The organism is Allobosea sp. BK604 (genome assembly GCF_004341515.1).
In the GTDB taxonomy this organism is placed as follows: domain Bacteria; phylum Pseudomonadota; class Alphaproteobacteria; order Rhizobiales; family Beijerinckiaceae; genus Allobosea.
Genome location: NZ_SLZF01000001.1, coordinates 504,552 through 560,166, shown reverse-complemented (window position 1 = coordinate 560,166; position 55,615 = coordinate 504,552). Strand labels below are relative to the sequence as shown.

Below are 55,615 nucleotides of genomic sequence, written 5' to 3'. Positions count from 1 at the left end.
TAAGGGTGCGCCCGCGTGCCGATGGTAGCCGCATCGACATCCGTTCGGCCTCGCGGATCGGCTGGCACGATCTCGGCATGAACGCGGCGCGGATCGCCGCCTTCGCCGCCGAGGTCGAGCAGCTCAACGACGAGCGCTAGAGTATTTGCGCGCTTCACCGAAGCGCGGAAATACTCTATCCCTTTGTTTTAACGCATTTTCTTCACGCGAACCGGCATCCACTTCGCTCGAAAATGCTCTAAAGCGCTCGGGCGAGGCGGTAGCGGCTGTCCAGCATGGGCATCGGCTCGTCGCAGAGGACGAGGCCGCGCGCGACGAGATCTTCGAGCTGGGCCAGCACGGAGAGCGAGGCGGCGCCATGCAGCGTCGCCGGCAGGCCCTGGTAGATCGGCGGCACCATCTCGGCGATGCGCTCGTCGCCCGCCTTGAGGCGGCTGAGGATCGCGGCCTCGCGCTGGCGGCGATGCTGGACGAGCCCGCGCAGGAAGCGCTGCGGCTCCTTCACCGGCCCGCCATGGCCCGGCCAGTAGATCTCGTGCTCCATGCCGCGCAGCTTCTCGATCGAGGCCATGAACTCGACCATCGAGCCGTCCGGCGGGGCGATGACGCTGGTCGACCAGGCCATGACATGGTCGGCCGAGAACAGGCTCCGCTCTTCCGCGAGCGCGAAGGCGAGATGGTTGGCGGTGTGGCCGGGCGTCTCGACGGCGCTCAGGGTCCAGCCGGGGCCGGTGATCGTGTCACCCTCGTGCATGGCAAGCTCGGGCGCATAGTCGCGGTCAGCGGCGCCTTCGAGCGGGTTGATCTCACCGAGCGCCAGCTCGCGCGCGGCGCGATGCGGCAGGCAACCGGCGACGATCCCGCCGGTCGCGGCCTTCAGCGCCGGCACGCCGGGCGAATGGTCGCGATGGGTGTGGCTGACCAGGATATGGCTGACGGTCTCACCGTCGAGCGCGCGCAGCAGGCGTTCGAGATGGGCGGGATCGGCCGGGCCGGGATCGAGCACAGCCACCGTGCCACGGCCGATGATATAGGTGCAGGTGCCGGTGAAGGTCATCGGCCCGCTATTGCCGGCGATGATGCGGCGGACCAGCGGGCTCAGCTCGGCCACTTCGCCGGCGGGCGTGGTGGCGGTGCGGTCGAATTCGATCTCGTCGCTCATGCGGCCTCTCTGCTCAGCCTGCCCGTTCGCGCACGGTTGCTCGGCTTGTGGGGCTTTGCCGCATTTCCTATAGACAGGGAAGCCGGCTGCGAGATGCAGGCGCCAGAGCATGCCGCCGAAATCATGCTCCTGCTTCAAAATGCAACAGGATGACACCAATGGCCGATATGCTTCCCCTCACAGCTCCGACCCTGGTCAATGCAGTGCTTCCGGGCGTGTCCGGCCGCCGCGCCGAGATCGCGCGCAATGTCGCGCTCGCCGTCGCCGGCAGCCTGCTGCTCGTGCTCGCCGCCAAGGTCAAGGTGCCATTCTGGCCGGTGCCGATCACCCTGCAGACGCTCGCCGTACTCGGCCTCGGCGCCGCCTATGGCCGCCGCCTCGGCGCGGCTACCGTCGCGCTCTATGTCGCCTATGGCCTTGCCGGCCTGCCGGTCTTCACCAACACGCCCCCGGCTGCTGCCGGCCTGACCTATCTCGTCGGCCCGACCGGCGGCTTCCTCGCCGGTTTCGTCGCGGCGGCCTATGTCGCCGGCTGGGCGGCCGAGCGCGGTGCCTCGGTCGCGCGCCTGATCGCCGGCATGATCACGGCGGAAGCGCTCATCCTCGGGCTCGGCTTCGCCTGGCTGGCGCTGGGCGCGCAAATGGCTGGTGGTGCCACCGGCGTCGGCTTCGCCAAGGCCTTCCAGTTCGGCGTGCAGCCCTTCCTGCTGGGTGATCTGATCAAGCTGGCGCTGGCGACGAGCCTGGTCGGCGCGAGCTGGACGCTGCTGCGCCGCCGCGGCTGAGCCTTCCTGCCGTTGAAGACGAAAAAGCCGGGGCATGCCCCGGCTTTTTCTTTGGGCTCAGCCCTGCGGACTGCTGTCGGAGCAGCTTTTCAGCGAATCGATCAGCGTGAACTTCACCGGGTCGCCGCATTTGTCGCAGCCCGCCAGCAGGGCCGTGATCGCGAGAATCCCGGCTATCCGAATCAAACGCTTCATCGCTGGCACCGTCCATGACTGCAGTGAGGGCATCTTGGGCCGCGGCGCGCCGGATGTCGATTCGCGCCAGGTTGCTGCCGCATCTGGTGGCAAGCGCCGCGCCGGCGGAAGCAAGTCGGGGCAGCCGACGACGAATTGTGATATGGTGCACTGAGCCGCTGGAACGAGCCGCCTACGGATGGGGGGCGGTGGATCAATCCTCGCGATGCCGCGTTCGGTTGTCGATGAACGTGAGGAGGGATCATTGGCTGAAGGTCCGATCTCATCCAGCGTGATGGTCTGGGCCGTGCTCGTCACGGCCTTCGCAATGCCTTGCCTGGCGCTTGGAGCGATGTTCTGGCGCGCCAGCCATAATGCGACAGGAGGCAGGGCAGTCCGGCCGCTGCGCCTGAGCGCCAAATATCGCTTTCCCCTGCACAAGCCGGGCAATGGCGGGCCGCGGGCCGCGCCGAAGCAGCGCCCCGATCTCAAACGCTCGAAATCCTGAAGGATTTATCTCGGGAAATTTTGGTCGGAGTGGCAGGATTTGAACCTGCGACCCCCACGTCCCGAACGTGGTGCGCTACCAGACTGCGCTACACTCCGATCAACTGGTGGCGGGCTTATAGCCAGCGCCGCGCCAAGGTGCAACAGCATCGAGCCCCCGATCTGTGGAAATTTGACGAAGAGATGTCAGAGGGCGCCGAGCCCTGTGGGAAGCCCGCGACGCCAGTTGCGCCGCGCGCCGCCGCATTCTAGAAGGCAGCGGCGCATTGGGGCGTCGCCAAGTGGTAAGGCAGCGGTTTTTGGTACCGCCATTCCCAGGTTCGAATCCTGGCGCCCCAGCCAATGCGTTTTATTCCAAAAACTAGTAATTTCAATAATTTGTATGATTCGCCCAACGGCGTGACAGGTCCGCAGGTCTGCGCTGCCGTGAGCAGGTTGAGGTCATGGATGACGGTTCTAGCCATCCTGCGACGTTGACTGAAAAGGGACAGCTACCGCGTGCCTGCACTTCCAGCTTTGGCGTCTGGTGGGCGATGTTCTGTCTCGGCGGGAAAAACTGGGACCGGGAACGGCAATTCCGCCTGCTCAACGAAGCCCTTTTGACGGGCCGCGTTGATGCAGGTGGAGAACATTCGTCTGGCAGACTGTTCGCCGGTATCTGGGAAGAGTGAGAAACGCCACAGGGGCGAAAACGGCCCCGACAAGCAGAGAGTCCGTGCCTCGTCGGTCTGTCGGCGCAGAGTGACCCCATAATAGCTGTCACAGCCGGCGAGAACCGCTGCAAGGGCAAGCGCAACTGTCTTCGCTGATTTCAACTGCGTGGGGTCAACGTCTTCAGCGGCACGCGATGAAGGCGCTTGCCTTCTGCTCAGCGAGATCGGCCGGGTCGCGTTTCTCTCCAAGTGCGCCTACCTCGTAGTTGATCTGCTTGGCGTCCAGGAAACTTGCTGCGAGGGCTCCCTTCACAGCGAAGTTCACATTCTGCGGGAGGTCGCCTTGGGCCTCGGCAATCTTGATCGCGTCGAGCTTTGCACTCACCTCACCGACCACGTTGCCCGAATAGTCCACCAGCGGTCCACCTTAGTTTCCAGCCTGAACCGGTGCGGACACCTGAAGGTACCGACTGTCGTCCCTTGATCGCGGCCAGCAACTTGTTCCGGTCATGCCCGCGATCGAAGCTTTGGCATTATGAATGCCACGGCGCCCATTGTTCACGAAAATGCGTTGATCGCCGAATCATTCGGCTTGTCGTCTGGCATAACATATACCAGCATATGCCCAAGCGGGACGAAGAACCGCGGCAAGAAGCATATATAGGGATAGGAAATGACCACAGCGCTGCATGCCGGGGATCCCGGCCAACGCGCCAGCGATACCTATCGTTGGACGCAATTGCTCATCGGCGTCATCTGCATGGTGATGATCGCCAACCTCCAGTACGGCTGGACCTTCTTCGTTCCCGACATCCAGCAGAAGTTCGGCTGGGATCGCGCAGCAATCCAGTGGGCATTTACGCTCTTCGTGCTGTTCGAAACTTGGCTCGTTCCGATTGAGGGCTGGTTCGTCGACCAGTATGGCCCGCGTGTGGTCGTGATCTTTGGCGGCGTGCTCTGCGGCATCGGCTGGGTGATCAACGGCTTCGCCGAATCGCTCAACGCACTCTATCTCGGCCAAGTCATCGCCGGCGTCGGTGCTGGCGCCGTCTATGGCACCTGCGTCGCCAATGCGCTGAAATGGTTCCCGGACAAGCGCGGCCTGGCGGCCGGTATCACCGCGGCGGGCTTCGGCGCAGGCTCGGCACTCACCGTCGCGCCGATCCAGTCGATGATCGCGAATTCCGGCTACCAGGCGGCCTTCATCAATTTCGGCATCGGCCAGGCCGTGATCATCTGCATCATGGCGCTTTTCCTGCTCGCGCCGAAAAAGGGCCAGGTACCGCCCCCCGCCGTCAACGCGGCGAATGTGCAGAGCCGGCGCGACTACGCGCCGGGCGAGGTGCTGCGCCAGCCGATCTTCTGGCTGATGTATGCGATGTTCGTTGCCGTCGGTGCCGGCGGCTTGATGATCACTGCGAACCTGAAACCGATCGCGGCCGATCTGCATATCGACAAGATCAACGTCACCCTGGTCGGCCTGACCATGACGACGGTGACCTTCGCCGCCACGATCGACCGGATCCTGAACGGCTTGACGCGCCCATTCTTCGGATGGATCTCCGACAAGATCGGCCGCGAAAATACGATGTTCATCGCCTTCGGCATGGAAGGCCTCGGCATCTTCCTGCTCTATCTCTGGGGCCATGACCCGGTCTGGTTCGTGCTGCTCTCAGGCTTCGTGTTCTTCGCTTGGGGCGAGATCTACTCGCTGTTCCCGGCCACCTGCACCGACACGTTCGGCTCGAAATTCGCGGCGACCAACGCCGGCATGCTCTACACCGCGAAAGGCACTGCCGCGCTGCTGGTGCCGTTCGCGAACTACCTGCAGCAGGCTGAGGGCTCGTGGGACGGAGTCTTCCTGATCGCCGCCGGCGCGAACATCACGGCTTCGCTTGTCGCGATCATCGTGCTCAAGCCCTGGCGCCGGCGCGTCGTCGCCCAGGCCCAGCAGCCGCAGGCGGCGCCGAGCCTGCACGGTGTGCCGGCCGAATAAGCGACGGCACCACCACTGCACCCACCACGAAACGCCCCGGCGCCGATGCGCCGGGGCGTTTCCGCTCGAGCGGCCGTGTTTCGGGGCCTTACGAGGCGCGTCCACGTCGCCTCGTTCGTCGGTTCATAGGGCGGGCGGGGCGCCGACGCTGGTGTCCTCACCGTCGCAGGGCGAGGCGCGATCGCAGCCGCGGGGGTGCTCAGAGCACCGGCGCGGCCTGGAGCTGCAATTCCTCGATGGGCGGGATGCGGCCGCCCTCGAACCAGTAGGCCGCCGCCGCGCGCGACATTGCCGCGCCGTCATGGCCGACGCCGCCGACCGTGATCAGCTGCCAGTTGAAGGGCAGGCCGAGCCGCCCGGCCTCGCGCCTGGCGAAGTCGTGCATGAAATGGGCGCGGGCGAAGCGATGCGGGCCCTGGGCCAACGCCTCGGCGGCCGCCGGCAGGTTGGGGTCGCCGGTGTTGATGTCCTGGTCGCCGGCGAAGATGATCATCGGGTAGGCGAACCAGCGTGCCAGGGCGCTCTGGTCGACGCCGAGGCCGCCAAGCCCTTCAGGGAAATGGCGCTCGAGCGTTGGCAGCGTGTACCAGCCGGAATTGGCGGCGAAGGCCATCTCGAAGGGAACATCGTCCTGCGTCGCCAGCATGCGGTGGACGAACTGGCCGCCGGCCGAATGGCCGAAGATGCGCGGCTTGGACAGGCGGGTGACGCCGCCCTGCCGCAGCGCTGCGAAGACGCGGGCCGGCACGCCGTAAAGCCAGTTATCGCGTGCCGCGACCGCGCCGTCTGCGCCGATGACGAGGCCGTTATTATAGCCCTCGGCCTGCGGGAAATGCTCGTTGCCGAAGGTCGGGGCGGCGATGAGGATGTTGTGCTTCTCGGCGGCCGGGATCCAGAAGTCGCGATAGTCGTCGCCATTGCGCAGCATGCCGTGCTGGACGAATACGACCGGGTCGTCGGGACCATGTGCGGCCGGCCGGTAGAAATTCACCTCGAGCGGCCGCTCCGGGTGGAAGCGGTCGGTGAAGGGCAGGGCGGAGCGGCCGATTTCGGGGGTGAGCGTCGCGGTGGTCATGCCGTCTCCGGAGTCGTGTGCAAATGGCAGGCGGCGCTGCGGCCGGGCGCGATCTCGGCGAGCTTCGGCCGGACCTCGCGGCAGACCGGCATGGCCTGCTCGCAGCGCGGATGGAACGGGCAGCCCGAGGGCGGGGCGAGCGGCGAGGGCAGCTCGCCCTTCAGCGGCTGGAAATCGCGCTTGCGCCTGGAGGCCGAGGGAATCGCCTTGATCAGGGCGGCGCTATAGGGGTGGGCCGGCGTCGCGAAGATGTCGGCGGCGGGACCGATCTCGACGATGCGGCCGAGATACATGATCGCGACGCGGTCGCTGATATGGCGCACCAGCCCGAGATCATGGCTGACGAAGAGATAGGTCAGGCCGTAGCGCTGGCGGATATCCATGAACAGGTTGATCACCTGCGCCTGAATGGAGACGTCGAGCGCTGACACGGGCTCGTCGCAGACGAGGAAATCGGGCTTCACTGCAAGAGCGCGGGCGATGCCGATGCGCTGGCGCTGGCCACCGGAGAACTGGTGCGGGTAGCGGTCGCGATAGGCGAGGTCGAGCCCCACCTCGGCGAGGGCCTTGTCGACGGCGGGCTCGATCTCGGCCTTGGGCAGGAGCTTGTGGACCGAGAGCGCCTCGCCGACGATGCGGCTGACCTTCATGCGGGGATCGAGCGAGGCGTAAGGGTCCTGGAAGATCATCTGGACCTTGAGCAGGAAGTCGAGGCGCGCCTTGCCGCTCAGCGTGGCGACGGGCTTCTGGTCATAGACGACTTCGCCTTCGCTCGGCTGCAGGATGCCGGTGGCAATGCGCGCCAGCGTGGACTTGCCGCAGCCGGATTCGCCGACGAGGCCGAGCACCTCGCCGTGGCTGATCGAGAGGTCGACACCGTCGACGGCACGCAGGACCGGCGCCGGCTTGCCCTGGCCCACGGCCGAGAGGATGCGCTCGGCGAGGGTGACCTTGCCGCGAAAGTGCTTCTTGATGCCGCGCAGTTCGAAGAAGGGCGTGGTCATGCCGGCTCGGTCTGCGGAACGGGGTTGTGGCAGCGGAAGGCGCGTTCGCCTTCGCTCTGCGGGGCGGGATCCTGCTCGGCACAAACAGGCAGGACCCGGGCACAGCGTGGCCGGAACGGGCAGCCGCTCGGGCGTGAATCGATGCGCGGCGCGACGCCGTCGATCTGGTTCAGGCGCTGGCCGACCTCGACCATCGCCGCGGAGGAATTGAGCAGGCCGAGCGTATAGGGATGGCGCGGCCGGTCGAGCACGGTGTCGACCGGGCCGATCTCGACGATGCGGCCGGCATACATGACCGCGACCCGGTCGGCGAGCTCGGCGACGACGGCGAGGTCGTGGGTGATCCAGAGCACGGCCGTCGATGAATCGCGGCTGAGCTTCTGGACCTCGAATAGGATCTGGCTCTGGATGGTGACGTCGAGCGCGGTCGTCGGCTCGTCGGCGATGATCAGGTCGGGGGCGTTGAGCAGCGCGGTCGCGATCGCGACGCGCTGGCGCATGCCGCCAGAGAACTCGTGCGGGTATTGCTTCAACCGGGCCTCGGGCGAGGAGATGCCGACGCGGGCGAGCGCTTTGGCAGCTTCGGCGAGCGCGTCCTGCCTGGAGACATCGCGATGTTCCAGGATCGCTTCGCTCATCTGTTCGCCGATGCTGAGCACCGGGTTCAGCGTCATCAGCGGGTCCTGGAAGATCATGGCGATGCGGTCGCCGCGCAGGCTGCGCAGCCGCTCGTCCGAGGCGGCACGCAGGTCCTCGCCATCGAAAAGGATCTCGCCGGCGACGATCTCGCCGGGCGGGTCGATGAGCTGGACCAGGGAGAAGCCGGTGACGGACTTGCCCGAACCGGATTCGCCGACGAGACCGAGCACCTCGCCACGCCTGACCGTCAGGTCGACGCCATCGACCGCTGGCCAGGCACCGTCGAGCGCGTGGAACACGGTCCTGAGACCGCGGACATCGAGCAGCGCGTCGCTCATGAGCTACGCACGTTGAAGCTGCGGCGCAGGCGCGTGCCGACGAGGTTGAGCGACATGATCAGGAGCACCAGCGCGATGCCGGGGAAGACCGCGATCCAGTATTCGCCGGAAAGCAGGAACTCGAAGCCATTGGCGATCAGCAGGCCGAGCGAGGGCTGGGTCACCGGCACGCCGACGCCGAGGAAGGAGAGGGTGGCTTCCAGCGTGATCGCCGAGGCGATGCTGATCGTCGCGACGACGAGCACCGAGCCGACCGAATTCGGCAGCAGGTGAGCGAGCATGATATGGCGCGTCGGCAGGCCGAAATTGACCGCGGCCTCGATATATTCCTTGCGCCGCTCGACCAGAGCCGCCGCCCGCATCAGCCTTGCATATTGCGCCCATTGCACGAGCACGATGGCGAGGATGACCTTGTCGACGCCGCGGCCGATCGAGGCGAGCAGCACGAGCGCGACGAGGATCGAGGGGAAGCCGAGCATGAAGTCGACGATGCGCATGATGACGGCATCGACCGCGCCGCCGAACTGCGCCGCGACGAGCCCGGCCATGATGCCGATGAACAGTGCGCCGGCCGTGGCGGAGAGGCCGACGAGCAGGCTGGTGCGCAGGCCGTAGAGGATGGCGCTCAGCATGTCGCGGCCCTGCGAGTCGGTGCCGAGCCAGTAGGTGATGCCGTTCATGCCGGCCTCGCCCGGCGGCAGCCGGTTGTCCATCACGCTGAGCGAGGCGAGATCATGCGGGTTCTGCGGCGCGATCACCGGGGCGAGCAGCGCGAGCAGCACGAGGATGCCGAGCAGGATCGCGGCGCCGCGCGTCGTCGGCCGGTTGCGGATGCGGCGCAGCACCTTCTGCCGCAGGGGCGTATCGGCATAGGCGGGGACGCGCGGCGCGCTGGTGTCGGGCGCGCTCATGCCATCTCTCCGGTCAGCTTCACGCGCGGGTCGAGCGCGGCATAGAGGATGTCGACGAGGAAGTTGACCGCGACGAAGAGCAGGGTCGCGAGCAGGACGTAAGCGACGACCACGGGCCGGTCGAGCTGGTAGATCGAGTCGATCAGGAGCTTGCCCATGCCCGGCCAGGCGAAGACCGTCTCGGTGATGGTCGAGAAGGCGACGAGACTGCCGAATTCGACGCCGACCACGGTGACGACCGGGATCAGGATGTTGCGCAGCACGTGCCGGCCGACGATGCGGCGGCGGCGCACGCCCTTGGCGCGAGCGTATTTGACGTAGTCCTGCGTCATCGTCTCGGCCGTGCCGGCGGCGACGAGGCTGACCATCAGCGCCATGTTGGGAATGGCGAGGTTGAGGGCGGGCATGATCAGGTGGTGGAGCCCGTCGAGCGTGAACAGGCTGGTCTGGACGCCGAGGAAGGAGACAGTCTCGCCGCGCCCCGCCGTCGGCACCCAGCCGAGGACCACTGCGAAGAGCAGGATCAGCATCATGCCCTTCCAGAAATTCGGCAGGGAATAGCCGAGCACTGTGCCGGCCATGATGATGCGAGCCGGGCGGCTTTCGGGATCGAGCCCGGCCAGGAGGCCGAGCGGCACGCCAAGCGCGACCGCGATCGTCATCGCCAGCAGCACGAGCTCGAAGGTCGCCGGGAGGCGGGCGAGGATCAGCTCGATCGCCGGGACGCCGTGGACGAAGGAACGGCCGAGATCGCCCTTGAGGGCATTGCCCATGAAGACGAAATATTGCTGCCAGACCGGCAGGTCGAGCCCGAGCCGCTGGATCAGCGCCGTGCGCTCGGCCGCGCTGACCTGCGGCGAGACCAGGAGCTCGATCGGATCGCCGATGCCGTAGACGGCGAAGAAGACCACGACCGAGACTGCCAGCAGCACGAAGATGCTCTGGATCAGCCGCTGCAGCACATAGGCCGTCATTGCTGACGGCCCATGCTCTTGGCGATGCGGGCCTGGCTCACCGGGATCGGGCTCACTGGGATCAGGTTACTTGGATCAGGCTTACTTGGCCGGCTTTACCGACATGGCCAGCGTGAACTGGTCGGCGCGGCCTTCGACCTTGAGCTCGGACTTGTAGGCCCAGATGCCGCTTTCGAAATGCAGCGGGATGAAGGCGTTGTCGGCGAGGACGAGCTTGGCCGATTGCTGCAGCAGCTCGGAGCGCTTGGCGTCGTCGAGGGTCGAGATCGCGGCGCGGATCGTCTTGTCGAACTCGTCGTTCTTGTAGTCGCCGTAGTTCGAGCCGCCGATGGTCTTGGCGTCGTCGGGGGTCGGCGGCCACTGGCGCAGGAAGGACGAGGCCTCGCCGGTGCTGGAGCCCCAGCCGCCGAGCGCGACGCTGAATTCCTTCTTGGCGCGGCGCGGGAAATAGATCGCGCGGGTCATCGCGTCGACCTCGGCCTTGATGCCGATCTGGGTCAGGTATTGCGCGACCGCCTGGGTGATCTGGCTGTCGTTGATGTAGCGGTCATTGGTGGTCGAGAGCGTGACCTGGAAGCCGTTGGGATAGCCGGCTTCCGCGAGCAGCTTCTTGGCGGCGGCAGGATCGTATTCGAGCTTGGCCGGGTTCGGGATCGTGCCGAACATGCCGGTCGGCAGGTACTGGTAGGCCGGCTCGGCCGCGCCATCCATCAGACGCTTGACGATGGCGTCACGGTCGATCGCCAGCGACATCGCCTTGCGCACGCGCGCGTCCTTGAGCGGGTTCTTGCCGTCCGGGGCCTTGACGAAGGGGCTCTGGTCGCGGCCGACATCGAGCTGGAAATAGATGACGCGGGTCGAGGGGGTGACGACATGGCCGAAGCGCTTGTCGTTGCGGATGCGGCCGAGATCGCGCGCCGCCGGGTTCTCGATCACGTCATAGTCGCCGGCGAGCAGGCCGGCGAGACGCGGGCCGGCATTGGTCACCGGCACGAAGCGCACGGTGGCCCAGGGCTCGGCCGGGCCCCAGTAGGTGGGGTTGCGCTCGAGCTCGATGGCCGAGCCGCGGACATAGCTCTTGAGCTTGTAGGGGCCGGTGCCGACAGCGGACTTGCCGTCGTTGAAATCATTGACCGCCGGCCAGGCGCCGGTGACGCCGCAATTCTTCGCGATGTCGTAGCTGATCGGGCCGTGCTCGACGATCGAGGCGCTCAGGATCGGCAGTCCGGAAAGCAGGTTCGGCAGCAGTGGCTCGGGCGCCTTGGTGGTGATGACGAGCGTCTGCGGATCGGGCGTCTCGACCTTCTCGAAGGCGCCGGTGATGTCGGCGAAGGAGCCGGAGACCTTGGTCTCGTTCTTCAGCGTGCGGCAGAAGGTGAAGACGACATCCTCGGCCGTGAAGGGCTTGCCGTTCGAGAAGCTGACGCCGGGGCGCAGCTTGAAGGTCCAGGTGGTCTTGCCGTCATTCGACCAGGAAGTCGCGAGGCCGGGCTGGAGCAGCTGCTTCTCGTCCTGGAGGACGAGCGAATCGAAGATATGCGCGGCGAGCGCATTGTTCGGCGTGAGGTCGTGGTAGTGCGGATCGACTGCCGTCGGCTCGGAGGCGAGCGCGATCTTCAGGGTCTGCGACCAGGCGGGAGCGCCGGTCAGGCAGGCTCCGGCAACACATGCGAGCAATAGCTGCTTGCGCATCACGACTCTCCGTTCCCGTGGATCTGTTAGTCAGCTTTTGACAAGTTTATTTTCGTTGGCTAGCAAACATGAAAATTATCCAACGTCAATCGGATGAACGCCTGATGTCACCGGTTCTGAAAGCGACGACGGATCTGGCGAACCGGATCGCCAAGGTCTACCCGTCGCTCAGCAACGGGCATCGCAAGGCGGCCGATTTCGTGCTGCAGAACCCGCTCGACAGCGCGACGATGACGATCGATCGCCTGGCCGAGAAGAGCGGTGCCTCGACTGCGACCGTGACCCGCTTCGTGCGGGCGCTGGGCTACGGCAATTACGGAGAGTTCCGTACGGCGCTGTCCGACGCGCTGAAGCTCGCCATGGCGCCGGTGGCGAGCATGGTCGATGCCCGCAGTGTCGCCGCATCGCCCTACGCCACGCTGGCCGGAGCGCTCAAGGACGGGGCTGCCAATATCGAGGAGGCGATCGCCGGGCTGGACGAGGCTACGGTCACGGGCGCGGTCGCCGCCCTGCTCAAGGCGCAGCGCATCTTCGTCATCGGCACCGGCGCGAGCCACCATGTCGCGTCATTTCTCGAGGATGGGCTCGCGCTCTATCTCGATGCCGACGTGATCTTCGCCGCTTCGCGCGGGGGCCCGGCGCATGCGATGCGGCACATGCTCTCGGCCGGGCCGGACGACTTGGTGATCGCGATCTCGATGCCGCGCTATTCGCGCACGACCGTCGAACTCTGCAATTTCGCCAGGAAGCGCGGCACGCCGGTGCTGGCGCTGACCGATGCCCTGACCTCGCCGCTGGCGCTAATCGCCGATTTCCCGCTCTTCGCCCCGGCGCGGAACCGGCTGCTGCCGAACTCGCCGAGCGCGATCTTCGCGCTGGCCGACGCGCTGGTCACCGCCGTCGCACGAGAGCGGCCCGACGCGGTCGAGGCGCTGAAGGGCTTGAGCGAGAGCCTGCTCTGGACGTTCCACCAGTAGCGGCGGCTGCGCTCGCACTGGCGGTCTTTCCGTCATGGTCGGGCTTGTCCCGACCATCCACGTCTTCCTTGATGACGTGCGGCGTTCAAGACGTGGATGCTCGGCACAAGGCCGAGCATGACGGGGAGGCCCTGTCAGGGCCTGCGCTTGCTGGCGACGCCGAAATGGCAGATCGGCTCGCCGGGTTTGGCGGTCGCACTGGGGAAGATGATGAAGCCGTCGACTGGCGCTGTCACCGCGGTGCCATCGGCGCGGCGCGCCATCACGGCGCCGGCCGGCACGGCGTCGCCAGTCTTCCAGTTGCCTTCGACCTTGTCGCCCTCCGTCTCGCAGATCACGACATCGACCATGTGGATGATCGTCTTCAGGGCCGAGGGCGGGGGCGAGGCATCGACCAGACCGAGCAGAGCCAGCGTGTTGCGGATCGCGACATAGCCGACTTCGATCGAGGCCGGATCGATATGCTGGCCGCATTCGAGGGTCACGGCATAGCCGCCGACGAAGCGCATGTACTCGGTCGTGCCGTAGCCTTCGGTGACCGCGAGCGGCGGCAGTTTCAGGCGCTCGCGGGCGGCGATGATCTGCACGTAATTGTCGAGCCAGCCATGGATCGCGACGGGAACCCCGAGGCAGGCCGCTAGCGCGAGTTCGGCTGCATCATGCCGGAAGGACTCGAGCGAGCCGGTATTGTTCTCCGGACCGAAGAAGACGAAGGGCTCGCCCTCGCCGCGGAAGGAATGGACGTCGAGCAGCATGTCGTGCTCGCGCAGCAGGGCGCAGAGCCGGCGGCCGATCCGGTCCTCGTTGTCGACGGGCTGCGGCCGCTCGTACATGTCGCGGTTGAGGTTGCGGTCGCCCTCGCGCGTGTTCTGGCGATAGGCCTTCGGATTGGTCACCGGCACGAAGGTGACCTCGCCGCGCTTGATCAGCAGGCGACCGGCCCGGCAATCCTCGATGATGCGGGCGATGGCGTTGGGGCCGCAGGTCTCGTTGCCGTGGACGGCGCCGAGCACGAGCAGTTTCGGCCCGGCATTGAGGCCATGGAAGCGGACGCTCTCCAGCGGCGCCTCATCCGATTCCGGCACGGTCCAGGCGGGCTTGGGGGATGGCGTGGTCATCGGCGCGGTCCAGGGATGATGAGGCGGCTGGTCAGGCTTTGCGGGTCTGCGAATGCGGATCGAGAACATCGCGCAGCCCGTCGCCGAGCAGATTGAGGCCAAGCACGGTCATGAAGATCGCCAAGCCCGGGAAGATCGAGATCCAGGGCGCGGTGGTGATCTGGTCGCGCGCGTCGGAGAGCATCGAGCCCCAGCTCGGGAAGGGCGGGCGAATGCCGAGACCGAGGAACGAAAGCGAGGCTTCGGCCAGCACGGCGCCGCCGATGCCGAGCGTGCCGATGACGATGATCGGCCCGGCGATATTGGGCAGAACCTGCCGGAACATGATGCGCGTATCGGTGTAGCCGAGCGAGCGCGCCGCCTCGACATAGCCCTGCTCCTTGATCGAGAGCGTGGCGGCGCGCGAGAGGCGGCAGGTGAAGGACCAGTTGGTCAGGCCGAGCGCGATGAGAAGGCTGGTCAGGCCCGGTGTCAGGATCGCCATGATCGCGAGCGCGAAGATCAGCGAGGGGATGGCCAGCATCAGGTTGGTCAGGCCGCTGACGAGATCGTCCCACCAGCCGCCCCAATAGGCGGCAGACATGCCGAGGCAGACGCCGATGAAGGTGTTGATCAGCTGCGAGACGATGCCGACTGTCAGTGAGACCCGCGCGCCGTACAGCACGCGGCTGTAGATGTCGCGGCCCTGGGCATCGGTGCCGAACCAGAATTCGGAGCCGGGCGGCATCTCGGCATTCATCAGGTTGGCGTCCATCACCGGATCGGTATGGGCGAGCCAGGGGGCGAGCGCACCGCCCGCGACGACGACCGCGATGAGGGCGCCGCCGATCCAGAGATTGCTGCGGAACTTCATCGGCCTGCCTAGCTGTACTTGATGCGCGGATCGATCGCCGCGCAGAGCACGTCGACGATGATGTTGATGACGAGGAAGAGCAGAACGATCGTCAGGATGCAGCCCTGCACGACCGGGATGTCGCGCAAGGTCACGCTGTCGACCAGCAGCGAGCCGAGGCCCGGCCAGGAGAACAGCTTTTCGACCACGACCGCCTGGCCGAGGATCGAGCCGAATTGCAGGCCGAGCGTGGTGAGGATGATGACGAAGGCGTTGCGGGCGACATGCCAGCGCATCACGCGGATATTTCCGGCGCCCTTGGCGCGGGCGGTGCGGATGAAATCGGCATGCAGGACCTCGAGCACCGCGGCGCGCGATGTCCGCGCCAGCAGCGCGAGCGGCGAGACGCCGAGTGCCACCGCCGGCAGCACGAGATAGCGCAGGCTGCCATCGCCATAGCCGAAGCTCGGGAACCAGCCGAGCTTGAGCGCGAACAGGTACATCAGCAGCAGGCCGAGCCAGAATTTCGGCAGGGAGAGGCCCGAGACCGCCAGCATGATGGCGACCGAATCGAACAGGCTGCCCGGCTTGATCGCGGCGGCGAAGCCGAGCGGCACGCCGATCACCATGGCGAAGAGCATGGCGGCCATGGCGAGCTGGAAGCTCGGCCAGAGCCGATCGGCGATGACCTGCGAGACCGGCTGGCGCGAGCGGAAGGAGGTGCCGAGATCGAAGGTCGCGAGCTGCGCGACATATTTGCCGAAGCGTATCGGCAGCGGATCGTTGAGGCCGAGCTCCTGGTTCATCCGCTCCATCACCTGAGCGTCGACGACGGTGCGGCCATCATCGCCCATGCTGGAGGCGAAGGTGCCGGGAATGACGCTGAACAGCAGGAAGATCAGCGCAGCGACCGCAAGCAGGATCGGCACCATCTGGAGCAAGCGTCGGGCGATGTAGGGGAGCATGCGGGCCTCATGATACCGCCCTCCCGCGCGCAAAGCGGGGAGGGCGGGTGATCTTAGCGGGCGGTGTTACTTGGCCGCCGGCGAGGAAGCGTCCACCCAGATATCCTCGTAATACTGGATGGCGAGCTCGGTCGCGTTGGGCTGCAGGCCCTTGAGCCAAGGCTGATAGGCCATGACCGCCTTGTTGTAGTTGAAGAACCACATCGGCGCGTCGTCCTGCACGATGTTGTTGGCCTGCTTCAGCAGCTCGACACGCTTGGCGGCGTCGTCGGTCGCACCGGCCTCGTCGATCAGCTTGTCGACCTCGGGGTTCTTGTAGAGCGTGTAGTTGCAGGCCGATTGCGGCGTCGCCGAATGGAAGCACTTCATCGAGGCGAGCGGATCGGGGCCGGAGGTGTTGGACCAGATATAGGCCTGGTATTCGCCCTTGCGCACGACCTCGGAGAGCACCGTGCCCTCGACCGGCTTGATCTTCACCTTGACGCCGACCTTGGCCAGCATCGGGATGATGGCCTCGACGATCGGGATGCCCCAGCTCTCGTTCGAGGTCGCGGTCCATTCGAACTCGAACCCGTCGGGATAGCCGGCCTCGACCAGCAGCTTCTTGGCCTTCTCCGGATCATACGGATAGGGCTTCTTGTCCTTGTCAAAGGACGGCGAGGACAGCGGCAGCCAGCCGGACGCGCGATAGGCCTTGTCGCGGACGAGGCGCTTGATGATCAGGTCGGCATCGATCGCGTAGTTGATCGCCTGGCGCACGCGCTTGTCGGCGAAGGGCTTGAAGGTCGGGTTCATGCCCATGACGCGGGTATAGACCTCGGCGACCTCGAGCAGGCCCTTCGACAGGTTCGGGTCGGCCTGATAGGCGACGTACTGCGTCGGGCCGAGGATGGAGACGTCGATCTCCTTGTTGCGGAAGGCAACGTCGCGGGCGGAGGCCTCGCCCATCAGCGAGATCACGACCTTGTCGGCATAGGGCTTGCCCGGCTTGTAGAACTTCTCCCACTTGTCGACGACCATGCGCGAGCCGGGCACATGCTCGGTGAACTTGTAGGGGCCGAGGCCGATCGGCTTGCTGAAATAATCGGGCTGCTGGGCTTCCTTGGCCGGATAGATCGCGGTCGTCGAGAGATAGAAGGAGAAGCCCGGATCGGTCTTCTCGGTCAGCGTCATCTCGAGGGTGAAATCATCGATCTTCTTGAGGCCGGAGATCTCCTTCGCCTGGCCCTTCTCGACCTCGACGGCGCCCTTGATGAGACGGACATAGCGAGCGCCGGGATAACCCTTCGAGCCGTCCATGATGCGGGTGAAGGACCAGATGATGTCATCGGCCGTCATCTTGCGGCCGTTGTGGAAATAGGCGTCGTCGCGCAGCTTGAAGGTGTAGGTCATGCCGTCCTTGGAGGCGATGACCTCCTTGGCCAGCTCCGGCACCGGCTTGTTGGCGAACGAGTCCCAATTATAGAGCGAGCGATGGATCGCCTTGGCCCAGATCTCGTCCTGCGCGCGGTTGGCGGTGTGGATGTCGAGACTGGCGAAGGCCGAGCCATAGGGGGCGGTGAAGCGGATGGTGCCGCCGCTGCGCGGGGTCTGCGTCTGCGCCTGCGCGGTCAAAGCCGTCGTCAGCGCGAGCGCGGTCGTCAAAGCCAAGGTCTTGAGCACGTCGAATCCTCCCGGTTTTTTCAGTTTCTATAGCGGTGTTTCAGATCAATGCCACCGGTTCTGTTCCGTTTGGAACCATATCCGGCTTTTTGCTATTGCCCCTGGAACCTGTGTTTTTCCGGCGCGATCGCCTGGTCAGGCCGCCGAAGCGGCCCGATCATAGACGATTTCGCCGTTGAGGATGGTGAGGTCGCAGCGCGTGTCCTTGAGGATATCCTGCGGCTGCGCCGTCAGCAGGTCGCGCGAGAACACGGCGATATCGGCGAGGAAGCCCGGCACGAGCCGACCCTTAACCTGCTCCTGCTTCTGCGAGAAGGCGCCGTATTCCGTGTAGGCCTGCAGCGCCTCCTCGATCGAGACGCGCTCACGCTCGTCCATCGCGGTGCCGCGCCAGGTCTGGCGGGTGAGCATCGTGTGGAAATTCGGGAAGGGGTTGGGGTCGCAGACCGGCGCGTCGCTGCCCGTCGCGGGCTTGAGGCCGAGATCGAACCAGGTCTTGAACGGGTAGCTCGACAGCGCCCGCTCGGGTCCGAGCACCTTCACATAGGCATCGCCGAAATCATGGATGAAGACCTGCTGCGGGCAGGGATAGATCCCGGCCGCGACCATGCGCTCGTGCTGCCTCGGCGTGGAGAAGCCGCAATGCTCGACGCGGTGGCGCCGGTCTGGATCGGGATGGGCTCTGAGCGCCTTCTCATAGGCGGTGATGAGCTGCTCGATCGCCGCATCGCCGATGGCGTGGCAAGCAAGCTGGTAGCCCTTCACATGCGCGTCCATGACGATGCGCTCGAGCTCGGAATTCTCCAGCATCTGCACGCCGGTCGTCTTGTCGTCGCCGAGATAGGGCTCGTTCATCCAGGCGGTGCGACCGCCGGCCGAGCCATCGAGGAAGAACTTGACCGCGCCGACCATCAGCATCTCGTCGCCGGTGCCCGAGATCAGCCCGGCCGCATAGCATTCCGGCACGATCGAGCGGCCCTCGTCGCCGAGCAGGGTGAGCCAGGTCCGCACCGGCAGCCGGCCCTCGCGCTTGGCGCGGTGATAGGCGGAAATCTCGCCGAAGCCGCCGCGCTGGCCCACCGCTGCGTCCATGCAGCTGGTGATGCCGAGCGAGAGCAGGTATTTGCCGCCGCGCTCGATGCCGGAAACGAGATCCTCCTCGGTCGGCGCGGGAACCGCGGCCCAAACGGGGGCGCGTGCGTTCTCGGCGAGCATTCCGGTGAGCCTGCCATTCTGCTGCTCGATCAGGCCGCCCTCCGGCGTCGGCGAGCGTTCGTCGATGCCGGCGAGCGCGAGCGCCTGCGAATTGCAGATCGAGACATGGCCGCAGGTGCGCACCAGCATGACCGGATTCTCCGGCGCGGCGCGGTCGAGCTCCTCGCGGAAGGGATGGCGGCCGGTGTCGAGCTTGGTCTGGTCGTAGCCGCGCGCCAGGATCCAGTCGCCCGGCTTCACCTTGGCCGCGCGGGTCGCGATCGCGCCGAGCAGGTCTTCCAGCGTCGGCGCGGCGGCCGGGCGGGCATCGACCCAGTCCATGGTCATGCCGAGCGAGACGAGATGGAGGTGGGAATCGTTCAGGCCCGGCGTCGCCAGCCGGCCCTTCAGGTCGATGACCCTGGTCTGCGGGCCGATCAGCCCGGCGATCTCGGCATCGCTTCCGGTCGCGAGCACCTTGCCCTGCCAGACGGCCAGCGCCTCGACGACGCCATCCTCGCGTCCGCACCAGATCGGCCCGTTCCGCAGCACGATATCGGCCTGCACCATGGTGGTATCCTCCGTGTTCTTGTCGTTGTCGCCAGATCAGATGTCGTCGAGCGGAAAGATCGGGCGGCGCACCTTCTTATAGGGCCGCTCCTTGAAATTGCGCGTCGAAAGCGCGCCGGTATCGACTTCGACCACCTCGCGCGCGATCGGCTCGAAAGCGGCGCGGAAATGCTGCATCGACTTGACGATCAGCGTCGATTTCCGGGTCGGCTCGACGCCGAGCGAGGTGAACTGCGCGAGATCGGTCGCCTGGCCGTTATGGGTGATGATGACGATCTCGACGCCATCAACCCTGAGCAGTGCGCTCAAGCCGTAATTGCGCCAGGCGCCGCCGCCCATCGGGCCGTAGGTGATGAAGCTGCCATCCGTGAGCGAGACGACATGGCCGGTGAGCTCGAGCGGCCCGCCGCCCATGCTCGGGTCGACCTTGCCGCCGAGCCTGAGCGTGACGCTGTTGCCGACGCCCGCTGCCTGGCAGGCAAGGGCCGCTTCGGCATCGCGGATGGCGTGGAAGCCGACATTCTTCAGCCCGGCATCGAGCACGGCCTTGAGCAGGTTGGTGGCGTCGCCATAGGCGCCGGAACCGGGATTGTCCGAATAGTCGGATATGACCAGCGGCTTCTCCGCCTTGCCCTCGCCAGCCTTGGCCTTGGCGAGCGCTCCCGCGAGCGGCGTGAAATGGATCGAGGAGAAGCGGCGCTGCTCCCAGGCATAGTCCATCAGCGTCTCGGCGACGTCCTGCGCCTTGGCGCGATCATTGGCGGTCACCGCGATGGATGGGCCGATATCATGCACGTCGGCCGAGGAGAAACCGGCCTGGACGCTGACGACGAGCGCCTCGCCGGAGGACTCCAGCTCGTCGCCACGGCGCAGCAATTCCTTGAAGGGCGGCGACGTCGTCCTACCCCCATCGAGCGCGTAGAGGATCGGCCGGCGCGCGACCGCGACGCGCGGCCTGATCTCGCCTTTCATGGCGCGTTCGAGCAGTTCGGCGCCCTGCCAGGTCCGCTCGTATTGATCGATATGGGGATAGGTGCGGTAGGAGATCAGCGCATTGGCATTGTCGGCCATGAGCTGCGTCAGCGTCGCATGCAGGTCGAGGATGGCGACGACGGGAACGTCCGGACCGACCTTCCCGCGGATGCGTGCCAGTAATTCGCCCTCGCCGTCATCCGAGCTTTCGGTCGCCATGGCGCCGTGGAGATGAAGCAGGACGCCATCGAGGTTCTCACAGGCGGCGAGGATATGGCCGGCGAAGAGCTCGAAGGCGGCATCGGTGACGCGGCCCGAGGGATTGGCGTGGGTCACCAGCGGATGGACGAGGCTCCAGCCGAATTTCGCGGCGGCCTCGAAGGCCGCGCCCATCGCGGTGCGCGTGCCCTGGAATGCCGTGGGCACCTCGTTGCCGAGATAGAGCCCGGCATGGCGGAAGGTGGCTTCGTCGGTGAGCTGAACACTGAACGTGTTCGTCTCATGCATGAATTCCGCGATCATTACGCGTCGCGCCATAGGCCGTGATCCCCTCCCTCGGGCGTCTTCCCGGAGCCCTTTTGCGACTCTTTTGAGCGGTCGCTTGGGCCATTGCCAATCCTGTTGCGCACATGCGCTCCATTCGCCCGGATGCTTGCCGGACGGGAGCGAATGTGCTGGCGGCCTGGTCAGGCCGCCTTGGTCACGACAAGCTCGTGGCGCTCGCGCTGCCTGTCCTCCTCGCGCGCATAGGCGGCGCCGAAGCGGTTGGCGAGGAAGGTGTCGAGCGTGATGTCCTCCTGCCGGACGAAGCCGCGCTGCGGCAGCGCGCCGGTCGCGAGCAGGTCGAGCACCGCGCAGATGCCGGAGGCCGTGGTGATCTGGATCGCGCTGCGGGTGACGCCGCCGACGGCGCGGCTATAGACCTTGTGCGCGTAGGTTTCCTGCACCAGCCGGCCCTGCTTCTGGCCGCTCACGGTGACGAAGATCACGATGACATCCTGCAAGGTGCTCGGCAGGGCGTTCTCGAAAATGTCCTTGAGCACGTCGCGGCGGTCGGCGAGGCGCAGGTCCTGCAGCAGCGCCTTCATGATCGCGCAATGGCCGGGATAGCGGATGGTACGGTAGTTCAGGGTCCGCACCTTGCCGGCCAGGGTCTCGCAGAGCGTGCCGAGGCCGCCCGAGGTGTTGAAGGCCTCGTAGGTGATGCCGTCGAGCGAGAATTCCTCGCGCTCCTCCAGCGCCGGCACGAGCACGCGCTCGCCGCTGACGATGGCCTCGCAGGGTTCGCAATACTCGTTGATCACCCCGTCCGTGCTCCAGGTCAGGTTGTAGTTCAGAGCGTTGGACGGATATTGCGGCAGCGCGCCGACGCGCAGCTTCAGGCTGTCGAGCATGTCGAAGTCCCGGGCGAGATCGGCGGCGACGATCGAGATGAAGCCCGGCGCCAGCCCGCATTGCGGGATGAGCGCGGCCTTGGCGGTCTTCGCCAGGTCCTTGACGCGCTTGGTGCTGGCGACATCCTCGGTCAGGTCGAGATAGTGCACGCCGAGCGGGGCAGCGGCCTCGGCGATCCGCGTCGTCAGATCGTAAGGGGCGGCGCTGAGCACGGCGAAGCGGCCGCTCAGCAGGCGCGTGAGCGCGGCCTCGTCGGTGATGTCGACGGTCTGCGTCGAGACGGTCGCGCTGGTGGCGATGGCGGCGAGCTGCGCGTTCGAGCGGTCGGCGACGGTGACGCGGTAATCCCCGGTGGCGCCGAGCATATCGGCGATGGTCGAACCGATCTTGCCGGCTCCGATGACGACGACATCTTTCATGGCTGGTCCCCCGATTTCGATCTGCCTTAGATTCGCCCGGGATGTCGTCGGTTAGAAGCCGCCAGCGCGACGATTCATATGGGATTTTACGGCGAAATGCCGTAAGCTTTCGTCACTATGTCGATTGATCAAACAGACCGGCAGCTCCTCGTGCTGCTCACCGAGAATGCGCGCGCGCCCGTCGCCGAGCTCGGTCGCAAGCTCGGCCTGTCGCGGACGACAGTGCAGAGCCGGATCGAGCGGCTGGAGCGCCGCGGCATCATCACCGGCTATACGGCCAGGCTCTCGGACGAGCACGAGAAGGGGCAGGTGAAGGCGCATGTGCTGATCACCGCGCTGCCGAAGCTCGCCGGTGGCGTCGAGGGGGCTTTGCGACGTATTCCCGAGGTCCGGACGCTGCATTCGGTCAGCGGCCATTTCGACATGATCGCCGTCGTAGTCGCGCCGTCGATCGGTGAGCTCGACCAACTGATCGACCGGATCGGCGCGCTCGAAGGCGTCGAGCGCACGATGTCCTCGATCATCCTCTCGACGCGGATCGAGCGGTAAAGCGGGATCGGCGCGAAGTTGGGTCGTTCGGCCGCGAGCGGCCGAACGGAAATGCTCCAAGCTTTGTTTTATCGCATTTTCTTCACGCGGACCGGTGTCCACTTCGCTCGAAAATGCTCTAGTCGCGCGGATTGAGCGCGTCGTTGAGCCCATCGCCGAGCAGGTTGAAGCCGACGACGACGGCGATGATCGCGAGCCCGGGCCAGAGCGCCATCCAGGGCGCCTCGCCCAAGAATTGCCGCGCGACGTCGAGCATGCTGCCCCAGGAAGGGGCAGGCGGCAGCTGGCCGAGGCCGAGGAAGGCGAGGCTCGCCTCAGCCAGCACCGCGATCGCCATGGTCAGCGTCGCCTGCACCACGATCGGCGGCAGGATATTCGGCAGGATCTGGCCGGTCAGGATCGCGACATGGCCGATGCCCTGCGAGCGGGCGGCGGCGATGTAGTCCTCGGTGCAGACGACCAGCGTCTGGGCGCGGGCGACGCGCACGAAGATCGGCATGGCGGAGATGCCGATCGCGATCATCGCATTCTCCAGGCTCGGGCCGAGGAAGGCGGCGAGCGCGATGGCGAGCACGAGGAAGGGGCAGGCGAGCAGCGCGTCGGCGAAGCGCGAGATCACCATGTCGGTGAACTTGCCGAAATAGCCGGCGAGCATGCCGAAGGGCACGCCGATCAGAACCGCGACCGCGACCGAGACGACGCCGGCGGCGAGCGAGGCGCGGGCGCCGAAGATGACGCGCGAGAGCACGTCGCGGCCGAGATCATCGGTGCCGAACCAATGGGCCGCGTCGGGGGCGGAGCGGATCGCCATCCAGTCCGGCGTGTTCGGCTCATAGGGCGCGATGAACGGCGCGAAGATGGCGATGGCGGTGAAGAACAGCACGATCGCGGCGCCGATGATCGCGGAAGGCTCGTGCAGAAGGCGGCCGAGGCCCGAGCGCGACGAAGCGCGCGCCGGCGTTGCCGAGGGGGCGGTCGCTGGCAGGGTCACGTCCTGAGCCTCGGGTTGAGCAGGACATAGGCGAGATCGGCCAGGAAGCTCATCAGCAGGAAGACCGCGGCCGTGCAGAGCACGACGGCCTGGACCACCGCGTAATCGCGGCCGAAGACGCCGTCGACGATCATCTTGCCGAAGCCGGGGATGGAGAAGACCTGCTCTGTGAGAACCGCGCCGGCGAGCAATTCGCCGAACTGCAAGGTGCCGAGCGTGACGACAGGGATCAGCGCGTTGGGCAGGGCGTGGCGCAGGACGAGCTTGCGCTCCTTGACGCCCTTGGCCCGGGCGGTGCGGACATAGTCCTGCTTCATCGCCTGGATCATGGCGCTGCGGGTGTGGCGCATGATGATCGCGGCCGTGCCGGTGCCGAGCACGAAGGCCGGCATCAGCATCGACTTGAGATTGCCCCAGAGGCTCTCGCTCGGCGGAACATAGCCGCCGGCCGGCAGCCAGCCGAGATTCACGGAGAATAACAGGATCAGCATGATGCCGAGCCAGAAATTGGGGATCGACAGGCCGGCGAGGCCGAACAGGCTCGCGCCATAATCGAGCGCCGAGCCGCGCTTCAGCGCAGCGATGATGCCGATCGGCAAGCCGAGGACGAGGGCGACCAGCATGGAGAGGAAGGCGAGCTCGATCGTGACCGGCAGCTTCTCGGCCAGCATCGTGCCGATGGGTAGGCGGGTGCGCACGGAGGTGCCGAAATCGCCCTGGAGCAGCCCGCCGAGCCAGGCGGCGTATTGCACCGGCACCGGATCGTTGAAGCGGTATTTCTCGCGCAGGTATTCGATGACTTCCGGGCTGCGTTCTTCGCCGGCCAGTGCCAGGGCGGGATCTCCGGGCAGCAGCTTCTGCAGGCCGAAGACCATCATTGAGACCAGCAGCAGCGTCGGCAGCGCGACACCGAGGCGGCGCAGAAGCAGGGCCGTCATCGCGCCTCTATGCTCCGTTCTTGTTCTTGATCCGGGGCGCCGGAGCGCCCCGGACGGTTTGGTTTCAACGTCTGGTCAGTTCGTCGGCTTGACGCCGGTCAGGCGCAGCAGGCCGTCCGGATACATCACGATGCCACCGACATTCTTGCGGGCCGCGAAGAACCAGTTCGGGTGGTAGATCGGGATCGAGGAGAGGGCGGTGAGGTAGATGTCCGTCGCCTTTTCGTAGAGCGCCTTGCGCTTGCCCTCGTCGGCCTCGCCGCGCGCCTGGGTCAGCACGGCGTCGAGATCCTTGTTGCAGTACTTGTTGACGTTCTGCGAGCCGGTGCAGCCGAAGAAGGAGAACAGCGTCGGATCCGGATCGGGGCGACCGCTCCAGTTGCCGATATACATCTCGAAATTGCCGTTGAGATAACGCTCGATCGCCGAGGTCGTCTCCAGCGGCAGCAGCTTGACGTCGAAGCCGGCCTCGCCCGCCATGGACTGGACGATCTGGGCGACGCGGCCATCGGCCAGTGCGTTCTCATAGGTCAGCTCGACCGGCACGCGGGTCATGCCGGCGGCGGCGATCAGCGCCTTGGCCTTGGCGACGTCGCGGGCCGGTGCCTTGTGCGCCTTGCTGTAGAACGGGCTCGAGGGCGGGATCATCTGGTTGTCCGCGAGGAACTCGCCGTTGAAGGCGACGCGGTTGATGACGTTGCGGTCGATCGCGAGCTCGAAGGCCTGGCGCAGCTTCTCGTTCTTGCCGAGCGGGCCATTCGCCTTGTCGCCGGCGCCGACATTGAACATCAGGTGCGAGACGGCCAGGCCCTGGCCGGCATGAAGGGCGAGATTGGCGTCCTCACGCACGGTCTTCAGGTCGGTCGGCGCGATGCGTTCGGCGAGGTCGAGATCGCCGGCGCGGACGCGCGACAGGCGCACGGTCGAGTCGGCCACGTAGTTGTAGACGATCTCGTCATAGCCGATCGTGCCGGCATCCCAGTAGTCCGCGAACTTCTTCACCCGGATCAGGTCGCGCGACTTGCGCTCGACGAACTGGAACGGGCCGGCGCAGACCGGCGAGGTCGGGAAATCGGCGCCCTTGGCCTTGGCCGCCGTGGGCGAGACCATCATGCCGGCGCGGTCGCTCAGGTTGGCGAGCAGCGGCACGAATGGCTCGGACAGGGTGAACTTGACCTTGTCGGCCGAAATCACCTCGACACCCGAAACCGGCGCCAGCTCCGCCTTGCGCTTGGAGTCCGGCATGGTCTTCATGCGCTCGATATTGAACTTCACCGCCTCGCCGTCGAACGCGGTGCCGTCGTGGAACTTGACGTTCTTGCGCAGCGTGAAGGTGATTGCCTTGCCGTCCGGCGCCCATTCCCAGCTCTCGGCGAGTTGCGGCACGATCTTCAGGTCCGGCGAGATGTCGACCAGCTTGTCGCAGAGCGCGGCGAAGACGAAGCGGCCGGTATAGGTGCCGCTCAGGGCCGGATCGAGCGCGTCCGGATCGTCCTGGATGCCGACGCGCAGCGTCGCGGCGTGCGCGGCGCCGATGGTGAGGGCCATCATCGAGATGGCCAGAAACGCCCTGCGAACCTGTTTCATGCGGATCCCCTCCGTCTCTCGGCTTTGCCGGTTATGCCTAAGCAAGCACGCTTGGCAAGATTTGTAAATCTGCCGAACAAATTAGAATCGCCGGAACCAATCGCGACCCGGGCGGGCCCGCTCGATACGCAATAAAGCTCGCTTGACGCCGCGGTCGGCTGCCTATTAGTTCTGATATCAGACTAATTGCAGTGGGTTGCCCATGGCTTCGGATATCGCCTCATCGACCATCGCCAGGCAGGCCTCGACCCGGCTGGTGATCGAGCGCGTGCTGCGCGAGGGGCCGATCTCGCGGGCCGAGATCGCGCGCGGCACCGGCCTCTCCAAGCAGACGATCTCAGAGGTCATGCGCGAGCTGGAGCGCGACGGCTGGGTGCGCGAGGAGGGGCAGGTCCAGGGCGCCGTCGGTCGAAGTGCCGTGACCTACGCGATCCGGCCGGACGCCGCCTTCGTGCTCGGCATCGATCTCGGCGGCACCAAGCTGCACCTGGCGCTCGCCGACCTGCATGGCCAGATCGCTGCCGAGATCGTCGAGCCGACGACGCAGGCCGGCGGCCGTGCCGTGGTCGAGCAGATCGGGCGGCTGGCGGATGTGCTGGTTGCGCAGGCAGGCATCGCGCCGGAGCGCTTGCGCGGCGGCGTGATGGGCAGCCCGGGCATCATCGACCCGGTCAGCGGCGGCATCGTCATCGCCCCGAACATCCCCGGGCTCGACTCGCTCGACGTGCCGGCGGCGCTACGAGCGCGGCTCGGCGTCCAGATCGCGATCGAGAACGACGTCAACCTCGCCGCGATCGGCGAGCATTGGCGCGGCGGCAGCAAGGGCGCCAACACCTTCGCCTTCATCGCGCTCGGCACCGGCATCGGCATGGGCATCTTCGCCGATGGCAGGATGGTGCGTGGCGCGCGCGGCGCGGCCGGCGAGATCGCCTATCTGCCGCTCGGCGGCGACCCGTACGACGCCCGCGGCCTGCGGCTGGGCACGCTGGAAACCGCGATCGGCAGCGCCGCCATCGCCGAGCGCTATGCCGCCCTCGGCGGCAGCGACAAGCGCACGGTTCGCGAGATTTTCGACAGGCTCGACGCGGACGAAGCGGCGCGGATCACGGTCGACGAGGTCGCCCGCGTCATTGCGACGGCGGTTCTGGCCGTTCACAGCATCATCGATCCCGAGATCGTGGTGATGGGCGGCAGCATCGGCGTGCGGCCGGAGCTGACTGAGCGCATCGCCGTCCATCTTCGTTATTGCATGCCGCAGCCGGCGCGGATCGAGGTCAGCGCGCTCGGCAGCCGGGCGACGCTGATCGGCGCGATCGGCAGCGCGATCGACCTCATCCATCGCGCCCTGTTCGGCGTCGGGACCGGCGCGAGCCTGCTCGCCTTGCCGAGCTTTTCTGCGGATGTGGCGGCATGAGCGAGCACCGCCCGCAGCTGGAGATCACGCGCGACGCCGCGACGGCCGCCGCGCGTGCGGCCGAGATCGTCGCGTCGCGCGTCGCGTCCGGGGCTGCCAAAGTGCTGGGCCTGGCGACGGGCGGCACGATGGTGCCTGTCTATGCGCATCTGGTCGCCGCTGTGCAGGCGCGCAAACTCTCCTTCCACGGCGTGACGGGCTTCAATCTCGATGAATATGTCGGGGTCGCGCCGCATCTGCCTGCGAGTTTCCACGCCTATATGCGCCAGCACCTGTTCGCCCTCACCGATTTCGCCCCGGACCATGCGCATATCCCGGACGGGCTGGCCCCGGACCTCGCTGCGGAAGCATCGCGCTACGAAATGGCGATCGCGCAGGCCGGCGGCATCGATCTGCAACTGCTCGGTATCGGCAGCAACGGCCATATCGGCTTCAACGAGCCGGGTTCAGATTTCGCCTCGCGCACCCGCGTGGTCGAGCTGAGCGAGGCGACGCGTCGGGCCAATGCTGTGGCCTTTCCGGATGGTGCGGTGCCCGAGCAGGCGCTGACCATGGGGGTCGGCACCATCCTGCAGGCGCGGGACATCCTGCTGCTGGCCACCGGTGTGGAAAAGGCCGGGGCCATCGCGGCTGCGATCGAAGGGCCGCTCTCGACCGATTGCCCGGCCTCCGCCTTGCGGCTGCATCAGCGCGTGCGGATCATTTGCGATGAAGCGGCAGCGTCGGAACTCGACGGGCCGACGGCCGATATCCGGAGACGTGCATGAACTGGGGCGACCGTGATTTCATGGCGCCGGGCCGCTCGCTCGCGGTGGGCGATCGCGGCATGGCCGCGACCTCGCATCCGCAGGCGACCCTGGCAGCCGTCGAGATGCTGCGCGCCGGGGGCAACGCGGTCGATGCGGCGATCGCGGCCGTGGCGCTGCAAGGCGTCATTGATCCGCACATGACAGGGATTGGCGGCGACTGCTTCGCGATCTATGCGCCTGCCAATGGCAAGCCGGTGGCGATCAACGGATCGGGCCGCGCTCCGGCCAAGGCCGAGCTCGGGTGGTTCCTGGCGCAGGGCCTGACCTCCATTGCCGAAGAGTCCCCGCATGCGGTCACCGTGCCCGGCGCTGTCGATGCCTGGTGCAAGCTTGCAGCCGATCACGGCACGAAGAGCCTCGACGAAATCCTGGCGCCGGCGATCCGCGCTGCCGAGGATGGGTTCGTGGTGACGCCACGGGCCGGGCTCGACTGGGCGCGCTATGCCGGCCGTATCGAGACGCACAGGACGGGCATCGCCGCCTACCTTCCCGGCGGCAAGGCGCCCGCGACCGGCGACAGGCTGAATCACCCGGCGCTTGCCCGCACGCTGCGCCGGATCGCGCGCGAGGGTCGCGCGGCCTTTTATGACGGCGAAGTCGCCGTCGAGATCGTCGCCGCGCTCAAGGGGCTCGGCGGTCTGATGGAGCTCGACGATCTGGCTTCGGCCTCGGCCGATTATGTCGAGCCGATCGGCGCCGATTATCGCGGCCACCGGCTCTGGGAATGCCCGCCGAACGGGCAGGGCGTCGCGGCGCTGCTGATTGCGCGGCTGCTCGAAGGCTTCGACATGAGCGATACAGGCCTCAGCGAGGCCGATCGCATCCATCTCCTCGCCGAGGCGACCAAGGCAGCCTATCGTCAGCGCGACGCGCTCGTCGCGGATCCCGCCTTCAAGCCGCTCGATGTCGAGACCCTGCTCTCGGATGCCTCGATCGCGGCGATGCGCAGCGGCATCGACCGCAAGCGCGCCTCGGCGCCGGAGGCCTTCGACATGCCGGTGCATCGCGACACGGTCTATGTCGCGGTCGCCGACCGCGACGGCAATGTCGTCTCCTTCATCAACTCGATCTTCGCCGCCTTTGGCAGCGGCATCTATGCGCCGCGCTCCGGCGTGCTGCTGCAGAACCGTGGCGCCGGCTTCCGGTTGATCGAGGGCCATCCCAACGCGATCGCGCCGCGCAAGCGGCCGTTCCACACGATCATTCCCGGCCTGCTCGCCAAGAACGGCAAGCCCGCCATGGCGCTCGGCGTGATGGGCGGGCAGTACCAGTCGACCGGCCATATGCAGATCCTGACCGGGCTGCTCGACCGCGGCCTCGACATCCAGCAGGCGTCGAATGAGCCGCGCAGCTTCGCTTTCGACGGCGAGCTCAAGCTGGAGACGACGATCGCGCCTGCCGTCGCCGAGGATCTCGCGGCCCGCGGCCATCGCATCACCTGGGCCGACGAGCCGCTCGGCGGCTGCCAGATCGTCTATGTCGATCACACTAGGGGCGTGATGTACGGCGCCTCCGACCATCGCAAGGACGGAATCGCGCTAGCGGCATGAGGATGGGGCAGGGCATGGCCAAGAGAGGCGCTGAATGAGCGGGGCGGAACCGATCCTGTCGATCGAGGCGCTGACGCTGGCGCTGCCGCCGGGTGCGGACCGGCCTTACGCGATCGAGGACGTCTCGCTCGCCCTGCATCCTGGCCAGATCCTCTGCATCGTCGGCGAATCCGGCTCGGGCAAGTCGATGAGCGCCTCGGCGCTGATGGGCCTGCTGCCCAAGGCGGTGCGCCCGGTCGGCGGGCGCATCATGTTCGAGGGGCGCGACCTGCTGACGCTGCCGCCGGGCGAATGGCGCGAACTGCGCGGCCAGCGCATCGGCATGATCTTCCAGGAGCCGATGACGGCGCTGAACCCGGTGATCCGCATCGGCGAGCAGATCGCCGAGACTTTCGAGGCGCATGACCGGCTCACGCCGGCCGAACGGCGCCAGCGGGTGATCGAACTGGCGCGCGAGGTCGGCCTGCCCGATCCCGAGCGGATCGTCAGAAGCTATCCGCACCAGCTTTCCGGCGGCCAGCGCCAGCGTGCGATGATCGCGATGGCGCTCGCGCTGGAGCCGGCGATTCTCGTCGCCGACGAGCCGACCACCGCGCTCGACGTCACCACCCAGGCGCAGATCATCAAGCTGATCCGCGACATCCAGCAGCGCCGCGGCATGGCGGTGATGTTCATCACCCATGACTTTGGCGTCGTCTCCGATATCGCCGACCGGGTCGCGGTGATGGAGAAGGGCAAGGTGGTCGAGGAAGGGACGGTCGCGGATGTGCTGGAGCGGCCGCAGCATCCCTACACGCAACGGCTGCTCGCGGCGGTGCCCGATCTCAACCCGCCGGTGCGTCCTTCGGTCGAGGGCGAGCCGATCGCCTGCTCGGTCGTGGGCTTGACCAAGACCTATCGCGGCACGGGCTCGCTGGCTTCGCGTCGCGAGGTTGCGGCGGCCAAGGGCGTGAGCTTCGACATTCGCCGCGGCGAGACGCTCGGCCTCGTCGGTGAATCCGGCTCAGGGAAAAGCACGATCGGCCGGCTCGTCATTCGCCTGACCGACCCGGATGCGGGCACGGTGCGTCTCGGTGAACTCGATTTCACGCAGACCGAGGGTTCGAGCCTGCGCGCTGCGCGCAAGCATGTGCAGATGGTGTTCCAGGACCCGTTCGCTTCGCTCAACCCGCGCCGGCGTGTCGGCCAGATCATCGCCGACGGGCCGATCGCTCATGGCGTGGCCAGCGCGCAGGCGCATGCCAAGGCGGCGGAGCTGCTCTCGCTGGTCGGGCTCGATCCGAGCGCGGCGCAGCGCTATCCGCATGAATTCTCCGGCGGCCAGCGCCAGCGCATCGGCATTGCGCGCGCGCTCGCGCTGGAGCCGGACGTGCTCGTCGCCGACGAGCCGGTCTCGGCGCTCGACGTCTCCGTGCAGGCGCAGGTGCTGGAGCTGCTGGAGAGCCTCAAGGCGCGGCTCAGGCTCGCCATGCTGTTCATAACCCATGACCTCAACGTCGCCGCCCAGGTCTGCGACCGCATCGCGGTGATGCGCCAGGGCGAGATCGTCGAGCTCAAGCCGACGGCCGAGCTCCTGGCGCGGCCGGAGCATCCCTATACGCAGGCGCTGCTCGCCGCCGTGCCCGGCCGGACGCGTCGCGCCATCTCATAGACTGCTGCGAGTGACCGCCTGGGAGGGCCCGTCCATGTCGTTGAAAGAGCTTCCGGTCCTGCGTGTCGGCTTGATCGGCTCAGGCTTCATCGCCGCCTTCCATCTCCAGTCGATGCTCGGCGTGCGAAATCTCAGCATTGGCGGCGTCTATAGCCGCTCACTGGAGAAGCGCACCCGCATCGCCGAGAAGGCGCGCGAGCTCGGGCTCGGTCCGGCCCATGTCTTCGACAGCGTCGAGGCGATGCTGATGTCGGGCGAGGTCGACGCGGTCTGGCTGCTGACGCCGAACGATACCCGTCTCGACATCATGCGCGAGATCCACCGCGTCACCAAGGCTGGCGCGCCACTGCGTGCCGTGGCCTGCGAGAAGCCCTTGGCGCGCACGCTGGCCGAGGCACGCGAGATGCTGGCGCTCGCCGAGGATGCCGGGCTGCTCCACGGCTATCTCGAGAACCAGGTGTTCTCGACTGCGGTGGTGCGCGGCAAGGACATCATCTGGCGCCGCGCCGTGCCGCAGGGCGGGCGGCCCTATCTGGCACGCGCGGCCGAGGAACATTCCGGCCCGCACGAGCCCTGGTTCTGGCAGGGCGAGCGCCAGGGCGGCGGCGTGCTCTCCGACATGATGTGCCATTCGGTCGAGGTCGCGCGCTTCATGCTGACGCCGCCGGGCGCAGCGCGCAGCGCGCTGAAGCTGGTCAGCGCCAGCGCGACCGTGGCGACGCTGAAATGGACGCGCCCGCGCTATGCCGCCGACCTGAAGTCGCGCATGGGGCTCGATTTCGCGCGCCGGCCGGTCGAGGATTTCGCGCGCGGCATCATCACGCTGGAGGACGAGCAGGGTCAGCAGATGATGATCGAGGCGACGACCTCCTGGGCCTATGTCGGCGCCGGCCTGCGCATCCAGCTCGAATTGCTCGGGCCGGAATATTCGATGGAGTTCTCCTCGCTCTCGACCGGCCTCAAGGTCTTCCTCTCCCGTGCCGTCACCGGCTCGGAGGGCGAGGACCTGGTCGAGAAGCAGAATGCCGAGCAGGGGCTGATGCCGGTGGTCGAGGACGAGGCCGGCATCTATGGCTACACCGACGAGAACCGCCACATGGTCGAGGCTTTTCGGCGCGGCGTTGCGCCTGCGGAAACCTTCGTCGACGGCATCGGCGTGGTCGAGATGCTGATGGGGCTCTACCGCTCGGCCGAACTCGGCCGCACCGTCGAGTTCCCCGATCCGGAGCTGGAGCGCTACGTGCCGGTGGTGGCGCGTACGAGTTGATCCTGCGGCTTCGCGGAACCACAGGCGGTCATCCCGGACAAGCCGCGTAGCGGCGCTGTTCCGGGATTCATCGTAAGGCTCAGGTGCCCTAAGATGGATCCCGGCGCTACGCTGCGCTCCGGCCGGGATGACGGGGAGGGAGGGCGTAAGCCTTTGCCTTCCTCACCCCGCTTTCAGCGAGAAGCCACCATCGACCACGAGGTGCTGGCCGGTGATGAAGGAGGCTTCGGGCGAGGCCATGAACAGGATGGCGGAGGCGATATCCTCCGGCTCGGCGAAGCGGCCGAGATAGGTGCCGGCCAGCATGCGGTCGCGCACCTCCTGCGGCAGGGCGCGCAGGATGTCGGTATTGGTGTGGCCGGGCGCGACGGCGTTGACGGTGATCGTCGGCGCGAGCTGCTTGGCGAGCGTCTTGGTCAGGTTGACCACGCCGGCCTTGGCGGCGGAATAATCCATCACGCCCTCGCGGCCGCATTGGTCGAGCCCGCGCACGGAGGTGACGTTGATGATGCGGCCGCCGCCCTGCTCCAGCATCAAGGGCGCGACGGCCTGGCAGCAGAAATAGACGCTGACGAGGTTGGTGTTCAGCGTCTGCAGCATCTCCTCGGCGGTGCGCTCCTCGAAGGGGCGGGGATGGCTCGCGCCGGCATTGTTGACGAGGATGTCGATGCGGCCGAGGCGTTGATTGGCATCCCTGACCGCGCGTTTGACGTCGACCGGGTTGGTGACGTCGCCCAATATGGTCTCGATGGTCAGCGCCTCGGCGGTCGAGCGCGCCTTCATCTGCGCGAGGCTGTGCTCGCCCTTGCCCATGATGGCGACGCGGGCGCCTTCCTGGGCGAACCGGCGGGCGGTCGCCGCGCCGATGCCGCGCCCCCCGCCGGTGACGAGGGCGGTCAAACCTGCGAGCCGTGCCATGGGATGCGTCCTTCAGAAGCCGTAGAGGTCGGCAGCGTTATCGACGAGGATCTTTCGGCGCACCGCCTCGTCCTCGGCCCAGTCGAGCAGGAGGTCGAGCAGGAGCGCGTCGTCGGGTTTGTTCTTGAGCGCGAGATGGGGCCAGTTGGTCGCCCAGACCATGCGCTCGGGCGCGGCCCGCACCAGCGCCTTGGCGAGCGCGCCAACGTCGCCGTAAAGCGGCGCGCCGACCTTCGAGGTCTCATAGGGGGCCGAGAGCTTCACGTAGACCCGGCCGGTCTCGACCAGATCGAGCAGGCAGCGGAAGGCGGGGTCGTCGACCGCGACCGGCTCGAGATATTTGCCGACATGGTCGATCACGATCGTGCCGGGCCAGGAGCGGATCTGCGCGGCGTAATCCGGCAGGCGGCGGCCATCGGTCTGGAACTGGACGTGCCAGCCGATCTCGTGCGCCTTGGCGGCGATCGTGTCGAATTGCTCGAGCGGCACGGCTGCTCCGCCGAGCAGATGGAAGCGGGTGCCGCTCATGCCGGCGGCCTTGAGCCGTGCCATTTCGTCAAGGCTGGCGGAGGCGTCGACGACGCCGACCGCACGCGCGACGTCCGGGCCGAGAGCCGCGACTGCGTCGAGCGTGCAGCGGTTGTCGGTCCCGTAGGCCGTGGGCTGGACCACGACCGCCCGGGTGACGTTGAGCCGGCGCATCACCTCGCGATATTCGCCGATGCCGGCATCGGGCGGCTGCGCCAATGCCGTGGGCGCCAGCGGATAGCGCTGGTCGAGGATGTGGATATTGGTGTCCACGGCTCCGGCCGGCGCCTTGAGGCGCGGCGCCGGCGCGACGATCGTCTCGATCATGGTGCTCCCCTGACGCGCCCCGAAAGCGACATGGGTGTCTCCGATCCAGTGGATTCGGAACCGGGCCTCATCGTCGCATTCACACGTTTTTTCCATGCGAACCGCTTCCGCTTCGCTCGAGAAAGGCCTTACGGCATGTACTGGCCGCCATTGACCTCGATGATCTGGCCGGTGACGTAGCCGCTCGCCGCATCCGAGGCCAGGTAGAGGAAGGCGCCGGTGCATTCCTCGGCGATGCCGAGCCGGTTCATCGGCACGGTCGCCTGCATGGCGGCGAGCTGTTCCGGCGTCGAATAGCGCTCATGGAACGGCGTCGTGATCACGCCCGGCGAGACGGCGTTGACGCGGATCTTCGCGCCGGCGAGTTCCTTGGCCCAGCCGCGCGTCGCGGTCGAGACGAAGCCCTTGGAGGCGGCGTAGAGCACCGAGCCGCCGCCGCCGCCATTGCGCGCGGCGATCGAGGTGACGTTGATGATAGTGCCGCCCTGGCCCTGTTTGAGCATGTGGCGGGCGCCTTCGCGGACGAAATGCACGACATGGCGGATGTTGAGGTCGATGACGTCGTCGATCAGCTTGTCGTCGTAATCCGCGACCGGGACGCGCTTCACCAGGCCGCCGGCATTGTTGACGAGCACGTCGAGGCGTCCGAGCCCCGCGACCGCCTCATCGACGATACGGGCGGCGACGCCATCTTGCGTGACGTCGCCGCCGACCAGGATGGCGGTGCCGCCGGCCGCCTTGATCTTGGCCGCGACGGCCTCGGCCTTGTCCTTGCTGGCATTGTAATGGACCGCGACCTTGGCGCCGCAGCGCGCGAAGCCCTCGGCCGCGGCGGCGCCGATGCCGGTGCTGGCGCCGGTGATCAGGACCGACTTTCCGGCGAGGTCGGGGAAGGTCGGCGCGGCGGAACTGGTCATGCGATACTCCGTAGGCAGTCTAGTGGATGGGCGGGCGCGGCTATTTCAGCACGGCCGGAAGCCAGAGGGTCAGCGCCGGCACATAGGTGACGAGCGCCAGCACGATCAGCATCGGGATGTAGAACACCATGATGCTCTTCGAGACGGCTTCCATCGAAACCTTGCCGATGGCGCAGCCGACCGCAAGCGTCGGGCCGACCGGCGGCGTCAGCAGGCCGATGCCGAGATTGAGGATCATGATGATGCCGAAATGCACGGGGTCGACGCCGAACTGCTTGACGATCGGCAGGAAGATCGGCGTGCAGATCAGCAGCATGGGCGCGAGGTCCATGAACGTGCCGAGGATCAGCAAGACCACGTTGATCGCGAGCAGCAGCGTGTATTTGTTGTCGGCGACGGCGAGGAAGAACTCGGCGGCGCGCTGCGGCACCTGCATCAGCGCCATCATGTAGCCGAAGGCGACTGAAAACCCGATCATCAGCATGACCATGCCGACCGTGCGTACGACGCGTCCGACCAGGATGTGCAGCTCCGACCACTTGTAGTCGCGGTAGATGAACATCGTGACCAGAAAGGAATACACGCACGCGACGGCCGCGGATTCCGTCGGGGTGAAGACACCGCCGAGGATGCCGCCCAGGATGATGAAGACGGTGACCAGGCCCCAGAAGGCCTCGATGACGATCTTGAATGCCTGGCGTGGCGGGATGACCTCGCCCTTGGGAAAGTTGTTCTTCCTGGCGATGATCAGCACCAGCGCCATCAGCGACAGGCCGAGCAGGAAGCCGGGAATCGCGCCGGCGAGGAAGAGATCGGCGATCGAGACCGAGCCGCCGGCCGCGAGCGAATAGATGACGGCGTTATGCGAGGGCGGGATCAGCAGCGGCTGCAGCGAGCCGGAGACGGTGACGTTGACCGCGAACAGGCGCGGATAACCGTTGCGGATCATCTGCGGGATCATCACCGAGCCGATCGAGGCGGTATCCGCCACCGAGGAGCCGGAGATGCAGCCGAAGAAGGCGGAAGCGAGGATGTTGACCAGCGCCAGGCCGCCGCGGATCCAGCCGACGAAGATCTTTGCGAGATTGACCAGCCGCTCGGCCATGCCGCCCTCGGCCATGATGCCGCCGGCGAGGATGAAGAAGGGGATGGCGAGCAGGGCGAAATCGTCGGTGCCGTCCGAGACCTTCAGCATCACCGCTTCGAGCGGCAGATCCATGAAGAGCGCTGCGAAGATGGCGGCGAGGCCGAGCGCATAGGCGACCGGCACGCCGACCAGGCAGAGCACGGTGAAGGAGCCGAGTAGGATAAGCAGATCCATGGCGGCTTATTCCGAGCTGATCGGGGCGAGCGCGTCGTCGCGCTCATGGGCCGCCTGGAACAAGCGCCCGGTCCACAGTCGCTCGATCACGAAGAGCGTGGTGATGGCGCCACCGATCGGGATCGGCAGGTAGGTGAGGCCGACCGAGAGCCAGGGGAATTCCGCGATCGTCTGAAAATAGGTCGTGTGGACCAGCTTCAGCCCCCAGACCAGCATGAACAGGCTGGTTGCGGCCATGCAGAGCTCGACGATCCAGCCCAGGATCGTCCGGGCCGGGCCGGTCAGCATGTCCGGGATGAGGTTGACGGCGATGTGCAGGTTCTCGCGGTAGCAGATCGCCGCCGACAGGAAGGAGAACCAGATCATCAGCAGCACCGCCATCGGCTCGGGCCAGGAGGCGGCGACATTGAGGACGTAGCGGGTGAAGACGCCGTAGGGGATGATGAGGGTGATGGTGACGAGGCAAGCCCCGGCAATGATCATCGTGAGCCTGGACACGACGTCCATGGCACGGACATAGGCCTGCATCATTAGGAAGTTCCGCCGTTAGGAGGGAACCGGCTCCGCCTTGGTTTTTATTATGGGCGGAGCCGGGGATGGGCCCTCAGGGCCGCCGCATACTCACTTCACGTTCGAGATGCGCTCGATCATCGGCTTGTGCTCGGCGCCGAACTTGTCCCAGACCGGCTTCACCGCTGTCTGGAAGCGCTTCTTCTCGTCGGCCGAGACCTCGGTAACGGTGACGTTGTGCGCCTTCATGTCGGCGAGCGACTTCTGCACCATCTCCTTCCAGAGGCCACGCTGCTCGGCCTGGGCCTCCTTGCCGAGCTTGATGATCAGCTTCTGATCGTCGGGCGACAGCGTGTTCCAGACCCGCTTCGAGAAGACCAGGATCTCCGGGATCATCAGGTGCTCGGTCAGCGAGTAGTATTTGGCGTAGTTATAGTGCTGGCCCGAGGAATAGCTCGGCTCGTTGTTCTCGGCGCCGTCGACGACACCGGTCTGCAGGCCGTTGATGAGCTGGTCATAACCCATGGCGACGCCATTGCCGCCCATGTCGTTCATCATCTGCACGAACATCGGGTTGCCCATGGTGCGGATCTTCTGGCCCTTCAGATCCTCCATCTTCGCCACGCCGCGCTGCTTGCTGTAGATGTTGCGGGCGCCGCCATCCATCCAGGCGATGCCGATCAGGCCGGTCTTGTCATTGGCCGTGATCTTGGCGAGCAGTTCGTCACCGATCTCGCCGTCGACGACCTTGTGCATATGGGCGCTGTCGCGGAAGAGATAGGGCAGGTTGAGCACGTTGAGCTCGGGAATGACCGGCCCCATGACGCCGACCGAGACGCGTGCCATGGCGAGCGCGCCGACCTGGGCCTGCTCCAGGAACTCCTTCTCGCCGCCGAGCTGCATCGACGGATAGACCTGCACCTTGAGCCGGCCATTGGTGGCCTTTTCGAGCTTGGCGCCCAATCGCTCGACGGCCTCGACCGTTGGATAGCCCTTCGGGTGCACATCGGCCGATTTCAGGGTGAGGTTCTGTTGGGCGGCCAGGGGGGTGTAAGCGGCGCAGCCGAGCATGAGGGCGCCGGCCACCGAAATCGCTTTCGCGAATGACATGGTTGAATTCCTCCCGGTATCGCCGGTCGTTGCCGGCATTCAGGCATGTGCAGTCAGGCTTTCGAGGGCCAATCTACCATACCAGTGAATTCAGTCTGCGTTTCTTCATGATAATGTCAAGCGCGCCATGATGTCGACGTAAGTTGAATGTAGATATCTACACTTTATTTCAAAGTATATACTTCGGTCCGCAATGCATAAAGGCGGCGCCGGACGGTATCCGCGCCGTTCTGTGGATCGCATTGCCTCAAGACTCGTTCGCGATATCGCTCGCGCCCGCGTCCCCTCCAGACCCGTCTGTTCTTCTCTTGCGACGAGTTCGCCACTGGAATATCAGATATGAGACCTCAGGCAAAGCCCTCCGAGCCTGCGCGGAGGTAGTAGAAGCGGCGCATATGGTTCTGGTTCGTCCCAAATCCCTCAAGGAACTCACGCTCGACGAGCTGCGTCAGCGCATCATCGATGGGCGCATCGAGTTCGGCGAGGCATTGTCGGAAAACACCCTCGCGAGCGAGCTCGGCGTCAGCAAGACGCCGGTGCGCGAGGCCCTGATGCAGCTTCGCAACGAGGGGCTGGTCGATATCCAGCCGCAGCGCGGCTCCTTCGTCTGCCAGCTCGCGGCCGACCAAGTGGTGGCGATCTCCGAATTGCGCGCGGTGCTCGAGACGGCCGCGATCGACATGGCGATGAAACGGGCCCGCGAGCGCTTGATCGCCGGCATGGAGCGCCTGCTCGCGGCGATGGAGAGCGCCTTCGCCGCTGGCGATATCGTCGCCTACCGCACACTCGACGGTGAGTATCATCAGCTGATGGTGGCGATGAGCTGCAATGACTATCTCGCCGATGCCTATGCGCTGATCACCTTCCGGCTCCAGGCCTTGCGCTCGCGCCTCTCGCGGGACGCGATGCTGAACCAGCGCTCCATCGACCAGCATCGCGAGATGCTGGCGCTGGCCAAGGCGGGCAAGGTCGAGGAGCTGAAGGCGCTGCTCGCCTCCCATGCCGGGAATACTCAGAGCGACTATCTGGCGCTGCTCGACGAAGGCAAGGAAGCGCTCGCGTCGTGAGCCGACCCTGGTCGCTCCGACTGTCATTGCGAGATGCGTCAGCTCCGAAGCAATTCAGGGGAGGTCGAGCGCCGCCGCCCTGGATTGCTTCGCTGAGCCTGTACTCGGGCTTGCCGAAGGCAAGACCGGGTGCTCGCAATGACGGGCGACGGTGAAGCTTGCTGCACGAAATCTGCACGAAAAGCCTGAGCTTCTGCGCAGGACTGCCGCGAGGGCCTGCAAGCGTCGCCGCTAACACAGCGGCATGAGACGACGACGCCCGCTACCACCTGAAACCAGACCGCGCCTGCCAACCAGCCTCGTCAAGGACAGTTGGTGGCTCGTGCTCCCGGAACATCCTCCGTCCGAACCGCACCCTGCCGTCAGGCCGGATATGCGCCGTCGCGCGTCTCTGCTCCGCTTTCCCTGCCTCGAGGTGCAACGCCCATGACCGATCACGCCTACCAGCCAGCCATGCCCGCATGGCGTCCATCGCGGCTGCAGATTTGCATGGTGGCGAGCCTGCTGCTGATCACGCTCGCCGATTGGCTGTTCTACGGCCGCCGGATCGGCATCTCCGTCCTGCTCTTCCTGGTCGCGCTCGCGGCCTTCTCGCTGGTCGCGAACGGGCTCAATGCCCGCCGCCGCGATATCGGCATCGCAGTCGCTGTGCTTGCCATCGCGCTCGTTCCGCTCGTCGAGAGCGCCAATATGCTCGCACTGGCCTTCGGTGCGGCCGGGATCGGCGCCTTCGCGCTGATCCTGACGCAGAATTGGCAGGGATCGCTGGCGCAGCGGCTGGACGAGGTGGTCGGCCTTTATCTCGATGGGCCATGGCGCGCCATCAATGCTGCCTTAAGCGAGCAGCGCGGCCACAGGGTGATCGGGACCGAGCACACTCTCGCGAGCCGGATCGAGCTCTGGGTCGTGCCGCTCCTGTTGTGCGGCGTCTTCCTGATGTTGTTCGCCGCGGCAAATCCGCTGATCGACCGCTGGCTGGGCGCGGTCAGCATCGACGCGATCCTGCGCAGCCTCAACGGCCAGCGCGCTGGATTCTGGCTGGTCGCGGCCTTCGTCACCTGGCCGCTGCTCTATGTCACCGTGCGCAAGCGCCGCGCGACGAAAGCCGCGGCAACCGACGGGACGGATATCGCCGCTTCCGAACAGAAGCAGGCGCGGCGGGCGCTGCTCGCCGACGGGACCATCCTGCGTTCGCTCGTTCTGTTCAACCTGCTCTTCGCCCTGCAATCGGCGATGGACATCGCCTATCTCTGGGGCGGTGTCGCCCTGCCGGACGGCATGACCTATGCGGCCTATGCCCATCGCGGCGCCTATCCGCTGATGGGGACGGCGCTGCTCGCCGCCTGCTTCGTGCTGGTCGCGTTGCGGCCGGGCTCCAGCGCCGAGCGCTCGCCGCTGATCCGCCGGCTGGTCTATTTGTGGGTGGCGCAGAACGTGCTGCTGGTGATCTCGTCGATCCTGCGGCTCGATCTCTACGTCGCCGCCTATTCGCTGACGCTGCTGCGTGTCGCCGCCTTCATCTGGATGGGGCTCGTTGTATTCGGCCTGGTGATGATCATCGCACGCATCGCGCTCAACCGTCCGAATGGCTGGCTGGTGAACGGCAACCTGATCGCGGCCGGGATCGTGCTCTATGCCTGCAGCCTGACGAACTTTGCCGACATCATCGCGCGCTACAACATCACTCACTTTGCCGAGAAGGCCGGTCAGATCAGGCACCTCGACACCCGCTACGTGTGGAAGCTCGGCCCCGGAACCATTCCTGCCATCGATGCCTATATCGCCTCGCGCCGCGAAAGCGACGAGCCGCTGGACGATCTGACGTCCCTTCAGCTTGCGGCATATCGCAAGGCCCTGGCAGCGAAAGAGGAGTTACTGCGGTCGGATTGGCGGCGCTGGACCTTTCGGGGTGACAGGCTTTGGCGCTATTTGCAGGAGCAGCGTGCCGCCAGCACGCCCGAACTGAAGTCGGGCCAGCCGGCCGAAGGATAGGATACGCCGTGCATCGCATCCTCGTCGTCGACGACGATCCGCATATCCGGGACGTGATCTGCTTCGCGCTGGAGAAGGCCGGCATGGCGGTCGAGATCGCCCGCAACGGCAGCGAGGCGCTCAGGCTGGCAGAGCTGCGCGCTCCTGATCTCATCGTGCTCGATATCGGCATGCCGGAGCTCGACGGGCTTGAGGTCTGCCGCAGATTGCGCCGCAGTTCCGAGGTGCCGATCCTCTTCCTCTCGGCACGCTCCGACGAGATCGATCGCATCCTCGGGTTGGAGATGGGCGGCGACGACTATGTCACCAAGCCGTTCAGCCCGCGCGAGCTGGTGGCGCGGGTCAATGTCATCCTGCGCCGGCGCAACGGCGCCGGCGAGACGCGCGAGGCCAGGCCCCTCAACCATGGCGCGCTCCTGATCGATCCGGCGCAGCATTCGGCGAGCTTCGCCGGGCTTGAGCTCGGCCTGACCGTGATCGAGTTCGCGATGCTCACAGCGATGGCGAGCCGCCCGCGCGTGGTCTTCGGCCGCGAACAGCTGATGGGCGCCGCCTATGACGGCAGGGTGCATGTCTCCGATCGCACCATCGATAGCCATATCCGCAACATCCGCGCGAAATGCGCGGCGGCCGGCTGCGCCAACGCGATCGAGACCGTGCACGGGCTCGGCTTCCGGCTCGGCCCCTGCGAGGCGTGAACCCGATGGATGCCGTGCGCCGGAAATGGCGGCCGACGCTCAGCATGATCGTCTTCGTCGTGCTCGTGACGGTGACGATGCTGCCGCTGATCGGCCTGTTCTTCTTCCGGCTCTACGAGAACCAGCTGATCCACCAGACCGAGTCGGAGCTGATCGCGCAGACAGCGGCCATCGCCGCGATCTATGCGCGCGAGGTCGAGGCCGACCCGGCGGCGCGGGCACTGGCGAAGCCGGTCCACCCCTACGTCCCGACGCGCGACGATTACCGCTCGCTCGCTGCCCGCGAGCAAGCCTTGCGGATGCCGGTCGGCGGCTATCATCCGATCGAGCCCAATCTCGATCTCGCCGGCAACGATATCCTGCCGCGCCGGCCCGATGCGCGCGATGCGGCCGCGCCGCCCGATCCGGCTTTCCTGGCGATCGGGGCGCGGCTCACGCCGATCGCAGTGGCAACGCAGGACGTGACGCTCGCCGGCTTCCGCCTGCTCGATCCGAACGGCACGGTCATCGCCGGGCGAGACGAGCTCGGCCGCTCGCTCGCCCATGTCGAGGAGGTTGCGACGGCCGTGCGCGGGCGTTACGGCAATGCGCTGCGGGTGCGCATCTCGAACTCGCCGCCGCCGCCGCTCTACTCCTGGAGCCGCGGCACCGGCATCCGCGTCTTCGTCGCCATGCCGGTCATGGCCGGCGAAGCCGTCGCTGGCGTGGTCTATGCCTCGCGCACGCCGAACAACATCTTCAAGCATCTCTTTGCCGAGCGGCGGAAGGTCGTCTTCGCCGGGCTGACCATCGCACTGGTCACGGCCCTGATCGGCTTCGTCTTCTCCCGCACGATCACGCGACCCATCCATGGGCTGATCGCGCAGACGCAGGTCATCGGCCAGGGCGAACGGGCTCCGACCCCGCCGCTCAAGCACTATGGCACCCGCGAGATCGCCAGCCTGTCACAGAGCTTCCACGAGATGGCGGACCGGCTTTCGGAGCGCTCGGCCTATATCAGCACGTTCGCCACCCATGTTTCGCATGAGCTGAAATCGCCGCTGACCTCGATCCAGGGCGCGGCCGAGCTGATGAAGGATCCCTCGATGAGCGAGGCCCAGCGCCAGCGCTTCCTCGGGAATATCATTGACGATACGCATCGCCTGACCCGGTTGCTCGACCGGCTGCGCGAGCTGGCCCGCGCAGACAATCCGCAGCAGGTCGGGATGACGGCACTCGATGCCGTGCTGGGGCTGGTTCGGGATGCCTTTCCGGCACTCGCCATCAGCAACGACGGTGAGCGCCAGGCGATGCTCGGGCTTTCCCTCGACAATGCGCTGATCGTGTTCTCGCATCTCGCCGACAACGCGCTGCGCCACAACGCGACGCGGCTGCAGATCGAGGCGCGGCGCGTCGGGGACAGGCTCGGCATCATCGTGAGCGACGATGGCGACGGCATCGCGGCTGCCAATCGTGGACGCGTCTTCGATCCGTTCTTCACGACCCGGCGCGAAAGCGGCGGCACCGGCATGGGGCTCGGCATCGTCCAGTCGATGCTGCGCTCGCATGACGGGGCGATCGCGCTCTTGCGGTCGGAGAAGGGCGCTGCATTCGAGATCACGCTGCCCTGGATGGGCGCGACGGCATGACCGGTTGACTGCGCAGCCGCCTCTGCATCAGACTGGCGGCATTCCAGGGAGATCCCCGGCAAGGGGCTGAGAAACCGCTGGCAGACCGGGCAACCGGAAAAGCGCGCGGAAATCCTTCGAACCTGATCCGGTTCATACCGGCGGAGGGATTGGATTTCGCGGCACCCGCCGGCAACCGCAAGGTTGCAGATCTCCTTTCCCCGGGCCGGGCGAGGAGTTTGCGATGAGAGGCCCGCCACAGACTGCATTTCGTCGGACGGAGATCGGAACGCCCGCTGGCGTGCCCGCGATTCCGAGCGAGACCGACATCGCCATTATCGGCGGCGGGTTGATCGGCTTGTCGATCGGCTGGCGGCTGGCGCGGCGCGGGCTCGACGTCGCCGTGTTCGAGCGCGGCACGAGCGGGCAGGGGGCGAGCCTCGCCGCGACCGGCATGCTCGCCGCCGCCGCCGAACTGGAGCCGGGCGGCGAGGAGCATGTGCCGCTGGCCTTGGAAAGCCAGCGGCTCTGGCCGGGTTTTGCGCGCGAGCTTGAGGCGGATAGCGTGCTGTCCATCGACTATCGCGCGGACGGCGTGCTGCTGGTCGCGCTCGGGCGCGAGGAGGTCGAGCGGCTGCGCTTCCGGCATGAGATGCAGAAGCGGGCGGGGCTTGCTGCGCAATGGCTGGGCGGCCCGGAGGCGCGGGCGCTGGAGCCGGGATTGCGGCCGAACGTCGTCGCCGGGATCTTCTGCCCCGACGATCATCAGGTCGATCCGCCGCGCGTCATGGCGGCGCTGCGGCAGGCCTTCCTCGCGCGCGGCGGGCATTTGGTCGAGGGCTGCGAGGCCGAGCCGGAGCTGGCTGGAGGACGGGCGGTCGGTGTCGCGACGCCGGGCAGCGTCTGCGCGGCGCGGATCGTGCTCATGGCCGGCGGCGCCTGGACGAAACTTGCAGGGCTCGACCTGCCGGTGCGGCCGCTCAAGGGGCAGTCGCTGGCGCTGCGCAGCACGGCCGAAACCGGCGGTCTGTCGCGGGTGGTCTGGACCGAGCAGGTCCATCTCGCACCGAAGAGCGACGGCACGCTGATCGTCGGCGCCACCATGGAGGAGCGCGGCTTCGACGATACGGTGACGGCCGGCGGCGTCTATGCTCTGCTCGACGGTGCGCGACGGGCTCTGCCCTCGATCGAGGAGATGCCGGTCGAGGCGATCTGGACCGGCTTCCGGCCGACCTCGCTCGACGATGCGCCGATCGTTGGCGAGACCGGCATCGCCAATCTCCTCGTCGCGACGGGGCATCATCGCAATGGCTATTTGCTCGCGCCGGTGACGGCGGCGGCCATCGAGCAACTCATCACCGACAATCGCATCACGGGGCCGGCGGCGCATTTCGGCGCGGCCCGCTTCGCGGCCATCAAGGAGGCTGCAGAATGAAACTGACGATCAACGGCGAGAGCCGCGACAGCGCGGCGAAGGACCTCGCCACACTCTGGCAGGAGGAGACCGCCGAGCTCGGTCTCTCCGGCCCGCAGGGCTTTGCCATCGCGCTCAACGGCGAGGTGGTGCGGCGCGCCCAGTGGGCGGAAACCCCGCTGGAGAGCGGCGACACGGTCGAGATCATCCGTGCGTTCTCGGGAGGCTGAGATGGCTGCAAGCGAAAACCTCGTCATCGCCGGCGTGGAACTGGCCTCGAGGCTGTTCATTGGCACGGCCGGCTATCCGAACCAGCGCATCATGGTCGATGCCGTCGAGGCCAGCGGCTCCGATCTGGTGACGCTGTCGCTGCGGCGTATCTCGCTGCAGGGCCATGGCTCGGATACGGCGCGGCTGCTCGCGGGCAAACGCTTTCTGCCCAACACGGCCGGCTGCGAGACGGCGCGCGACGCGATCCTCACTGCCGAGCTGGCGCGCGAGGCGCTCGGAACGAACTGGATCAAGGTCGAAGTGATCGGCGACCGCGAGACGCTCTATCCCGATGTCGGCGAGCTCTTGGAGGCGACGCGCCAGCTCGTCGATCGCGGCTTCGTCGTGCTGCCCTATTGCAACGACGATCCGGTAATCTGCGCGCGCCTGGCCGATCTCGGGGCGGCGGCGGTGATGCCGATGGGCTCGCTGATCGGTTCAGGCATGGGCGTCGCCAATCCCGCGAATCTCGAGCTGATCTGCGCGCGCTCTCCCGTGCCGGTGATCGTCGATGCCGGGATCGGCACGGCCTCGGATGCGGTGATCGCGATGGAGCTGGGCGCGAGCGGCGTGCTGCTCAATACGGCCGTGGCGAAGGCCGATAATCCCGTGCAGATGGCGCGGGCGATGCGGCATGCGGTCGAGGCGGGCTACGAGGCGCGGATGGCCGGGCGCATCCCGAAGCGGGGTCGGGCCGAGCCGTCGAGCCCTCAGCTCGGGTTGGTCGGTTCGTGAGGGACTTGCCGGACCGGCTGCTCGTCGTCACCGACCGGCAGCAGGCGCGGCGGCCGCTCGAAGAGGTGGTCGCTGCTGCGCTGGATGGCGGCGCGCGCTGGGTGTGGCTGCGTGACCGCGATCTGGAGGTATGCGAACGGCGGGCCTTGGCGAAGCGGCTGCTGCGGCTCACTCAGGCGGCTGGCGCCACGCTGACGATTGGCGGCGACGTCGCGCTTGCGGCCGAGGTCGGAGCGCAAGGCGTGCACTTGCCGTCCACGGCGCTGGAGGATGGCGAAAATGCCTCCTCCGTCATGGTCGGGCTGGTCCCGACCATCCACGCCTTTGCGCCGGACATGCCGAGCGGGCCGTTTGAGCAAGGCCTACGCATGGTGTCCGCGTCGCAAGACGTGGATGCTCGGCACAAGGCCGAGCATGACGGTGAGGGTAAGCCGTCGCTGGTTGGCATTTCCGCGCATGGCGAGGCGGATATCCGCGCCGCGATGGCAGCGGGTGCCGGCTATGTGACGCTCAGTCCGATCTTCGAGACGGCGAGCAAGCCGGGCTACGGGCCGGCCTTGGGATTGGCCGCGATCACGCGCGCGGTTCGAATTGGCCTGCCCGTCGTCGCGCTCGGCGGGATTGGGCCGGACCGTGCGGCCGCCTGTATCGAGGCCGGTGCCGCCGGCGTCGCGGTGATGGGCGAGGTGATGCGCGCGGATGATCCGGCTGCGGTGATCCGCCGTTATCTGGTGGCGCTACAGCTTTCCAGCGCGCGTTGAGAACCTTTCTCCCGGGAGTGAAGTCGGTTGTGATCGACGTAGCCACATGTCGAGCTGATCTCGCGCAAGCCCGAGATGAGGGGCTGCAGCCAGACGCTTCGGCTGTGGCTGAACCGTAGCTTCACCGTCATTGCGAGCGCAGCGAAGCAATCCAGACTCGTAGCGCTCGACGGCCTCTGGATTGCTTCGCTGCGCTCGCAATAACGAGCGCGGCAAAGGCACCCGATTGCGAAAATGGCGGTCCGGCGGGCTCTCATCCGGTCCTGCCGGGCCACCTTCTCCCACCCGGAGAAGGTAAGAGCCCGGCTCGCCCGGCCGTACTGTCTTCGGCTGTCTGAGGGAGAAAGCCGGGCCTCAAATCTCTCCGAGTCTGCTGACCCGCACGATCGAATCCGCGCGTTCCTCGATGCCCGGCAGCAGCTCCAGGCCGAGGCCCGGCTTGTCTGTCATGGTGATCATGCCGTTCTCAGCCTTGGGCAGTTCGGTCACCAGCTCGGTGTACCAGCCGGTGTAGAAGGCGCGGACCGATTCCTGGATCAGCGCGTTGCGGGCGTGCAGCGAGAAATGGCACGACGCGGCGTAGACCACCGGGCCGGTGCAGTCATGCGGGGCGACCGGGGTATGCCAGGCTTCCGCCATGCCGGCGATCTTGCGGGCTTCCGAGAGGCCGCCGCACCAGGAGAGGTCGAGCATCACCACGCCGGCCGCGCCGCTTTCGAGATAGTCGCGGAAGGAATGGGTGTAGGCGAGCGTCTCGGAGGCGCAGACCCAGGCCTTGGAATGCCTGGCGTATTCCGCGAGGTCGTGGACATTGTCGAGGCGGAACGGGTCCTCGTGCCAGTAGGTGTCGAACTCGGCCAGCCGCTCGGCCAGCTTCTTCGCCATGGGCAGGCTCCAGAGCGAGTGGAACTCGACCATGATGTCCATCTTGTCGCCGACGGCCTTCCGGATCTTCCGGAAAGGCTCCAGCGCCGTGTTGAGCTCCTGGGGCGTGATGTCCCAGCCGGCGGTGCGCTCGGCGGCGATGTCGAAGGGCCAGATCTTCATGCCGGTGATGCCCTGCTCCAGCAGGGAATGCGCCAGCTCGTCGGCCCGGTAGAGGAAGCCTTCGAGGTCCTCGTAGGGGCCGCCCTGTTCGCCGACATGCCAGTTGGCGACGGCCTGGGAGCGGGCATCGCGAATGTACTTGTAGCCCGCGCAGGTGTTGTAGGTGCGGATGGTGTCGCGCGACTTGCCGCCGAGCGCGACCGAGACCGGCTGGCCGACCGCCTTGCCGTAAATGTCCCAGAGCGCGATATCGACGGCGGAATTGCCGCGCGTCTCGACGCCTGAGCCGCGCCAGCCGAGATAATTGTTCAGGCTGGCATTGCGCGCCTCGATCTGGAGCGGATCCTTGCCGAGCAGCTTGGGCGCGACGCTCTCGTGCAGATAGGCCTCGACCGCGGCGGCGCCCATGAAGGTCTCGCCGAGGCCGACGAGCCCCTCGTCGGTGTGGATGCGGACCCAGACGAGGTTGCCGAATTCGGTGAGGCGGATGGTTTCGACTGCTGTGATCTTCATGTCTCGTGCTCAGGCAAGCGGCTTGGCGTAGCGGGAGAACGCGTCCGCGGTCGGGGTGGTGCCGGCGCCGGGCTGCTGCGGGCGCAGGAAATAGCCGTCGGCGACATTGGCCGGCTCGGCGAAGGCGTCCTTGATCCAGGGAATGTATTCGAGCAGCGGCGTCGCCTGGTGCCAGTAGGCGAGGTGGACATGGACCTGGCTCATCTCGCCGGCATGCGGCGCGACCGGCAGGCGATGCGCCAGCGCCAGTTCCGCGACCTGGATGTATTCGGTGATGCCGCCCAGCCGCGTGACGTCGGGCTGGACGTAGTGGATCGCATCGGCCGAGGTGAAGGCGCGGAAGGCATCGAGCGAATAGAGCTGCTCGCCGAGCGCGACCGGGATCGAGGTCGATTTCGCCAGCGCCGCGTGCGAGCCGACATCATCGTACCAGAGCGGCTCCTCGAACCAGAAGATGTCGAGCCCTTCGGCGCGGGTGCAGAAGCGTTTGCAGGTCGGCAGGTCCCATTTGCCGTTGCCGTCGATCGCCATGGTGACATGGTCGCCGATGGCGCGACGCACGGCCTCGAGGCGGCCGATATCGGTGCCGATATCGGCATGGCCGACCTTGATCTTGACGCGGCGGAAGCCGTCGCGCTCGACCGCCATGCGGGCGCCCTCGACCAGCTCGTCCTTGGGGATCGAGAGCCAGCCGATATCGGTGTTGTAGGCGTCGAGCTTCTGCTTGCTGGCGCCGCCGAGCATGTGCCAGAGCGGCACGCCGGCCGCCTTCGCCTTGAGGTCCCAGAGCGCGACGTCGATGGCGGCGAGCGCGAGCTGGGTGATACCGGCGCGGCCGACCCATTGCAGGGCGGGATGGCGGGCGAGCTTGAGCCAGAGCCGGCTGATCTCGGAGGCGTCCTCGCCGGCGAGAAGCGGCGCATAGCAGTCGCGGATACAGGCTGTGATCAGCCGGTCGGAGGCGAGATCGGCATGGGTGCCGGTGAAGCCGTAGCCCTCAAGCCCGTCCTCGGTGACGATCTTCGTTCCGACGACGCCCCAATGGCTGATGCGATGGGTCGAATCGGCAATCGAGCCGCCGGTGACCGGGATATGCAGGATGAACGGTTCGATACGGGCAATCTTCATGGTGCTGAGGCCTTTGGGAGATGAACCGATCGGCCAGCCGTCATTGCGAGGAGTTTAGCGACGAAGCAATCCAGGGGCGGCCGGGCGCCCAGTCCTCCTGGATTGCTTCGCTGCGCTCGCAATGACGCTGAATCGAGAGTCTTGCCGCGGCAGCTTATGCCGTCATCCCGGCGCTGCGTTGTGCTTCGGCCGGGATGAGTGGATGCTGCGTGCGCGCAGCTTCTCCGAAAATCGGAGCTCCCTGGATCAGTTGCTGCCGCGGATCTTGGTCAGCTCGGCCTTGAGACGCTCGATCGTATCCTTGCCGATCGTGGCCTCGTGGCGCTGATAGACGGCTGCGGTCGCCTCACGCATCTTGGCGAGTTCCTCGGGGGAGACCTCCGAGACCTGCATGCCTTCCTTCTTGAGCTTGGCAAGCGACTTGTCGTTCAGCTCGCGCGAGACACGGCGCTCTTCGTCACGTCCGACGATCGAGCAATCGGTCAGGATGGTCTGCTCCTCCGGTGAGAGCTGGTCCCAGAGCTTCTTGGAGTAGAGCACCAGGAACGGCGTATAGGCGTGGCGCGTCATCGTCAGGTATTTCTGCACCTCGTACATCTTCGAGGTGTCGATGGTGACGAGCGGGTTCTCCTGGCCGTCGATCGCGTGCGTCTCGAGCGCCGCAAAAACCTCGCCGAATGCCATCGGGGTGGCGTTGGTGCCCATGCTCTTGAAGCTGTCGAGGAAGATGTTGTTCTGCATCACGCGGACCTTGAGGCCGGTGAGCTCTTCCGCCTTCGAGACGGCGCGCTTCGAGTTGGTCAGGTTGCGGAAGCCGTTCTCCCAATAGGAGAGGTTGACCACGCCGAAATTCGGCAGTTTGTCGGAGATGTACTTGCCGAAGCTGCCGTCGAGCACGGCATCGGCTTCCTTCTCGTTGGTGAAGAGGAAGGGCAGGTCGAAGACGCCGAGTTCGGGCATGATGCCGACCAGCGGCGAGGAGGAGGTGATCACCATCTCCTGCGTGCCGGCGCGCAAGGCCTGGGTCGCCTGCAGGTCACCGCCGAGCGCGCCGCCCCAGAAGGCCTGGATCTTGAGCTTGCCGCCAGACTTCTCGGCCATGCAGGCCTTCATCTTGGCGACGCCATTGCCGACCGGATGGTCTTCGTTAATGCCGTTGGAGACGCGGATATTGCGGTCCTTGATCTGCGCCTGGGCGGTGGCACCGGCCAGGGCCGCGATAGCGACGCCGGCGAGGATCGAGACGAGACGTGAGCGAAGCATGGGTTTCTCCCTGTTTGCCTTGTTGTGGGTCGGAATCAGCGACCGCTCAGCCAGGCGAGCGGAACGGTCACGAGTTGCGGGAACAGGATCATCAGGAACATCATGATCGACTGGGCGACCAGGAAGGGCCAGACCCCCCTGATGACCAGGCTCATCGGGATGCGGGCGACACCGCAGACGACGTTGAGCACGATGCCGACCGGCGGGGTGATCAGGCCGATGGCGTTGTTGATGATGAAGAGCACGCCGAAATAGATCGGGTCGATGCCGGCCTGCTTGATCACCGGCATCAGCACCGGCGTCAGGATCAGCACCGTCGGCGTGAAGTCGAGCGCCGTGCCGACGACCATCACCAGCAGCATGATGATGATCATCAGGATCGTCTTGTTGCCCATGAAGGGCTCGAGGATCGCTGAGAGCTCGGCCGGGATATTGGCCTGGGTGATCAGCCAGGCGGAGACCACGGCGGCGGCGACGAGCAGCATGACGGCGCTGGTCGTCTTCGCGGCCGTCAGCGCGACCATGTAGAGGTCCTTCAGCTTGAGTTCGCGGTAGACGAACATGCCGACGACGAGCGCGTAAACCGTGGCGACGACGGCCGCCTCGGTCGGCGTGACGATGCCGAAACGGATGCCGCCGAGAATGGCGATCGGCATCAGGAGCGCCAGTGCGCCATCCCAGGTCGCCTGCAGGCGCTCCTTGCCGCTACGGCGGGGCAGGACCTTGATCTCGTCGTGGCGGCAGACGATCGCCCAGGCAATCACCAGGGCCACGCCGATCAGCAGACCCGGCACGACGCCGGCGAGGAAGAGCCGGGTGATCGAGAGATTGGCGGCGACGCCAAAGACGATGAAGCCGATCGAGGGCGGGATGATCGGAGCGATGATGCCGCCCGACGCGATCAGGCCGGCGGAGCGACCGGTGTCGTAGCCGGCCTGGCGCATCATCGGCAGCAGGATCGAGGCCAGCGCCGCGGTATCGGCCGCGGCCGAGCCGGAAAGCGAGGCCATGATGATCGAGGCGAAGATCGCGACATAGCCGAGGCCGCCATGGAGATGGCCGACCAGCGAGAGCGCGAAATTGACGATGCGCTTCGACAGGCCGCCGGCATTCATCAACTCGCCGGCGAGCAGGAAGAACGGGATCGCCAGCAGCTGGAAGGAATCTGCGCCGATGATCATGTTCTGGGCGATGATCTGGGTGTCGAAAACACCGAGCCAGAACATCAGGCAGACGGCGCAGACGATCAGCGCGAAGGCGATCGGCATGCCCAATGCCATCGCTCCGCAGAGCGAGAGGAGGAAGATGGCGACGGTCATTCCAGGTGCCCCTTCAGGTTATGCGAGGGGCTGTTGCTGTAGTCGCCGGCGAACTCGTCGAGCTCATAGGGGGCGAGCTTGCCGGCCAGCGCGCGGTAGAGGCGGGCCAGCGTGATCAGTCCGATGCCGGCGCCGGCGAAATAGAGCACGCCATAGACGTAGCTCATGCTCAGTCCGGTGACGGGGGCGACTGCGGAGGCGTTGATCTCCTGCTGCTTCCAGGTGCCGTCGAGCAGCATGACGCAGCAGGCCAGGATCATCAGGTCGCTGATGATCATGCAGACCAGCCGCTTGCGGCGATCGAGCGCGCCGACCAGCGTGTCGACGCCGAGATGGCCGTTCTCGCGCATCACCACGACAGCGCCGATATAGGTCAGCCAGACGAAGAAATAGCGCGAGAGCTCTTCGGAGACGTCGATGCCGGAATTGAACAGATAGCGCAGTACGACATTGCCGAAGACCATCACAACCATCGCCGCAAGCAGGGCGACCAGGATGACCTCAAGCGCGCGTAAGACCCATCGCTCGGCTCTTGCTAGCATTGAGCGCTCCTTCAGAGTTTCTTGTTGTCGGATTGGTGCCGGCCCTGGAATGACCCAGCTCCATATCGGCGCGGGCGATCATCAGCAGCGCGATCATGGCCTCTCGCGCCCGCTCGGGTTTGCGCGTGGCGATGGCGCTGGCGACATGGCGGTGGATCTCGACCGAGGCCTGAGCCCGTTCGTGGTCGAGCATCGACAGGCGGAACGAGGCTTTCAGCACTGCGCGCAGGATCGGCGAAAGCTGGACCAGCAGGATATTGCCCGCGGCCTCCAGGATGGCCTCGTGGAAGCGCAGGTCGGCAGCTTCGTGCTCGCCCTTGCTCAGAGCGGCGGCCATTTCGTCGAGAGTTTGTCCGATCGCCGCGATCTGCGCCTGGCTGCCACGCTCGGCGGCGAAGGCAGCGGCGGCCGGCTCGATCATGCTACGAAGCTCGAGCAGATCGCGCTCGAAGCTGCTCGCCATGTCGGCCTCGGTGATCCAGTCCATCACCTGCGGATCGAGCAGGCGCCACGAGGAGAGGGGCTGAACGCGCGAGCCGACGCGCGGGCCGGTGGTGATCAGGCCGAGTGCCTGCAAGGTCTTGGTCGCCTCGCGAATGACGGTGCGGCTGACCGCGAAGCGCTCGACGAGTTCGTCCTCGCGCGGCAGCGCGCCGCTTTGCCCGATCTCGCCGGCGACGATCATCCGCCCGAGGCGGTCGACCAGATGCGCATGGAAGCTCGAAGGGCGGCTCATGGTCAAGGTCATATCATATGATGATTGGCCGGCAAGCCTGGGTCGTGATTAGACTATGGACTCAGGGTGGGGTGGGACACGCCGGATGGCCGCGCCCGTCGTTGCGAGCCCGGGTCCTGGCTTCGCCAAGCCCGAGCACAGGCTCCGCGAAGCACTCCAGGGGAGTGCGGGAGGCCCTGGATTGCTTCGCTGCGCTCGCAATGACGGGGGAGCTGTGGGCAGGCCACAGCTCAAGCATCCAGCCGCAGGCCTTCACCCCTACCCCTTTCCCATCCAGGAGAGAGGATCCCAGGCCTCTCGGAGCTAGTGCACGCCGGATACGCCGGCGGTGACGAAGTTGCGCAGCTCGGTCGTCTCCGGCGCCGAGAAGAGCTGCTTGGAGGGGCCGCTCTCCCAGATCTTGCCCTGGTGCATGAACACGGTCGTGTCGGCGACGGTGCGGGCGAAATTCATCTCGTGGGTGACGAGCAGCATGGTCATGCCGCCCTTGGCGAGCTTCTCCATGACGAGCAGCACTTCGCCGGTCAGCTCGGGATCGAGCGCCGAGGTGACCTCGTCGAAGAGCATGACCTTGGGCCGCATCGCCAGCGAGCGGGCGATGGCGACGCGCTGCTGCTGGCCGCCGGAGAGATTGTCCGGATAGGAATCGAACTTCTCGGAGAGGCCGACCTGGGAGAGCACGTCGCGGGCGAGCGTGTTCGCTTCGCTGTCGGAGACGCCCTGGGTGATGCGCGGCGAGAGCATGATGTTCTGCCCGACGGTCAGGTGCGGGAAGAGATTGTAGCTCTGGAAGACGATACCGACATCCTTGCGCAGCTCGCGCAGGCGCTTGGGATCCTGGTCGACCTTGTGGCCGGCGACCTCGATCTGACCGGACTGGAAGACCTCGAGCCCGTTGATGCAGCGCAGCAGCGTGCTCTTGCCGGAGCCGGAGCGGCCGATGATCGCGACCACCTGTCCGGTATCGACGCTGAGCGAGACGCCCTTGAGCACCTCGAGGTTGCCGAATTTCTTGTGAACGTCGTCAATGACTACGGCTGGCATTCATCACCTTTTCCAGATGGCGGCTGAGCCGGGAGAGGGGGAAGCAGATGGCGAAATAGATCGCCGCGACCAGGGTGAAGATCTGGAAGGCCTGGTAGGTCGCGTTGTTCACCAGCATGCCGGCACGCATCAGGTCGACGAAGCCGACGACCTGGACGATCGATGTGTTCTTCACGAGTTGCACCAGGAAGCCGACCGTGGGCGGCAGCGAGATGCGCAAGGCCTGCGGCAGGATGATGTAGCGATATTGCTGTCCTGGCGTCATGGCGAGCGAGGCCGAGGCCTCCCATTGCTGGCGCGGCACCGACTCGATGCAGCCGCGCCAGATCTCGGCGAGATAGGCCGAAACGTAGATGGCGAGCGAGGCCGAAGCCGCCAGGAAGGGCGGCAGCTCGATGCCCATTGCCGACAACCCATAATAGCTCATGAACAGCACCATGAGCACCGGAATCGACTGGATCACCAGAATGTAGCCGGCGGCGAAACGGCGCAGGAACTTGACGCGCGAGAGCCGCATGATGGCGAAGATGCCGCCGAAAATGCCGCCGATGACGAAGGCGATCGCGGTGAGCGCGATCGTCCAGCCTGCCGAGCGCAGGATGAAGAGAACCTCTGGCCAACCGAAGGTCTGCATCAGGCGGCCTCCCCATGCGCTTCGGTGACGCGCGCGAGGCCGGAAACCTGCGGGAAGATCTTGTGGCCGAGCCAGTTCAAGAAGAGCTTCAGCGAGAGAGCCAGCACGAGATAGAGCACGGTGACGATGATGTAGGTCTCGAAGCTGCGGAACGTGTCCTGCTCGATGATCGCGGCCGTGCCGGAAAGCTCCTGGACCGAGACGAAGGAGCAGATGCTGGAGGCGAGCATCATCAGCACGAACTGGCTCGACAGCGCCGGCCAGACCCGGGCGAAGGCCGGCTGCAGCACGACATACTGGAAGACCTGGCGCTTGCTCATGGCGAGCGCCATGCCGGCCTCGATCTGCGATTTATGGATGGAGTCGACGCCGGCGCGGATGATCTCGGTCGCGTAGGCCGCGAGGTTGAGCGTCATCGCCAGGATCGAGGCCTCGAGCCCGGTC

Annotated in this window: 54 protein-coding genes, 2 tRNA genes and 1 riboswitch (2 of these 57 only partly in view); of the genes, 21 read left to right on the top strand and 35 right to left on the bottom strand. The window is 66.3% G+C overall.

The window, feature by feature from the left end:
• Nucleotides 1-140, top strand: partial view of a DUF1499 domain-containing protein gene (locus tag EV560_RS02780; RefSeq protein ID WP_131853762.1) — the 3' portion only. Its footprint begins 637 nt before the window's first position; only the last 140 of its 777 coding nucleotides appear in the window; its start codon lies off the left edge, out of view; its stop codon occupies nt 138-140.
• Nucleotides 141-238: 98 nt separating this feature from the next.
• Here EV560_RS02780 and EV560_RS02775 read toward each other — a convergent pair whose 3' ends face one another.
• Entirely contained in the window at nt 239-1,162 is a 924-nt protein-coding gene (locus EV560_RS02775) for an MBL fold metallo-hydrolase (protein WP_131853761.1), read from the bottom strand.
• A 158-nt stretch (nt 1,163-1,320) separates the two neighbouring features.
• Between EV560_RS02775 and EV560_RS02770 the strand changes: the two genes are divergently transcribed.
• Nucleotides 1,321-1,947, top strand: a complete 627-nt coding sequence (locus EV560_RS02770; protein WP_248311861.1) for a biotin transporter BioY — start codon at nt 1,321-1,323, stop codon at nt 1,945-1,947.
• A 57-nt stretch (nt 1,948-2,004) separates the two neighbouring features.
• Here the strand turns inward: EV560_RS02770 and EV560_RS35660 are convergent, their stop codons facing one another.
• On the bottom strand, nt 2,005-2,142 hold the full coding sequence (locus EV560_RS35660) for a hypothetical protein (RefSeq protein WP_165923289.1): 138 nt from the start codon (nt 2,140-2,142) through the stop codon (nt 2,005-2,007).
• A 244-nt stretch (nt 2,143-2,386) separates the two neighbouring features.
• On the opposite strand from EV560_RS35660, the gene EV560_RS02765 reads away from it, so the two are divergent.
• Nucleotides 2,387-2,629, top strand: coding sequence for a hypothetical protein (locus EV560_RS02765; protein WP_131853760.1), 243 nt, complete (start codon nt 2,387-2,389; stop codon nt 2,627-2,629).
• Between the two features lie 21 nt (nt 2,630-2,650).
• On the opposite strand, the gene EV560_RS02760 is transcribed toward EV560_RS02765, so the two are convergent.
• Nucleotides 2,651-2,727 (bottom strand) — tRNA-Pro (locus EV560_RS02760).
• A gap of 168 nt (nt 2,728-2,895) precedes the next feature.
• On the opposite strand from EV560_RS02760, the gene EV560_RS02755 reads away from it, so the two are divergent.
• Together EV560_RS02755 and EV560_RS02750 are read left to right on the top strand one after the other, a co-directional pair.
• Nucleotides 2,896-2,970, top strand: a tRNA-Gln gene (locus EV560_RS02755).
• Nucleotides 2,971-3,071: 101 nt separating this feature from the next.
• Nucleotides 3,072-3,299 (top strand): PDDEXK family nuclease, encoded by a 228-nt coding sequence (locus EV560_RS02750; protein WP_131853759.1) that lies wholly within the window; start codon nt 3,072-3,074, stop codon nt 3,297-3,299.
• A gap of 163 nt (nt 3,300-3,462) precedes the next feature.
• On the opposite strand, the gene EV560_RS02745 is transcribed toward EV560_RS02750, so the two are convergent.
• Nucleotides 3,463-3,696, bottom strand: coding sequence for a hypothetical protein (locus tag EV560_RS02745; protein WP_131853758.1), 234 nt, complete (start codon nt 3,694-3,696; stop codon nt 3,463-3,465).
• Between the two features lie 258 nt (nt 3,697-3,954).
• Between EV560_RS02745 and oxlT the strand changes: the two genes are divergently transcribed.
• Entirely contained in the window at nt 3,955-5,277 is a 1,323-nt protein-coding gene (gene oxlT / locus EV560_RS02740) for an oxalate/formate MFS antiporter (protein ID WP_131853757.1), read from the top strand.
• Between the two features lie 199 nt (nt 5,278-5,476).
• Here oxlT and EV560_RS02735 read toward each other — a convergent pair whose 3' ends face one another.
• The 6 genes from EV560_RS02735 to EV560_RS02710 all read right to left on the bottom strand — a co-directional run bounded on the left by EV560_RS02735 (nt 5,477) and on the right by EV560_RS02710 (nt 11,910).
• Nucleotides 5,477-6,352 (bottom strand): alpha/beta hydrolase family protein, encoded by an 876-nt coding sequence (locus tag EV560_RS02735; RefSeq protein ID WP_131853755.1) that lies wholly within the window; start codon nt 6,350-6,352, stop codon nt 5,477-5,479.
• Complete coding sequence (locus EV560_RS02730; protein ID WP_131853753.1) at nt 6,349-7,356, bottom strand: ABC transporter ATP-binding protein; 1,008 nt, start codon at nt 7,354-7,356, stop codon at nt 6,349-6,351. Before EV560_RS02730 ends, EV560_RS02735 begins: the two co-directional genes overlap by 4 nt.
• Nucleotides 7,353-8,333 (bottom strand): ABC transporter ATP-binding protein, encoded by a 981-nt coding sequence (locus EV560_RS02725; RefSeq protein ID WP_131853751.1) that lies wholly within the window; start codon nt 8,331-8,333, stop codon nt 7,353-7,355. Before EV560_RS02725 ends, EV560_RS02730 begins: the two co-directional genes overlap by 4 nt.
• Entirely contained in the window at nt 8,330-9,244 is a 915-nt protein-coding gene (locus tag EV560_RS02720; RefSeq protein WP_131853749.1) for an ABC transporter permease, read from the bottom strand. The genes EV560_RS02725 and EV560_RS02720 overlap by 4 nt, the downstream gene beginning before the upstream one ends.
• Nucleotides 9,241-10,218, bottom strand: a complete 978-nt coding sequence (locus EV560_RS02715) for an ABC transporter permease (protein ID WP_131853747.1) — start codon at nt 10,216-10,218, stop codon at nt 9,241-9,243. Before EV560_RS02715 ends, EV560_RS02720 begins: the two co-directional genes overlap by 4 nt.
• Before the next feature lie 81 nt (nt 10,219-10,299).
• Nucleotides 10,300-11,910, bottom strand: a complete 1,611-nt coding sequence (locus tag EV560_RS02710) for an ABC transporter substrate-binding protein (protein ID WP_131853745.1) — start codon at nt 11,908-11,910, stop codon at nt 10,300-10,302.
• Nucleotides 11,911-12,014: 104 nt separating this feature from the next.
• Here EV560_RS02710 and EV560_RS02705 point away from each other — a divergent pair, with 104 nt between their 5' ends.
• On the top strand, nt 12,015-12,887 hold the full coding sequence (locus EV560_RS02705) for a MurR/RpiR family transcriptional regulator (protein ID WP_165923288.1): 873 nt from the start codon (nt 12,015-12,017) through the stop codon (nt 12,885-12,887).
• Nucleotides 12,888-13,021: 134 nt separating this feature from the next.
• Here the strand turns inward: EV560_RS02705 and EV560_RS02700 are convergent, their stop codons facing one another.
• The 7 genes from EV560_RS02700 to EV560_RS02670 all read right to left on the bottom strand — a co-directional run bounded on the left by EV560_RS02700 (nt 13,022) and on the right by EV560_RS02670 (nt 22,014).
• Nucleotides 13,022-14,005 (bottom strand): succinylglutamate desuccinylase/aspartoacylase family protein, encoded by a 984-nt coding sequence (locus EV560_RS02700; protein ID WP_131853740.1) that lies wholly within the window; start codon nt 14,003-14,005, stop codon nt 13,022-13,024.
• 31 nt (nt 14,006-14,036) lie between these two features.
• Nucleotides 14,037-14,858, bottom strand: a complete 822-nt coding sequence (locus tag EV560_RS02695; protein ID WP_131853738.1) for an ABC transporter permease — start codon at nt 14,856-14,858, stop codon at nt 14,037-14,039.
• An 8-nt stretch (nt 14,859-14,866) separates the two neighbouring features.
• Nucleotides 14,867-15,802: an ABC transporter permease gene (locus EV560_RS02690; protein ID WP_131853736.1), complete on the bottom strand. Its 936-nt coding sequence runs from the start codon at nt 15,800-15,802 to the stop codon at nt 14,867-14,869.
• A gap of 66 nt (nt 15,803-15,868) precedes the next feature.
• On the bottom strand, nt 15,869-17,452 hold the full coding sequence (locus EV560_RS02685; RefSeq protein WP_465246974.1) for an ABC transporter substrate-binding protein: 1,584 nt from the start codon (nt 17,450-17,452) through the stop codon (nt 15,869-15,871).
• A gap of 147 nt (nt 17,453-17,599) precedes the next feature.
• Complete coding sequence (locus EV560_RS02680; RefSeq protein WP_131853732.1) at nt 17,600-19,228, bottom strand: amidohydrolase; 1,629 nt, start codon at nt 19,226-19,228, stop codon at nt 17,600-17,602.
• A gap of 36 nt (nt 19,229-19,264) precedes the next feature.
• Entirely contained in the window at nt 19,265-20,737 is a 1,473-nt protein-coding gene (locus EV560_RS02675) for a M81 family metallopeptidase (RefSeq protein WP_131853730.1), read from the bottom strand.
• Between the two features lie 149 nt (nt 20,738-20,886).
• On the bottom strand, nt 20,887-22,014 hold the full coding sequence (locus EV560_RS02670) for a saccharopine dehydrogenase family protein (protein WP_131853728.1): 1,128 nt from the start codon (nt 22,012-22,014) through the stop codon (nt 20,887-20,889).
• A 117-nt stretch (nt 22,015-22,131) separates the two neighbouring features.
• Between EV560_RS02670 and EV560_RS02665 the strand changes: the two genes are divergently transcribed.
• Nucleotides 22,132-22,563 (top strand): Lrp/AsnC family transcriptional regulator, encoded by a 432-nt coding sequence (locus EV560_RS02665; protein ID WP_131853726.1) that lies wholly within the window; start codon nt 22,132-22,134, stop codon nt 22,561-22,563.
• Between the two features lie 118 nt (nt 22,564-22,681).
• On the opposite strand, the gene EV560_RS02660 is transcribed toward EV560_RS02665, so the two are convergent.
• From EV560_RS02660 to EV560_RS02650, 3 genes are all read right to left on the bottom strand, one after another.
• Nucleotides 22,682-23,548 carry an ABC transporter permease gene (locus EV560_RS02660; protein WP_165923331.1) on the bottom strand — a complete coding sequence of 289 codons (867 nt, stop codon included), beginning with the start codon at nt 23,546-23,548 and terminating at the stop codon, nt 22,682-22,684.
• A gap of 2 nt (nt 23,549-23,550) precedes the next feature.
• On the bottom strand, nt 23,551-24,492 hold the full coding sequence (locus tag EV560_RS02655; RefSeq protein WP_131853722.1) for an ABC transporter permease: 942 nt from the start codon (nt 24,490-24,492) through the stop codon (nt 23,551-23,553).
• Nucleotides 24,493-24,567: 75 nt separating this feature from the next.
• Nucleotides 24,568-26,079: an ABC transporter substrate-binding protein gene (locus tag EV560_RS02650; protein WP_131853720.1), complete on the bottom strand. Its 1,512-nt coding sequence runs from the start codon at nt 26,077-26,079 to the stop codon at nt 24,568-24,570.
• 202 nt (nt 26,080-26,281) lie between these two features.
• Here EV560_RS02650 and EV560_RS02645 point away from each other — a divergent pair, with 202 nt between their 5' ends.
• Genes EV560_RS02645 through EV560_RS02625 form a run of 5 tightly spaced genes read left to right on the top strand, consistent with a single transcriptional unit; the run spans nt 26,282 to nt 32,770 of the window.
• Entirely contained in the window at nt 26,282-27,493 is a 1,212-nt protein-coding gene (locus EV560_RS02645; RefSeq protein WP_131853718.1) for an ROK family transcriptional regulator, read from the top strand.
• On the top strand, nt 27,490-28,260 hold the full coding sequence (gene nagB / locus EV560_RS02640; protein WP_131853716.1) for a glucosamine-6-phosphate deaminase: 771 nt from the start codon (nt 27,490-27,492) through the stop codon (nt 28,258-28,260). The genes EV560_RS02645 and nagB overlap by 4 nt, the downstream gene beginning before the upstream one ends.
• Entirely contained in the window at nt 28,257-29,852 is a 1,596-nt protein-coding gene (gene ggt / locus EV560_RS02635) for a gamma-glutamyltransferase (protein ID WP_131853714.1), read from the top strand. Before nagB ends, ggt begins: the two co-directional genes overlap by 4 nt.
• A gap of 34 nt (nt 29,853-29,886) precedes the next feature.
• Nucleotides 29,887-31,503, top strand: a complete 1,617-nt coding sequence (locus EV560_RS02630; protein WP_131853712.1) for an ABC transporter ATP-binding protein — start codon at nt 29,887-29,889, stop codon at nt 31,501-31,503.
• Between the two features lie 34 nt (nt 31,504-31,537).
• The gene (locus EV560_RS02625) at nt 31,538-32,770 is read left to right on the top strand and encodes a Gfo/Idh/MocA family protein (RefSeq protein ID WP_131853710.1); all 1,233 of its coding nucleotides are present in this window, start codon (nt 31,538-31,540) and stop codon (nt 32,768-32,770) included.
• A 162-nt stretch (nt 32,771-32,932) separates the two neighbouring features.
• On the opposite strand, the gene EV560_RS02620 is transcribed toward EV560_RS02625, so the two are convergent.
• The 6 genes from EV560_RS02620 to EV560_RS02595 all read right to left on the bottom strand — a co-directional run bounded on the left by EV560_RS02620 (nt 32,933) and on the right by EV560_RS02595 (nt 38,401).
• Nucleotides 32,933-33,688, bottom strand: a complete 756-nt coding sequence (locus EV560_RS02620) for an SDR family NAD(P)-dependent oxidoreductase (protein ID WP_131853708.1) — start codon at nt 33,686-33,688, stop codon at nt 32,933-32,935.
• 12 nt (nt 33,689-33,700) lie between these two features.
• Nucleotides 33,701-34,543: an amidohydrolase family protein gene (locus EV560_RS02615; RefSeq protein ID WP_131853706.1), complete on the bottom strand. Its 843-nt coding sequence runs from the start codon at nt 34,541-34,543 to the stop codon at nt 33,701-33,703.
• Nucleotides 34,544-34,671: 128 nt separating this feature from the next.
• Nucleotides 34,672-35,460: an SDR family NAD(P)-dependent oxidoreductase gene (locus EV560_RS02610; protein ID WP_131853705.1), complete on the bottom strand. Its 789-nt coding sequence runs from the start codon at nt 35,458-35,460 to the stop codon at nt 34,672-34,674.
• Nucleotides 35,461-35,500: 40 nt separating this feature from the next.
• Complete coding sequence (locus EV560_RS02605; protein WP_131853704.1) at nt 35,501-36,781, bottom strand: TRAP transporter large permease; 1,281 nt, start codon at nt 36,779-36,781, stop codon at nt 35,501-35,503.
• Between the two features lie 6 nt (nt 36,782-36,787).
• Nucleotides 36,788-37,312 carry a TRAP transporter small permease gene (locus EV560_RS02600; RefSeq protein WP_131853702.1) on the bottom strand — a complete coding sequence of 175 codons (525 nt, stop codon included), beginning with the start codon at nt 37,310-37,312 and terminating at the stop codon, nt 36,788-36,790.
• Between the two features lie 90 nt (nt 37,313-37,402).
• The gene (locus tag EV560_RS02595) at nt 37,403-38,401 is read right to left on the bottom strand and encodes a TRAP transporter substrate-binding protein (protein ID WP_131853700.1); all 999 of its coding nucleotides are present in this window, start codon (nt 38,399-38,401) and stop codon (nt 37,403-37,405) included.
• A 395-nt stretch (nt 38,402-38,796) separates the two neighbouring features.
• Here EV560_RS02595 and EV560_RS02590 point away from each other — a divergent pair, with 395 nt between their 5' ends.
• The 8 genes from EV560_RS02590 to EV560_RS02555 all read left to right on the top strand — a co-directional run bounded on the left by EV560_RS02590 (nt 38,797) and on the right by EV560_RS02555 (nt 46,945).
• Nucleotides 38,797-39,468, top strand: a complete 672-nt coding sequence (locus EV560_RS02590; RefSeq protein WP_131853698.1) for a GntR family transcriptional regulator — start codon at nt 38,797-38,799, stop codon at nt 39,466-39,468.
• Nucleotides 39,469-39,894: 426 nt separating this feature from the next.
• Complete coding sequence (locus tag EV560_RS02585) at nt 39,895-41,460, top strand: DUF4153 domain-containing protein (protein WP_131853696.1); 1,566 nt, start codon at nt 39,895-39,897, stop codon at nt 41,458-41,460.
• Between the two features lie 8 nt (nt 41,461-41,468).
• The gene (locus EV560_RS02580; RefSeq protein WP_248311860.1) at nt 41,469-42,158 is read left to right on the top strand and encodes a response regulator transcription factor; all 690 of its coding nucleotides are present in this window, start codon (nt 41,469-41,471) and stop codon (nt 42,156-42,158) included.
• A 5-nt stretch (nt 42,159-42,163) separates the two neighbouring features.
• Nucleotides 42,164-43,786: an ATP-binding protein gene (locus tag EV560_RS02575; RefSeq protein ID WP_131853694.1), complete on the top strand. Its 1,623-nt coding sequence runs from the start codon at nt 42,164-42,166 to the stop codon at nt 43,784-43,786.
• Between the two features lie 36 nt (nt 43,787-43,822).
• Nucleotides 43,823-43,953: riboswitch (TPP riboswitch) on the top strand.
• Nucleotides 43,954-44,066: 113 nt separating this feature from the next.
• Nucleotides 44,067-45,200 carry a glycine oxidase ThiO gene (gene thiO / locus EV560_RS02570; RefSeq protein ID WP_248311859.1) on the top strand — a complete coding sequence of 378 codons (1,134 nt, stop codon included), beginning with the start codon at nt 44,067-44,069 and terminating at the stop codon, nt 45,198-45,200.
• Nucleotides 45,197-45,409 carry a sulfur carrier protein ThiS gene (thiS, locus tag EV560_RS02565; protein WP_131853690.1) on the top strand — a complete coding sequence of 71 codons (213 nt, stop codon included), beginning with the start codon at nt 45,197-45,199 and terminating at the stop codon, nt 45,407-45,409. Before thiO ends, thiS begins: the two co-directional genes overlap by 4 nt.
• A gap of 1 nt (nt 45,410) precedes the next feature.
• Complete coding sequence (gene thiG, locus EV560_RS02560; RefSeq protein WP_131853688.1) at nt 45,411-46,184, top strand: thiazole synthase; 774 nt, start codon at nt 45,411-45,413, stop codon at nt 46,182-46,184.
• Entirely contained in the window at nt 46,181-46,945 is a 765-nt protein-coding gene (locus tag EV560_RS02555; RefSeq protein WP_131853686.1) for a thiamine phosphate synthase, read from the top strand. The genes thiG and EV560_RS02555 overlap by 4 nt, the downstream gene beginning before the upstream one ends.
• A 354-nt stretch (nt 46,946-47,299) precedes the next feature.
• Here EV560_RS02555 and EV560_RS02550 read toward each other — a convergent pair whose 3' ends face one another.
• The 9 genes from EV560_RS02550 to EV560_RS02510 all read right to left on the bottom strand — a co-directional run.
• On the bottom strand, nt 47,300-48,505 hold the full coding sequence (locus tag EV560_RS02550) for a mandelate racemase/muconate lactonizing enzyme family protein (RefSeq protein ID WP_131853684.1): 1,206 nt from the start codon (nt 48,503-48,505) through the stop codon (nt 47,300-47,302).
• Between the two features lie 9 nt (nt 48,506-48,514).
• Complete coding sequence (locus EV560_RS02545) at nt 48,515-49,633, bottom strand: mandelate racemase/muconate lactonizing enzyme family protein (protein ID WP_131853682.1); 1,119 nt, start codon at nt 49,631-49,633, stop codon at nt 48,515-48,517.
• A 246-nt stretch (nt 49,634-49,879) separates the two neighbouring features.
• Nucleotides 49,880-50,896: a TRAP transporter substrate-binding protein gene (locus EV560_RS02540; protein ID WP_131853680.1), complete on the bottom strand. Its 1,017-nt coding sequence runs from the start codon at nt 50,894-50,896 to the stop codon at nt 49,880-49,882.
• Nucleotides 50,897-50,931: 35 nt separating this feature from the next.
• A complete protein-coding gene (locus tag EV560_RS02535; protein ID WP_131853678.1) occupies nt 50,932-52,215 on the bottom strand; it encodes a TRAP transporter large permease in 1,284 nt (427 codons plus the stop codon).
• Complete coding sequence (locus tag EV560_RS02530; protein ID WP_248311857.1) at nt 52,212-52,757, bottom strand: TRAP transporter small permease; 546 nt, start codon at nt 52,755-52,757, stop codon at nt 52,212-52,214. Before EV560_RS02530 ends, EV560_RS02535 begins: the two co-directional genes overlap by 4 nt.
• Nucleotides 52,717-53,493 carry a FadR/GntR family transcriptional regulator gene (locus tag EV560_RS02525; RefSeq protein WP_165923286.1) on the bottom strand — a complete coding sequence of 259 codons (777 nt, stop codon included), beginning with the start codon at nt 53,491-53,493 and terminating at the stop codon, nt 52,717-52,719. Before EV560_RS02525 ends, EV560_RS02530 begins: the two co-directional genes overlap by 41 nt.
• A 303-nt stretch (nt 53,494-53,796) precedes the next feature.
• Nucleotides 53,797-54,537: an amino acid ABC transporter ATP-binding protein gene (locus tag EV560_RS02520; RefSeq protein ID WP_131853674.1), complete on the bottom strand. Its 741-nt coding sequence runs from the start codon at nt 54,535-54,537 to the stop codon at nt 53,797-53,799.
• Entirely contained in the window at nt 54,518-55,171 is a 654-nt protein-coding gene (locus EV560_RS02515; RefSeq protein ID WP_131853672.1) for an amino acid ABC transporter permease, read from the bottom strand. Before EV560_RS02515 ends, EV560_RS02520 begins: the two co-directional genes overlap by 20 nt.
• Nucleotides 55,171-55,615, bottom strand: the 3' portion of a protein-coding gene (locus tag EV560_RS02510; protein ID WP_131854701.1) for an amino acid ABC transporter permease. It continues 215 nt past the right edge of the window; 445 of the gene's 660 nt are visible here — the last part of the coding sequence; its start codon lies off the right edge, out of view — the gene reads right to left on this strand; the stop codon is at nt 55,171-55,173. The genes EV560_RS02515 and EV560_RS02510 overlap by 1 nt, the downstream gene beginning before the upstream one ends.

Bases quoted from the DNA above. Each gene is read 5' to 3' on its own strand.
- EV560_RS02775 (WP_131853761.1), bottom strand. From the start codon at position 1,162: ATGAGCGACGAGATCGAATTCGACCGCACCGCCACCACGCCCGCCGGC.
- EV560_RS02770 (WP_248311861.1), top strand. From the start codon at position 1,321: ATGGCCGATATGCTTCCCCTCACAGCTCCGACCCTGGTCAATGCAGTG.
- EV560_RS35660 (WP_165923289.1), bottom strand. From the start codon at position 2,142: ATGAAGCGTTTGATTCGGATAGCCGGGATTCTCGCGATCACGGCCCTG.
- EV560_RS02750 (WP_131853759.1), top strand. From the start codon at position 3,072: ATGGATGACGGTTCTAGCCATCCTGCGACGTTGACTGAAAAGGGACAG.
- oxlT (WP_131853757.1), top strand. From the start codon at position 3,955: ATGACCACAGCGCTGCATGCCGGGGATCCCGGCCAACGCGCCAGCGAT.
- EV560_RS02735 (WP_131853755.1), bottom strand. From the start codon at position 6,352: ATGACCACCGCGACGCTCACCCCCGAAATCGGCCGCTCCGCCCTGCCC.
- EV560_RS02730 (WP_131853753.1), bottom strand. From the start codon at position 7,356: ATGACCACGCCCTTCTTCGAACTGCGCGGCATCAAGAAGCACTTTCGC.
- EV560_RS02725 (WP_131853751.1), bottom strand. From the start codon at position 8,333: ATGAGCGACGCGCTGCTCGATGTCCGCGGTCTCAGGACCGTGTTCCAC.
- EV560_RS02720 (WP_131853749.1), bottom strand. From the start codon at position 9,244: ATGAGCGCGCCCGACACCAGCGCGCCGCGCGTCCCCGCCTATGCCGAT.
- EV560_RS02715 (WP_131853747.1), bottom strand. From the start codon at position 10,218: ATGACGGCCTATGTGCTGCAGCGGCTGATCCAGAGCATCTTCGTGCTG.
- EV560_RS02710 (WP_131853745.1), bottom strand. From the start codon at position 11,910: ATGCGCAAGCAGCTATTGCTCGCATGTGTTGCCGGAGCCTGCCTGACC.
- EV560_RS02705 (WP_165923288.1), top strand. From the start codon at position 12,015: ATGTCACCGGTTCTGAAAGCGACGACGGATCTGGCGAACCGGATCGCC.
- EV560_RS02700 (WP_131853740.1), bottom strand. From the start codon at position 14,005: ATGACCACGCCATCCCCCAAGCCCGCCTGGACCGTGCCGGAATCGGAT.
- EV560_RS02695 (WP_131853738.1), bottom strand. From the start codon at position 14,858: ATGAAGTTCCGCAGCAATCTCTGGATCGGCGGCGCCCTCATCGCGGTC.
- EV560_RS02690 (WP_131853736.1), bottom strand. From the start codon at position 15,802: ATGCTCCCCTACATCGCCCGACGCTTGCTCCAGATGGTGCCGATCCTG.
- EV560_RS02680 (WP_131853732.1), bottom strand. From the start codon at position 19,228: ATGGTGCAGGCCGATATCGTGCTGCGGAACGGGCCGATCTGGTGCGGA.
- EV560_RS02675 (WP_131853730.1), bottom strand. From the start codon at position 20,737: ATGGCGCGACGCGTAATGATCGCGGAATTCATGCATGAGACGAACACG.
- EV560_RS02670 (WP_131853728.1), bottom strand. From the start codon at position 22,014: ATGAAAGATGTCGTCGTCATCGGAGCCGGCAAGATCGGTTCGACCATC.
- EV560_RS02665 (WP_131853726.1), top strand. From the start codon at position 22,132: ATGTCGATTGATCAAACAGACCGGCAGCTCCTCGTGCTGCTCACCGAG.
- EV560_RS02655 (WP_131853722.1), bottom strand. From the start codon at position 24,492: ATGACGGCCCTGCTTCTGCGCCGCCTCGGTGTCGCGCTGCCGACGCTG.
- EV560_RS02650 (WP_131853720.1), bottom strand. From the start codon at position 26,079: ATGAAACAGGTTCGCAGGGCGTTTCTGGCCATCTCGATGATGGCCCTC.
- EV560_RS02645 (WP_131853718.1), top strand. From the start codon at position 26,282: ATGGCTTCGGATATCGCCTCATCGACCATCGCCAGGCAGGCCTCGACC.
- nagB (WP_131853716.1), top strand. From the start codon at position 27,490: ATGAGCGAGCACCGCCCGCAGCTGGAGATCACGCGCGACGCCGCGACG.
- ggt (WP_131853714.1), top strand. From the start codon at position 28,257: ATGAACTGGGGCGACCGTGATTTCATGGCGCCGGGCCGCTCGCTCGCG.
- EV560_RS02630 (WP_131853712.1), top strand. From the start codon at position 29,887: ATGAGCGGGGCGGAACCGATCCTGTCGATCGAGGCGCTGACGCTGGCG.
- EV560_RS02625 (WP_131853710.1), top strand. From the start codon at position 31,538: ATGTCGTTGAAAGAGCTTCCGGTCCTGCGTGTCGGCTTGATCGGCTCA.
- EV560_RS02620 (WP_131853708.1), bottom strand. From the start codon at position 33,688: ATGGCACGGCTCGCAGGTTTGACCGCCCTCGTCACCGGCGGGGGGCGC.
- EV560_RS02615 (WP_131853706.1), bottom strand. From the start codon at position 34,543: ATGATCGAGACGATCGTCGCGCCGGCGCCGCGCCTCAAGGCGCCGGCC.
- EV560_RS02610 (WP_131853705.1), bottom strand. From the start codon at position 35,460: ATGACCAGTTCCGCCGCGCCGACCTTCCCCGACCTCGCCGGAAAGTCG.
- EV560_RS02605 (WP_131853704.1), bottom strand. From the start codon at position 36,781: ATGGATCTGCTTATCCTACTCGGCTCCTTCACCGTGCTCTGCCTGGTC.
- EV560_RS02600 (WP_131853702.1), bottom strand. From the start codon at position 37,312: ATGATGCAGGCCTATGTCCGTGCCATGGACGTCGTGTCCAGGCTCACG.
- EV560_RS02595 (WP_131853700.1), bottom strand. From the start codon at position 38,401: ATGTCATTCGCGAAAGCGATTTCGGTGGCCGGCGCCCTCATGCTCGGC.
- EV560_RS02590 (WP_131853698.1), top strand. From the start codon at position 38,797: ATGGTTCTGGTTCGTCCCAAATCCCTCAAGGAACTCACGCTCGACGAG.
- EV560_RS02585 (WP_131853696.1), top strand. From the start codon at position 39,895: ATGACCGATCACGCCTACCAGCCAGCCATGCCCGCATGGCGTCCATCG.
- EV560_RS02575 (WP_131853694.1), top strand. From the start codon at position 42,164: ATGGATGCCGTGCGCCGGAAATGGCGGCCGACGCTCAGCATGATCGTC.
- thiS (WP_131853690.1), top strand. From the start codon at position 45,197: ATGAAACTGACGATCAACGGCGAGAGCCGCGACAGCGCGGCGAAGGAC.
- thiG (WP_131853688.1), top strand. From the start codon at position 45,411: ATGGCTGCAAGCGAAAACCTCGTCATCGCCGGCGTGGAACTGGCCTCG.
- EV560_RS02550 (WP_131853684.1), bottom strand. From the start codon at position 48,505: ATGAAGATCACAGCAGTCGAAACCATCCGCCTCACCGAATTCGGCAAC.
- EV560_RS02545 (WP_131853682.1), bottom strand. From the start codon at position 49,633: ATGAAGATTGCCCGTATCGAACCGTTCATCCTGCATATCCCGGTCACC.
- EV560_RS02540 (WP_131853680.1), bottom strand. From the start codon at position 50,896: ATGCTTCGCTCACGTCTCGTCTCGATCCTCGCCGGCGTCGCTATCGCG.
- EV560_RS02535 (WP_131853678.1), bottom strand. From the start codon at position 52,215: ATGACCGTCGCCATCTTCCTCCTCTCGCTCTGCGGAGCGATGGCATTG.
- EV560_RS02530 (WP_248311857.1), bottom strand. From the start codon at position 52,757: ATGCTAGCAAGAGCCGAGCGATGGGTCTTACGCGCGCTTGAGGTCATC.
- EV560_RS02525 (WP_165923286.1), bottom strand. From the start codon at position 53,493: ATGAGCCGCCCTTCGAGCTTCCATGCGCATCTGGTCGACCGCCTCGGG.
- EV560_RS02520 (WP_131853674.1), bottom strand. From the start codon at position 54,537: ATGCCAGCCGTAGTCATTGACGACGTTCACAAGAAATTCGGCAACCTC.
- EV560_RS02515 (WP_131853672.1), bottom strand. From the start codon at position 55,171: ATGCAGACCTTCGGTTGGCCAGAGGTTCTCTTCATCCTGCGCTCGGCA.